Origin of the sequence: Blastopirellula retiformator, from assembly GCF_007859755.1 — a bacterium.
Taxonomy (GTDB): domain Bacteria; phylum Planctomycetota; class Planctomycetia; order Pirellulales; family Pirellulaceae; genus Blastopirellula; species Blastopirellula retiformator.
The window spans coordinates 998,648-1,056,318 of sequence record NZ_SJPF01000002.1 but is presented as its reverse complement, the minus strand read 5'-3'; the positions used below and the strand labels follow the sequence as shown (position 1 = coordinate 1,056,318).

Sequence of the window (57,671 nt, the reverse complement as noted above, 5' to 3'; positions counted from 1 at the left end):
GCCGATGCCAACCCAACTGCCGGTTCGTTTGCGGCAGGCTCCTGTGCAGCCTCCGGCGGCAGCCGCGCCGACGACGATGTCCCCCAAATCAAATCGAGAGTACCAGGCCCGCGATCCGTTCGATCCTGAGGTCTTCAATCGTCAGCATGCCGAGCGAAAGGATCGCTAAAGTCGGCGATCGTAAAGGTCTGGGCTTTCCAGGCGGAAAGAAACTCGTGGTTGCTCGGCAGCAAGTCGACGTGCGCGTGCAACTCGGCCGGGCGTAGCCAGAAATACTCGGCGACTTCGTCCAGGTTGATCTCGATCTGGGCGTCCTCGGCAATCTCCGCCGCCCACCAGGCGACGTCGGTCCCCCAAGATGTCTGGCTATGCCATATTTTTTGCTGCGGGAAACACGAGACGCCGATTTCTTCGGCGATCTCGCGGACGACGGCCTCTTGCTCCGACTCGTTGGGCTGGATGCCTCCGCCGGGAAAGCAAAGTTTGCCCGGCGCAGGGACGTTCTGAGAGCGGCGGATCACCAGAAGTCGCCGTTGGCGAACAATCACAGCGACAGCCGCTTTGCGGCGAACAGAGGGCGTTTGCCGGTTGTAAGGGTGCGAAGTCACGCGGTTCCTAGGTCTTGGGGGTGGGCAACATGATATGCAAAAGGTAAGAATACTTATGGTTTTGCGGCAATTCGCGCCGTATCCTGCACGTCAGTCCCGCACCGCGTCTCATTTCATTCCTCGGTCCCTGTAAGGGAAAACGGATGGCGGAACAGCCAAACGATCCAAATCAAGAAAATCCGAAAAACGAGCCCACCCAGGGAGGTTTCCGTCCGCAGTTCAGCATCTTTGTGGTGATGCTCGTTCTGGCGGTGTTGGTCGTCATGCTATTGGCGTCCCCCGGCAGATCGAGTCGCGGCCTGATTTCGTACTCGCAGTTCGAAACGCAGGTCAAAGACCAAAACGTCAAAGATGTAGTGATCGACGAAGCGCAGATCACCGGCGATTTCATCAAGACGGTCCATGTCCGCGAACAACAGACTAGCGGCAAGTGGGTAGAGAAGAAAGATAAGAACGGCGACCCGATCGAGCTTCCAGAGAAGTTCCGGGTCAATATTCGCGCCGGCGACGCGGTCGTCGAAAACGCCACCAACCTGTTGGCTGAAAACAACATCGAGTTTGCGTACAAAGAGCAAAATCACAGCATGGTCATCCTGGGGGTGATCTTTGCGCTGTTGCCGCTGGTGGTGTTGCTGTTGATTTGGAATAGCTTCCGCCGTAGCCGTGATCAGATCATGGGGGGCGGTTTTCTCTCGGGCTTCAGCAAGAGCCCGGCCAAAAAGTACGAAGCGAACCGCCGCGCCGTCACCTTCAACGACGTCGCCGGCCTGGAAGGGGTCAAAAGCGATCTGCAAGAGATCGTCGACTTCCTTCGTAAGCCCGAAAAGTTCCAGCGTCTTGGCGGTCAGGTGCCCAAGGGGGTGCTGCTGATTGGGCCTCCGGGTACCGGTAAGACCTTGCTGGCGCGCGCGATCGCCGGCGAAGCAGGCGTGCCGTTCTATTCGGTCAGCGGTTCTGAGTTCATTCAGATGTTTGTTGGCGTTGGCGCCAGCCGCGTCCGCGATCTGTTTAAGACCGCCAAAGACAACTCGCCGTCGATCGTCTTCATTGACGAAATCGACGCCGTCGGTCGTCAACGTGGCGCCGGTCTCGGTGGCGGACATGACGAGCGGGAACAAACGCTCAACCAGATTCTGAGCGAGATGGACGGCTTCACGCAGGGCGAAACGGTCATCGTCGTCGCCGCGACCAACCGTCCTGACGTGCTTGATCCGGCGCTGCTGCGACCTGGCCGTTTTGACCGTCATATCACGGTCGATCGCCCGAGCATGAAGGGCCGCCTGGAAATCTTCAAAGTCCACGTCCGCAATGTTCCGCTGGCGGACGACGTTTCGATGGAGCGATTAGCGGCGGGCTCGGTCGGACTGACCGGCGCCGACATTCGCAACTTGATCAACGAAGCGGCGCTCTGGGCGACTCGCCAAGACAAGACCGAAGTCCACATGGAGGACTTTGAGTATGCCCGCGACAAGATCTTGATGGGCGCCCGCCGCGAAGAGGCGCTGGTCGCGCGCGAAAAAGAAAAGACCGCCTATCACGAAGCGGGGCACGCGCTGTTGGCCTGGCTGTTGCCGGGCGTCGATCGTCTGCACAAGGTGACGGTGATTCCGCGGGGCCGAGCGCTCGGCGTGACGCAGACGTTGCCCGAAGAAGAGCGGATGAACATCAGCGAAAGCGAATTGCGCGACAAGCTGGCCTTCATCCTGGGTGGTCGCGCGGCTGAGAAGATCGCCTACGACGAACTGAGCGCCGGCGCCGAGAACGACCTGGAACGTGCGACCAAAATGGTTCGCCGCATGGTGACCCAGTGGGGAATGAGCGAGCGGATTGGTCCGGTCAGCTACAAGATGTCGGGCGAAGATCCGTTCCTGGGCCGCGAGATGCACGAGTCGCGTCAGTTCAGCGAACACACGATGCAGGTGATCGATGAAGAAATCGCTCGCATCCTGCACGACGCCGCTCAACGGGCGATCGACGTTCTGACCGAGAATAGAGACAAGCTCGAATCGGTCACGAAAGAGTTGTGCGAAAAGGAAGAGTTGTCGGACGTCGAAATCACCGACCTCATTGGGCCGTCGGTCCATGCGATTCGCAAGAAGAGCCAGGAAGAGATTCCGTACGAGTCGAGTAACGGAATGCCGGGCGTCGAAGCGCCGCCGCGCGCCAAGTCGGAAGAGGAATAGTCGCAGATTCCTATGGCGAAGCGCGGCTCGAAGAAGTTTCGCACTGAATTCCGGAAGAATCGCTCTTCGCGGGTTCGCGGCTCGGACCTGACCCGGCAGTTCGCCAAGGACGAGCTGAATCATGACAAGCTCGCCTCGGCCGAGCGACTGTCGGGCAAAGGGGAACTGACCCGCAAGCGAACGATCCACGGCGCGACCGAAGGGGACGACGGCGAACTGCAGATCGATTTCGATCCGTCGCAATGTCTCCAAGGACGCGTGCTGCGAGTCCGCGGCCTCAACAGCGAGGTCGAAGTCGACGGCGGACAGATCTATCGGTGCGCCACGCGGCGGCTGTTGAAGACGCTCTCGACCGATCAGCGGCATGTGGTTGCTGCGGGCGACTTTGTCTGGATTCGCCCTGCCGATAACCAGGAAGGGATCATCGAAAGCATCGAGGCACGCTACGGCGTGCTCTGCCGGGCCAGCAAACGGCGGCAACATGTGATCGTCGCCAACGTCGATCAACTGTTGATCGTCGCCAGCGCGGCGGAGCCATACTTGAAGCCGAACCTGATTGACCGCTATCTAATTACCGCCGAGAAGGCGGGCATCAAGCCGATCATCTGCATCAACAAGATCGACTTGGTACGGCCTGCCGACTTGCAACCGCTGGTTGGCGTTTATGGTCAGATGGGTTACCAGGTGATTCTGCTCTCGGCGACCGAGGGAATCGGCGTCGCTCGACTGCGGGCGGTCGTGAAAGACCGGGCCAGCGTCTTGTCGGGGCAAAGCGGCGTCGGCAAGTCGACCATTTTGAATGCGATCGAGCCCGGTCTGAATCTGCGCGTCGGGCACGTCAGCGAAACGACCGACAAAGGGCGGCACACCACGACGACCGCCAGTTTGGTTCCGCTGGAAGCGGGAGGGCATGTGGTCGACACGCCGGGGATTCGGCAGTTTCAGCTGTGGGACGTGATTCCGGAGGAAGTGGCCGGTTATTTTCGAGACCTCCGCCCCTTTATTACCGGCTGCCGATTTCCCGACTGTTCGCACACTCACGAAGAGGGGTGCGGCGTCAAGGGAGCGGTCGCGGACGGGTTTCTCGACACGCGGCGCTACGAAAGTTACTGCCAGATCCATGCTGGCGACATGGTTTAGGTGGCCCGGGGCTCTGTTGGGCGGCTTGAGCGGCATGATCGGCGCAATTGTTATCGCCGTTCTTTGGACGCAACGTTTTTTCGTAAGTCATTAGCAGACGAGACATTCGGTTGACGATTAAGGGCGTCCGTCTAGAATCAGCTTATGGATGCACGCCGTTTCCATCTCGTCGTCTGCGGCGGCATCTTCCCTTTTCCTGAACATTCGCCTCACTAGTCTCGAGGTCCGTAGCGGTCGTGGATTCTAAGTCGCCCGACTCCGATCTGCCGAAAGAGCCTTCTTCGTCGCTGGCGCCTGCGCCGAGCGAAACGAAGGTATCGTCGGGACGCGACATGCCGTCGACCACGGCGCCTGAGATGTTGATGACGACCGAAGAGCAAGCGACCGTCATCTCGGCCCGCGACAAGTCGGACGGCAACGGTGGTTCGACCATTCGGCCGATCAACAGCGCGTGGCTGAACAACGACCTGGTCGGGCAGACGCTTGGCCATTTTGAGCTGCGTGAGTTCATCGGAGCCGGCGGTATGGGCGCCGTCTTCCGCGGATTCGACAAATTGTTGGGGCGCGAGGTCGCGATCAAAGTTCTCTCGCGCGAGAACAACGGTAGCGAAGAGACGGTCAACCGCTTTCGTAATGAAGCGAAGAGCGCCGCCCGGCTCGATCATCCGAACATTGCCCGCGTCTACTTCGTCGGTACCGACAACGATTGGAACTACATCGTTTTCGAGTACATCGAAGGATACAACATCCGCGACCTGGTCGATCGCGATGGACCGCTGCCGGTCGAGCAGGCGCTCGACTACTCGCTGCAAATCGCCGAGGCGCTGCATCATGCCTCGCAGCGCGACATCGTTCACCGCGACATCAAGCCGTCCAACATTCTGGTCACCTCCAGCGGGACCGCCAAACTGGTCGACATGGGGCTGGCCCGGTTGCATCAGGTCGATGACGACAAGGGGGACCTGACCGCCAGCGGCGTAACGCTCGGCACATTTGACTATATTTCGCCGGAACAGGCCCGCGACCCTCGTCTGGCCGACGTCCGCAGCGATCTCTATTCGCTCGGCTGTACCCTGTACTACATGCTGACTGGGCGGCCGCCGTTTCCGGAAGGGACGGTGCTGCAGAAGTTGCTCAGTCATAGCAGCGACGAACCGCTTGACCCGCGCGAACTGCGCGACGACCTGCCGGACGAAATCATGGTGCTGCTGGGCGGACTGACCGCCAAGAATCCGCAAGATCGTTATCAAACGCCGGCCGAGTTCATCGCCGAGATGCTGCTCTTTTGCGAAGACCTCGGTTTTCGCCTGCAGCATGGCGGAGGAATGACGATCGCGGCCGACGTGCAGCCGCCAACGATCATCGAACGTCACTTTCCGTGGGTAGCGCCAATCTTGGCGTTTATCGCCATCTTCTTTGTGATGGACGCCGTTTGGTCGGCACGCAGCAGTCACGAGTTTCTGCCGAAGCTCACCTTCGAGGACGAGAGCCGCTTTCAAAGCCTCGGCAGCGCGACTGGCAATCCGTCCGCGACGCCGCCTCGCGACGATCGCGGCATCGGCGCAATTCCAGAACCTGACCCGAAAGGGACGACTCCCAGTCCGATGTCGCCAACGACGCCGCGGGAAACCAATCCGCTGGAGTCCCCGCTTTCGCCGCTGCCGATGATCTTGCCGCCGGCCGCGGTCGACATGCCGAACGTCAAAGTGGTCAACGTCGCCAGCGCGACGCAGATTTATGACGCCGTCACCAAGGCGAAGCTCGACCCCAAGATCGATACGATCGAACTCCGCTTTAACGGCCGGGTTAGGATCGAGGCGCCGCTGCTGTTGGAAGGGGACGCCGATACCGAAAAGATCACGATGCGGGCTGCCGTCGGCTTTTCGCCAGAGTTGACGCTGTCGATCCACGCGATGTCGATGTACCGTAACATGATTCGCGTCGGACGCGTGCAGGCGTTGTTCGAGGGATTGGCGTTTCGGTTGGAGACGACCGACGCCTCGGTCGACCCCGGCTGTTTGTTCCTGCTGGAAACCGGCGGCGCTATCAAAACGAATCGCTGCACCTTTACCGTCGCCGCTCCGCCGAATATGGCGGTGTTGCCGGCCGTCTTTCGGCGGCCGCTGGCAATTGCGATCACGCCAGCGACGACGACCGAAGTGATGATGTACCGGCCGCCGTCGATTTCGCTGGTCGATACGGCGATTCGGGGCGAGACCGACGTCGTGCATCTGGATCAGGCGTCGCAGTTCAAATTTGATTGGCAGAACGGTCTGTTGGCGATCTCAGGCGTGTTGCTTGACGTGCAAGGCTCGACCAAAACTTCGACCGAACTGATTGACGTGCGGATGAGTCGGGTCACCGCGGCGGCGAGCCAAGGCTTGTTCCGCCTGGAAAGCTCCAGCGAATTCCCCGAGCAGCGCGACCTGGAAGCGACGCTGACCGACTGCATCGTCCGCTGGTCGCCGACCGAAGCGATGTTGCTGCAGTACGATCGCGCCCCCAGCGCGAAGCTGGACGATCTGAAATCGGTCCGGTTCAAGGGAGACAACAACTTTTACGATCTGACCAACAGCTTGCGGCAGATTTTTTGGGAAAAGAAAACTCGCCTGGAGATCGAGGCGCTGAACGCTGAGAAGTGGGGCGCCGCGGTCGAAGGGGACAAATTTGCCAAACGAGAGCCGATTGTCTGGGCGCGGCAAATGGAGAGCCTGCCTCCGTTTTCGCAGCGGCTGCTGAGCGACTATCGCTTGGATGCGGATGCGGAAGGGAATTACGCCTACGACAAGAAGGCAGGCGCCGAGATCGCTGGGGCGGACTTTGCGAAACTGCCGAAATTTCCTGCTGACGCTCCTGCGGTCGGCAGTCCGGTCCTTTCTCCCAGCGAACTCCCGTAAATCTCTTCGTCACGGGGTGTGACCCCAGCCAATTTGGCGCTAAAATAATTTCCCAGCCCCGATCGCAGTTAATCGAAAGAACGTATGCGCTCGCTTCTTTGTTGTCTGATTTTGTCGATGCTCGTCGGCTGTGGCGCTCCGCCCCCGCCGAGCAATATCTTGATCTATGGCCGCGGCGACGATGCGGATCGGCTCGATCCGATCCAGACTGATATCGGCGAGTCGGTCAAGGTAATGTGCAACATCTACGATACCTTGGTGACGTTCGACGATGAGACGCTCGATCTCGTCCCGAGCCTGGCCGAGTCGTGGACGACCAGCGACGATGGGTTGGAATGGACCTTCAAGCTGCGGGAGGGCGTGACGTTTCATGATGGAACGCCGCTCGACGCCGACGCAGTCGTCTTTTCGCTCGAGCGATTGACCAAGCCCGACCATCCGTATGTGTTTGATCCGGTGATTCCGTACGCCCAGTCGTTCGAGGCGATCGAGTCGGTCACGGCGGTCGATCCGCTGACCGTCAAGATTCGCTTGAAACGGCCCACGGCGGCGTTTCTGACGACGATGTCGATGTTTCCGTCCAGCATCGTCAGCCCAACCGCGGTCAAAAAGTACGAGGTCGAGTTCTGGAAGCACCCCGTCGGCACGGGCCCGTTCAAGTTCGACTCGTGGAACGTCAACCAACAGCTGACGCTCCTGTCGTTTGACGACCATTGGCGGGGACGCCCCGAGATTGACGGCGTCATCTTCCTGCCGGTCGGCGAAAGCGCCGTGCGGGTCAAGCAACTGCTGCGGGGCGAGATCGACATCGCCGACAATCTGCCGCCGGCCGAAATTGACTCCCTGGACGAGAAACCGGGCGTCGTCGTGCAGGAAAAGGAGGGGATGAACGTCGCCTACCTGACGATGAACAACGACAAGGCCCCGCTCGACGACCAGCGGATTCGCGAAGCGATCTGGTATGCGATCGATCGCGATCAGCTGATCGAGTCGGCCTACTCGGGACATGCGACCAAAGCGAAGACGCTGGTCCCGCCGACGTTGTGGGGGAGTCACGCTGAGATGGAGGATCGGGAGTACAATCCCGAAAAGGCGAAACAACTGCTGGCCGAAGCGGCGGCCGACGGCGTGCCGACCCCGGTCAAGGTGCAACTATTTGTAATGACTGATCCCCGGCCTTACATGCAGCAGCCGCGACAAACGGCGATCTTTATCAAGGACTCGCTCGCCAAGGTCGGCATCGAAACCGAAATCGTCACCAACGAGAACTCGCAGCACTTTCGCCGGATGACTCGCGGCGAACATCAACTGGGCCTGGCCGGCTGGTCGGCCGACATGCCCGACCCAGACAACTTTCTTTACACGTTGCTCGATCCCGACAACATCAACGACGTCGGCGGCAACAACATGAGCCGCTATCGCAGTCAGAAGGTGCATGACTTGTTGGCCGCGGCGAAGACCGAGATGGATCACGACAAACGGGTCGAGCTGTATCATCAGGCGCAAGAGCAGATCTTCGCCGACGCTCCGCTGTTGCCGCTGGTTCATACGTCGGTCCGCAACGTGCAAAATCAAGCGGTCACTGGCTATCTGCTGCATCCTTCGTCGCTGACTCGTCTGCGACTGACCAAGTTGAAACGCTAGACGAAGGTTGCCGTCGCCGTGGCGAGATTTCTATTCGTTCGAATCATGCAGTCGGTAGCGACCGTCGCGGTCGCCGTCGTGTTGATCTTCATTTCGATCCGCCTGTTGCCGGGCAATCCGGCGCTCGCCCGGTTTGGCCAACATGCGGTGCCAGAGCGGGTGACCGACGCGATGTCGAGCCAAGGTTGGGATCGCCCAATCTGGGTGCAGCTGCTTGATCTGCCGGGCGAACTGCTCCAAGGCGATCTGGGCGTGTCGTTCTTTCATGGCGATTCGGTCGCCGAGCGATTGCTGGAAACGATTCCGGCGACGCTGGAACTTTCGCTCGCGGCAATTGTGTTCGCTATCCCCATGGGAATCGGCGCTGGGGTCGCATCAGCGCTGTGGCGGGGCAGCTGGCCTGACTACGTGGCGATGACGTTGGCACTAGTCGGCGTGAGCGTGCCCGTCTTCTTTTTGGGGATCTGTCTGATGACGATCTTCACCAACATGCCAACCAGCGGCCGCGTCGCGCCGACGATGATCTCGCAGTTTCACACCGACTTTTTCCTGTTCGAGGCGATCTTTACCGGGCGATTCCACTTGGCGGTCGACGCTTTGCGGCACTTGCTGTTGCCGGCGACGGCGCTGGCGACGATTCCGGCGGCGGTGATTTCGCGGATCACGCGGAGCAGCATGCTCGAGGTTTTCTCGTCCGACTATCTGCGGACGGCGAAAGCGAAAGGCGCCAGCCTATGGCGAATCGTCTGGCGACACGCGCTGCCCAACGCGTCGGTGCCGATCGTCAATATCGCCGGCTTTCAGGTTGGCATGTTGCTCTCGGGCGCCGTACTGACCGAGACCGTCTTCAACTGGCCCGGCCTGGGACGCTACCTGGTGACCGCCGTGCGCGAGCAAGACTACGCGGTGGTGCAGGGGGCCGCGCTGGTGATTGCGGTGATGTTTGTGACGGCCAACCTGATTCTCGACCTGACGTATCTCTGGCTCGATCCTCGTATTCGGACGGAGACGTAACCCATGGACCGATCTTGGAAGCGGTTTCTGTCGAATCGGGGCGCGCTGCTAGGGGGCGCCGTCGTCATCATCGTCTGCGTCGTGGCGGTGACCGCCAATGTCATTGCGCCCTATCCAATCGATGAGCGGAGCGAGAAGCTGGCCCCGCCCAGCGCCGCCCATTGGCTGGGAACCGACACCAACGAGAAAGATGTGCTGACGTGGGTGATCTACGGATCGCGTTTGTCGCTGACCGCCGGCGGACTGTCCATCGGCCTGGCGATTTTGTTGGGCGTTCCTTTGGGCGCAGCGGCTGGATATTTCCCTGGCGTCGTCGACCAAACGATTATGCGCTTCATTGACGTCGTGTTGGCATTTCCAGCGATTCTGATTGCATTGCTGGTGATGGCGGCGCTGGCGCCAGGTTGGCCGGCAGTGATTGTGGCGGTCGGTTTGATCAACATTCCGATCTTCGCCCGTCAGATTCGCGCCACGACGCTCACGTTGCGTTCGCATGAATATGTGACTGCGGCTGTCGCCGCCGGCGCTACAACGCGTCATATCTTCTTCTGGTCGCTTCTGCCGGGGCTGGTAGGTCCGCTGGTCGTATTGGCGACGCTTGGGCTGGGCAGCGCCATCCTGGAAGTGGCGGGCCTGTCGTTCTTAGGGATCAGCGGCGATCCGACGATTCCCGAATGGGGGGGGATGCTGGCCGAGGCGAAAAATGACTTGTCGACCAGCATCTGGCCGGCCATCGCGCCAGGGCTGGCGATTTCGATCACCATCCTCGGTTTCAACCTTCTGGGGGACGGGCTCCGAGACGCTCTCGACCCGCGGCTGGATCACGGGAAATGAACTTCCTGTAAAAAAAGAGCCCGTTAGTTGGTTTTTGTCGTAAAATAAGGGGTGGTAACGGGGAAAATCAGTAGAGGGAGTAGCTTGACACGGGAATTCCGGCCATTTTAATAGAACAACATCGGCATTCCCACGCGCACCCTCCCTGCCCATAACCCACCTGAATAAGACCGTTTGCCGTACAACCTGGAGCTGCTAGGCAGGTCTCGCGTAAACCCCTTGGAGGATAAGGATGAAGAAAGTTCTGTTCTGTCTGATTTTGGGCGCTGTTGCCTCGGTCGTCACCGCGGATCAGGCCTTCGCCATTAAGCCGTTTATGGAGGTGTTCATCGCCAACTATAACGTCAAAGAGCCGAAGACCGATAGCGAAAAGGCGCTGGCCGCCGCGGTTGCCGAAGTGAAGTGCAACCTGTGCCACGAAGGCAAATCGAAGAAGAATCGCAATGCCTATGGCGCCGCCATGGACGAGTTGGTCGACAAGAAGGAATTTGTCGCCGCTCGGAAAGAAGACAAAGAGAAGGCTCAAAAGGAATTCACCGAAATCCTGGTGAAGCTGGAAGCCGAAAAGTCGCCGACCGGCGAAACCTACGGCGAACTGATCAAGGCGGGCAAACTGCCGGTCGCCGCTGAGTAAGCCATGCTTGCCAGCTGCAGACGTTCAGAACTCTGCGCGTAAAACGAAAAAGACCGTGGCCAACGCCACGGTCTTTTTTTGCTTCTTGCGATAACCGGTCGATAACTACTTGGTCGTCGTCACGGCGATGTCCGCCTTGGCCGCGAACGACTCGCCCGGCTGCAGCACGCGCAGTCCCGCATCGACGCCTTTGTCGGCGACTTGAAACGCATCCGGAATCAGCGAGTAAGGCTCGATGCAGAACGCCTCGCGATGCCCCGGGTTGTAAAGAACGACGCCGATAAACTCATTGGAAAAAGTCTGCGTGATCTTCATGCCGCTTTCCAGATCTTCGATCGACGTTACGCAGATGCCGTCGTTCCACTCAAGGTCGCCAAACGCGTTGTCGAACGAGGTATCGGCAAACGAAGCGGCGAGCGGCTCGGCCGCCCTCTTCTCTCCGGTCGCCATCTTGTCGGCGAACGTCCATTCGCAGTGGTACGGCACGTTGATTTTGCAGCCGTCGGCCGAGCTGCCGCCGAGCGGCACGCGGAAGTAGGGATGCGTACCGAGTCCGCACGGCAGCGGAGCGTCGCCGCAGTTGGTCGCTTCAAAAACGGCCGTCAGCGTGGTGCCGGTCAGCGCGTAGGTCGCGCGAATCTGAAAATCGGCCGGCCACATTTCCAGAATGCTGGGATCATCGACCGACGCCTTGAACTCGGCCGTCACGCTGCTTTCGGTTTGCGCGATGGTCCGCCATGGTCGCGTATAGACGAAGCCGTGAATCGCATTGCCGGTCCGATCGTTCTGCGGCAGGCGATATTCTTTTCCTTCCCACTGCAGCACGCCATCCTTCAGGCGGCCAGGAAAAGGGAAAAGGACCGGGATGCCGCTGCTCGACGCCCGCAATTCGCCCGACTCAAAGCCTTCCTCGGCCCACAAGACTTCGACCGACTTTTCGCCATTGGGGACCGTAAAACGAAAACAGTTGAAGCCGTAACCGACCGCAATATCAGCCGAGGCGCCAGACGTGGCGTCACGCAGGGTGGCGATTTCAATCGACATGGTTTTCTATCTTTCTGGTGGCGGCGTTGCCAATAGGAGGGCGTTTGTCTGCCTAGAGGTTAAGGTTCTGGACGCGTATTACAAGCGGCTGGCCAGCATCGCCGCCGTCATCAGCAAGATCACGCCCAGCAAGGTCGCCAGCGCTTGGTTGACTTGCCGCTTGGTCCGCTGAAAAAATGTGGTGATCGCCAGGACGTGCATCAGCCAGAAGGCGGAAATAATCGCCACGACGAACGTTAATGTCGCAATGGAACTGCTGCCCATCAAATTGCGAAGCTCGGTAATTGGCAGCGACAGCGTGAACGCCGCACCGATCGGAACCTGCGACAACGTCGCGATCAGCGCCGACATTCCGCCTCGCGAGACGACCAGATCGGTCTCCGCCTCATCGAGGCGGCCAAACGCCAGCCTAGCCGTCATCAGGCCGGTCACCGCGATCGAAGCCAAGAGAAAGTGGACGCTTAGCCAGATCACGTGCGGCGTCGCCATCAAGCTGCGAAACTCGCTCGAGTCGATCGTCGCCCCTTCGCCGGCACCCTCGCGAGCGAGCATCTGAATCACCGCAAATAGCGGCGGAAAGTGGTACAGCAGGTTGGTTCCCGCCAGCAGGAGCAAAAAGCGGGAGATGATCCGCTCCCACCGCGTCGCCGCTGGACGTAGGGTCCGCCAAAACAGATACCCCCCCACGCATGCGATGTAGAACGCCAGTTCCCACCAGCCGAAGAAGATTTTTGTGTCCCAGAATCTCCCCAACGCCGCAAAGAACTGCCACTCGCCGCCGGCCCAGATCGCCAGCCCATTGAGCCCGCCCAACAGCATCGCCGCCACAAAGGCCGCCAGCGACGACCAAGTTACCGCTTTTGCGAACGCAAACAGAGACGGCGCCCCCTGCTTTGCGCCGCGCGCATCGATCCAAATTGCCGCCAAAGGCCCAGCCGCGGCGAAATTCATTCCGGCCAAATGGGCGGCCAACAAGAGAATGCGTAGGAAAATCAAGGTGATGGTAAGTGTTGGAGAGGCTGGGAGTTGCGAGATATCTCCCGATTATAGCGAGCCTGGCCCGAGAAAGATCCCTCAGTAGGGAAGCGAAAGGCGCCCGATTGACGATCTTTCTTGCGGTACGGTATTATTTCGTGCTTCGCGGGCGATTAGCTCAGTTGGCTAGAGCGCTTCGTTTACACCGAAGATGTCGGGGGTTCGAGTCCCTCATCGCCCACTCGCTTTTTTCTCGGGCAAAACTTGCCTTTCGCCGCTAGTCCTCCAAGCATGAATTCGTCAAATGCACGATTCAATGCACGAAACGGAGGCGATTCATGCCACGGCAGCCAAAGCCCTTCTACCGCAAGCAGACCAAAAGCTGGTACTGCAGCGTCGGCGGCCGGCAAATTCCGCTAGGCAAAAACCGCGACGCCGCCCACACCAAATTCCATGAATTGATGGCCGATCGCGAGCAGGTCAAGGACGAACTCACCACCCTGTACGAGCTCTCCCAGGCCTATCTCGACTGGTGTGAAGCGAATCGCAAGCCGGCGACCTACCAACTGCACAAACGCTACCTGAAATCGTTCATCGACAGCGTTGGCCGGCGAATGCGGCCTTCCCAACTGCGGGTGCACCACGTTTCCAAATGGCACGAAGGCTTGGCCGTCGGCACGACCACGCAAAATGATGTCGTCGGTATCGTGCAGCGAATGCTGAACTGGGCGGTCGAGCAAGAATATCTCTACCGCAACCCAATCAAGCGGATGAAGAAGCCGAAACGGAAACGACGCGACGTTTTCTATACCCCGGAGCAATGGAAGCTCATTCGAGAGAATGTTCCCGGACCTTTGGGCGAATTGCTCGACTTTCTCTATCTTACCGGCTGCCGTCCCTTGGAAGCCCGAACCATTGAAGCCCGTCACCTTCACGACGATCTCGTCATCTTCCCGACGGACGAATCGAAAGGAGAACACGAGGCCCGTGTGATTTATCTGGTCCCCGAGGCGAAGGCCATTCTCGCCAGACTGGCGAAAGACCGGCCGACTGGCATTTTGTTCCGTAATACCCGTGGCCGGCCCTGGACGAAGAACGCAATCATTCTCCAACTGACCCGCGTCAGCAAAACGGTCGGCTTCCGCGTGATTGCCTATGGCGCCCGACACTCATTTGCGACGGAGGCCCTGACCAAGGGCGGGGTCGATCCGATCTCGGTTGCTCATCTCATGGGGCACAAAGATCCGACGATGGTTAGTCGCGTTTATTCGCACATCGCGAGAAATCCAGATTTCCTGCGGCAGCAGGCTTTGAAGGCGATCGGAAAGAAAGGGGCCTGAAACATGGATATCGCAAGCGAGGGAGATCAGAACAAATCAAGTTGAGAGGTGGGGCCATTCCGTTTCGGCGGTGGCGTCTGATCTGAGGGATCGTTTATGGTCTCGTTGTCCGGTGGAGGTCTGGCATTGTTGAAGTTCTCGCCCAGGATCCAATCGGTCGCTTTCTGAGCCGCGCTGGCGGCGCCGACGACCAAGCGTTTGTCTCCTTTGAGGACCTTGATCCAGCCTTGTAGGTACGATGCCGATTGCTCGATAGTCGGCGGGCTGATTCCGCTCACGGCGCATAGAAACGCGGCGCCCATTTCTGCGACCAGCTCTTCGCGGCTTTAGTCGGGCGAACCGAATGGCGCTAGTTCGGTGTCGAGACCGCGGTTCAAGCGGTTACTGTGCCCGGTGGAGTGAGTTAGTTCGTGAAAGAGCGTCGAGTAGTAGCTCTCCCGATCTTCAAAACGTTCTTGTTTGGGCAGATGAACGCTGTCGGACCGCGGGCGGTAGAACGCTCGGCTGCCGCCGTTATGTTCAGTCGCCGGCCGAGATGGGTATCCGGCCACAATTCGTTCGGCCGCAGCAAGCGGCTCAAATGGCGCGGCGTCTGGGTTCGCTACTGGGGCATCGGGAGCCTTAATGCCGTCGACCTGTTCGACATTGAACGCGATGAAGTGCTTCAGCATTGGAATCTCGACCGGATCGCCTGTCTCTTGATCCTTGGTCGCATACATCTTGAAGAAGGTGACAAGCGATCCCTTCTCCCCTTTGCGAACCTGACCCCCTCGGGCCTTCGCCTGGTTGAACGTCAGCCAAAAATCGGAAGAGTATCCGCTCTCCCACGCTCGCAAGCCAAGCAAAAAGACGTTGATGCCCCGATATCGTTTGCCGCTGTCGAGATTCTTTGGCCAACCATCACCGGAGCCCCGTTTGATTGGGTTTCGCCAGGGTGCGACGCCTTGCTCCAGGCAGTCGATGATTCGGTTCGTGACTTCTTGATAGATGTCACGTCTCGGTTTGCTGGCGTCTTTCTTCTTTGCCATGCCGCCCTAGCTTTGCAAGGCGGCAACCTTATCCAGAATTTGCGTCATGGGAATGCCGTTGTCGTTTCTACTTCGCGTCACATGCGTTTTAAACATGATTCGCATTGAAATGTCAACGATAATGCCCGTTCATGTCTTGCGACGGGCCTCAACCACTAACCGCACCGCGTCTTGTTTGCCTGATCGATGCACTTCGGTCGCTTCCGCTTCGCTTACTTACCAGCCTTCGAACTCCTTCAGGAGCCATCTTCCGGCTCCCGCACTGTTAGAAAGTTGAGGGCTGTGGAACTCACGATGAGACATCCGTTCCGAGGACCAGATCGAAGGCCTAACATTTAGCCTGCCTGTTTTATGCCAGGATATTGATCTGCGATTCTTGGAAGAATCCTTGGGCCATTAGTTCCTCTGCCGCGGATTCAGGGTCAGGAGTGAACAACACGACTCGCAAATTCTTAATGGCACGCGAAAAACAGACATAGGCGAGTTTGCGACTACGGGCCAACTGGTTGTCATTTGCGGTCCCAGCCGAGTTTGGGGCCAACAATATTGCAAATGTGTAGTGAGTCCAAGACGCCTCGGTGTCATCAAATACGACAATTACGTCCTCGTATTCCTCACCTTTCACACCGTGCTGTGTACTGTAGGGCGTGTTCTCGTCAATGAATCCGCAGTATTTTTCTACCGGAATTCCTTTCATGGCAAAGAATGCATCGGCAAGCCAGTCCGATCTTTCTGCCCCATGCTGATTGGCGTCGTATTCTTCGCTCCTCTTTGGTCGTTCAAGATGGGATTTAAGTCGCTCTGATACCTGAATAATGCCCTGCACATCGCAATACCGAAGTATGTCAACAAGATATTCAGACTCAAATTTCGCAACCAATGTCGTCGTTACCTCATTGGCGAGTTTTCTGACTTCCCGAATGGTCTTTCCACTATGTTCGCCGCCGGCATCAAACGCTCGCGTGCGGGACGTAAGCAATCGCATAATTGTATTGGAGTTGCCCTCTCGTCGTGCTTTTACAAGTGGCACGATTGGAGTGCTCCCCAAATCCTGATCCATCCGTTATGAAAGGTCTAGAGCCAATTTCGGCCAAGGAGTATTACTTGCTGGTGAATGAACTGGCTCGCCTATATTGGACGGAGAAGAGCTATTCACTTTCGACTCGCACCCGGAAGCCAGCGGCACGAACAACGATGTCGAACGGAGCCTGCGCGGCGCTCGATCGCCGCACCGGAAGAACCAGCAAAACGGCTCAAGGCCCCGGCGACGAACGATCCTATCAAGCGTGTTCGAATCGCTCAAACTTCACCTGAATCGATTCGACCTGGCGCGCAGGCGAAAGTCTCTTCACCCGACTGGTGATCAACTGCGGTTCCTCGCCACTCGAGCAACCGACGCTGGAAAAATTGGTTCCGAATTCGCAAGCTGGCCGATAGGCCGAACGGAATTGCGGTTGAGGCGAGCGCGGCATAGCTATTTCCATATCGTCAATCCAATGTGTGTCCCCAGACAGAAGCGACTCCACGGCCATCACGCACTCTAGGCAATTTACCTAGCGCGGCAAGCGAATTTTTGCCACAATCGTTCCTCAACTGACAAGTCCTCAGCGGGAGATCGACATGGCGAAGAAAGGCAAGAAGAAACGGATCACAAAACGGGTTGTCGCCGAGGCGGAACTGCGCGAGTTGGCGAAGTATTTTCAGTCGCTCGACGACTCTCGGTCGCATGACGGTTGAGAAAGGAGTCGAAACGTTCGACGTGCGATACTTTTTGACGAGCCTGTGAATGGGCGTGCAGCAACTCGCTCGCGTGATCCGCAAACACCAGGCGATCGAGTCGATGCACTGGTCGCTCGACATGAGGCTCCGCGAAGATGAAAGCCGCCTGAGAAGCCGCCATGCCGCCGACAATCTGGCGTGGCTTCGGCGGTTCGCGTTATCCTTAAATAAGTAGCATTCCGGCAAACAAAGTCTGGTGAGGAAACGCCGCCTGTGCGGCTGGAATCCAGACTTCCTGACGGAAGTGCTTGTGGGGGAAGGGAGTTAGTTTGCGATCGCCGTGGAAGCGACTCGGGAGGCCGTATCACCATGCGTTGCCCGTATTATTCCACAAGGCCCCTCTCCATCACCATTGAGAGTTAACCAAAGCTCAATCATGCCCTCCTCTTTGGCAACGGACTTGATGGTCGACAAGCTGGGCCCCTGAAGGCGACTGGAAAGATTGGGGAAGGTGAAAGGGATCGAAGACTCTTCTGTCGTTCTCCGGTTATTGAGTTGGCGCGAGTAGCAATTTCAGCGCCGATCTGGCAAAGAAAGAAATCGCAAGAAAAAGAGAGCTTCACGCTAAACTCATATTCAATTGTCTTGCGTATCACAATCAATCCCTAGAATCTGCCATTCCAGCATTGATAGCAAGATCGCTATTTCTGTTGCAACAACACATCTTATTATTTCCCATAGCAGCCGAGGCGGACATTATGCGGTGCTACACAGGGTGGGTACGTCTGTTTGATCAGATCGTGTCTTGTTTTTTTGGACGCCGGGCACTTAATCGCGTTCGAAGACACCGTAAAAGCTGGTACGAAACTCGTCGCCTTGGCTACCGTTTGCATCGACCATCCAGCGAAAAACTGGAAGAGCGAGTCGTCTTTTCAACGACTCCATTTAGCGAACAAGGAGGAGTGCTCTCGATTCAAGGAACCAACCTGAGCGACAATATCCTCGTTTATGCATCATCCACCGTGATGATTGACATGGGACCGGACACGTTTGACACAGGTATTAGTCTTCAAGATCTGACCTCCATCCAGGCTTTTGCGGGCGATGGCGATGATACGGTGAAGATTGACCCCTCGATGGGAACTCTTTCGGCGCGTCTCTATGGTCAAGCAGGCAACGATACGTTGATTAGTGCGGCAGGTGCTGACCAAGTATTCGGCGGAACGGGGGATGACCTACTGAACGGCGGATCTGGGAACGACTCGTTAATTGGCGATGACGGAGCGGATGAACTTCGTGGCGGAGAGGGCGACGACACACTGCGATTGGACTCGGAGGATACCGTGCTCGATGGCGGCGCTGGCCGCGATAGCGCGAATGCCCGTAATTCGGCCATTGGGGTGGTCATCGACATGACGGCTGGTAACTTCGAGATCGCTTATGGCAGCGATTTTGATGACACCATCAGCGCCGCGGGACTGTCCGAACGAGCCATTATCTATGGCTACGCTGGCAAGGACCTGCTGACCGGCAGCGACTATAACGACTCGATCTCCGGCGGCGACGGTGACGACATTTTGGTTGGCGGGGAGGGGAACGATAGCCTTTCGGGCAACGCCGGAGCGGACGAACTGAGCGGCAACGGTGGAGATGATACGCTCTATCTCGATGCGGACGACGTGCTGCTCGATGGCGGCGCTGGCCGCGATAGCGCGAATGCCCGTAGTGCGGTCACTGGCGTAAATATCGACATGACGGCTCGTAACTTCGAGATCGCTTACGGCAGCGATTTCGACGACACCATCAGCGCCGCGGGACTGTCCGAACGAGCCATTATCTATGGCTACGCTGGCAAGGACCTGCTGACCGGCAGCGACTATAACGACTCGATCTCCGGCGGCGACGGTGACGACATTTTGGTTGGCGGGGAGGGGAACGATAGTCTTTCGGGCAACGCCGGAGCGGACGAACTGAGCGGCAACGGTGGAGATGATACGCTCTATCTCGATGCGGACGACGTGCTGCTCGATGGCGGCGCTGGCCGCGATAGTGCGAATGCCCGTAATTCGGCCATTGGGGTGGTCATCGACATGACCGCGGGCAGCTTCGAGATCGCTTACGGTAGCGATTTTGATGACAAGTTTTACGTCACTGCGTCTGACCAGAACATCCTTATTTATGGATATAACGGATCCGATTTCTTCCACGTCTCTCCATTGACTTCGGGAAAGACGATCACGCTGGTGGGAGGTGATGGAGAGTTTGATGGCCTGCGGGTTGACGAGCCTCTGGCGGAAACTTCCACCTTGATTTCCACCGGTGCAACGGACGGCAGAATCGAAACCAGCGGAGGTTTCGGTACGGTCAACTTCAGCCAGATCGAGGTGGCGAAGGTTTTGCCGACCAATACGGCACCCACCATGTCTCTGGCCGATACCGTCACAACGCTTGCCGCGACTACGGATACGAGCCAACGGATATTGGTTGCGGAGATTCTGGTTAGCGACGACGGCGTGGGGTCCAATCAACTATCACTGATCGGGGATGACGCGGCGCTGTTTGAGATCGATGGCGACCAATTATTCTTGCAGGCTGGCGTCAGCTTGAGTTTTTCCAGCAATCCTGTACTCGATGTCACCGTCCAGGTCGATGACGCGACTGTGGGCGGCTCTCCCGACGATGTCGTCGCATTGGCGATAGCGATTGAGGCGCCGCCGTTGTATCCTGCTCCGGAACTGACGGGGCCGGAACTCTTTCCCGATACCACCACGCCCACGATTACCTGGAACGCCGTTCCGGCGGCTTCCGAATACCGGGTCTTTATCCGGGATGAAGCGACGAACCTCGTCGTGTTGAGCGAGGTGGTTAACGGTGTCGAATATGTCGTGCCCAATGCACTAGCGGTGGGGTACTACTTGGTGGAAGTTCGTTCTGCGGACGCCACCGGAGAGTTAGGGGCGCCAGGAACTCCGCGCCGATTCTTCGCCGGTCGAGGAACAAGCCAGGGAGTGATTGACAATGGCGATCCCGGTTTCACGGCTTCTGCTGGCTTCGTCAATGCAACCGATACCGGTGCCCATGACGATGACCAGGCCGTTGCACCTACCGGTAGCACCGGCGAAACGGCTCATTGGGCCTTTGACGCCCAACCGGGAGTTTATCGGGTCGATGTGACTTGGAATCCATCGGCGAGCCTTGGTACAGTTCAGTATTGGATCTACGATGGCGGCACAAGCGAACTGCTAGACGTGGTGACGATCGATCAGACGAGCACGCCAGCAGACACTAGCAGCGGTGACGGAACGCTTTGGGCGACGCTGGGCACCTATCAATTGACCTCCGAGTCGTTAGTCGTGCAACTCGTTGGTGATGCTGCACACGACGTGGCCGCAGATGCGGTGCAGATGACACCCGTCACCAGCGTGACTGTCGCCGCAACTCCCGAGCTTACTCTCTCTCTCGCTGGTGAGGAGTTGATGGGGGGAATCGTTAACTTTGGAGTGGTGTCGCAATCGAGCAGCGTCCAACGCACGATTCGGGTCGCCAATACCGGCGGCAGCGACCTCGTCGTGCAACCAGTCATCGCTCCGTCAGGATTTTCCATCCTCTCAAACTTTACCGCAGGTCAGGTCATCAGTGCGGGAAGCTATGCCGATCTCGTGGTGCAAATCGATGCCGGTAGCTCTGGCTATCGGGACGGTACGCTCAACCTGACTTCCAATGATAACGGCTCACCGGCCAGCTTGCGTTTACTGGGTGGCGTTCAGGGACCGTTCGTGGCGATTGTCGATGATGATGACGACGCCAACTTCACGCCGTTTGATGCTTCGGATGTCGACATCTACGGTCCAATCTGGGTCGTTGCAGACCGTCCTGACTTGCCTGTGTACGTCGATTCGGATGGTGTCGCGGACTACCATTTTGCCTATGGTCAATCCGAACTGGGGGAAATGCCCAGCGAAGCGGTCTGGACATTCAGCAATTTGCAGCCCGGTACTTATCGCGTTTGGGGCACTTGGCGTCCGTTTAGTAGTCGCACAACAAACGCCAGCTATACCTTGGAAGAAGGTGATGGACAGACGGTGGGAACCGCCACCGCCGACCAAACGGCGACTCCCAATGATCTCAACGATGCTGGAGTCGCGTGGGAAACGCTAACCGATGTGACGATCGTGGGGAACACGCTGGTCGTCAAACTGGCGACCGACTATTTCGACCGCGTGACTGCCGATGCGATCCGCATCGAATCCCTTTCCGGCGGCGGCAGTCAGGACGAGGGAGTGGAAACCATCGATTTGACGTTAAATGGATCGGCCTACGACGGAACGGATCCCATTGAGTTCAATACGACGCTTGGCTCGTCGGCCAGTCATACGGTGACGCTCACCAATAACGGCTCGGGGCCTCTTATCTTGCAGCCTGTTGGCGCCCTGCCTGCAGGTTTTACTGTAACCTCGAATATCGCCGCGAACACGGTACTTGCCCCTGGACAGTCAGCGTCACTCACGATCAACTTCGAGCCGACCGCAACTGGCCATCAGAGCGGCAGCCTGACTATTCCGTTGAACGTCAATGGAAGTTCAACTGGCATTGGCCTGGACTTTGTGGCGCAGACGCCGCTTGATCTAAGTTCAGGTAATGTCTGGACCGTCGATGATCAGGATTCTGGTTTCACGATCATTGACTCTGGAAACTTTGGCAATGACTACGGACAAAACACGGGGCCCGGACAGGGATTCGAGGAGTCTTACTGGATTACCTCGTCGAATCCCCCCTTGGGCTTTCCGGTGACTTTCCAGTGGGATTTCACCGGGCTGACGCCGGGTGCATATCGGATTTGGGCGACATGGCAAACGCGCGAGCATCGCACTTCGGAGGCGGACTACACGATCGAGTCCGGCGCGGAAACCTACCAGGCCACCGCCGATCAATCGCAAACCCCCAATGGATTCCTCCAGGATGGAGTCTGGTGGCAGCAAATCGGCCCCGATCAACTAACCGTGGAGGGCTCGACTGTACGAATCAAACTTTCCGATGACGCGGGCGGGTCGGTCGCAGCAGACGCTATTCGATTGGAACGGATTCAACCCATCGCCGTAAGCGACACCTTCGAGAAGCCGTTCGGCAGCCCCACTTACACGCTCGACGTGCTCGCCAATGACTCTCAGGAAGGAACCATTCAAATTGTCGGAACGCCGAACGCGGACGGAAGCGTCTCCATCAGCGGCGGGCGAGTCTATGCGTACGCGAACGGCACAGTTGGCGTTCAACTGGACAGTCTCAGCGCCACCTCACTCTCCTTCCAATACACGGTGACCGCAGGGAGTCAAACGTCCGCTCCCGCCCAAGTTTCTTTGAACCTGATCGCCCTGCGGCCGATTGCCGTCGCTGACCAGTACGAACTTTCGCATGGCTACCCACTGACCTTTGACGTACGAGCCAACGACGCCGATCCTCAGGGAGATCGGCTCTCGGTTCGGGCCCTTAGTTCGCCAGCTTTCGGCACATTAGAGTTTATTGCGGATGACGGCGACGGTTCCGTCGCGAGCCTGCCAAGCAGCGCCCAACGAGGCGTGTTCCGATATACGCCTGACGCGACGCATTGGGAAGAGCATGGCGACTACACCGTAAGTTTCCAGTACGAAGTATCGGATGGTCAGAGCACCAGTATTGCCACGGCCACGTTGCAAGTCACCAATTCGACTCCCACGTTCGAAGGCCTGGATCGCTGGCATGTGCCGGGTGGAAACGGCACGGGCGCACAGATCATCAGCAAGAATGACGCAATCCGTTTCTATGACGGAGATGCAGATGAACTGCAAATCGAGGCTCGTCTGGCTGGTTCGTCGACCTGGGATTACAATCGCCTGTCTCTGGACGAAAATGGCTGGCTCACCTTTGATGCGGGGGGAATTAATCCGGCGAACACATCAACTGGCACCAACTTTATCGACATCTACTACCGCGTCACCGATGGTCATTCGGTCTCTGAGGCGCGGCAGATGACCATTCTGGTGCATCACGAGCAAACGTTGATCGACGCCATCGTTCCGTCAATCGGGGGCGTGACCGTCATCGAACAACTAGCGAGTATCGCCGCCTTCAACACCTACGCCGAACTACCCACCGTGGTCTATATCGCCGGTGCAGAAGATACGACGCCGGGTTTTGTGACCCGTCAAGTGGAAGAGGCTCGCAACGCCTACCAGGAAAACCTGGGGGAAGTGAATGTCGCGCTGGCGTCTGGTTCTGTTAGCGTCGCCCATGGATTGGATCTGAATTTGGGCCCGGCCGGTGACGACTTCGCCATCACGTACAACAGCGACACCACGGCGCCGCGACCGATCATCGAGGCCATTCTCGATATCCCGGCTGGGGGACGACTCGATGGGGCGAAGATTAAATTTATCGTGGATGATACCGGTAACTCAAGTCCCGGCTCAGGCGGCGTTTTCTCGCAATTCCTCTCTAACATCTCTGAGACGACCTGGACCGAGTCGGAACTCGATGCCATTCGAACCGACGATGGTCGCTATGTGTTCCGACTTCAAACGGCTGACCCGATCAACGGGATAGGTCCTTTTGATTACCGTGTCGAAATCGAAGCCACTCTGGAAGGAGGCGCCACGCGGCAGTTAGAGGCCGTGGGAGTCGTCACGGTCCACGACCGGGATGACGCCAGTGAGCGGGTTTTTGGCGGATTTGCTCGTGGTTGGACGCTCAGCGGACTGACGCGATTGTACGCCATCCAAGGGGTGTCCGGAGTCGATGACTCACGACTGGCGATCGTCATGCCGGATGGTCAACATCGCGAGTTTAAAGCGCTTTCCGATCCTCAAACAGGCGAACCAACGAACCGATACGTCGCCATCGATTCTCGATACGGATTGCCGTTGGCCGAAGAATTGGGGCGACTTATCAAAAATGGGGACGGAACCTACACCTACACAACGGCCGCGGGTATGCGTTATCAGTTCGATAGTGAGCGGCTGCTGACGGAAATCGAGCCTCTTTCCGGACCTTCGATTGCCTTCACCTACGATGCAAGCAAGCGCATTGAGACCATTGCCAACACCGACGGCAGCATTTCCACGTTTGTCTACAACGGAGATTATCTCGATCGTATCGAAACTGGTGATCGCGTGATCGACATTGCGATCGTGGGGGATGAACTTCGTCAGATCACCGACGATGGCCGCGTGCGAGAGTTCCAGTACAACAGCCAAGGAGACCTGGCATCGGTATCCAGAGTCGATAGCACGCAAGCCTTGACGACCAGTGTCGCATATAACACGGACACTGGGCTCGTCCGCAGCGTGACTGTTGGCGAAGCAGAGTATCTGATAACTCCTCTGGCCGCGGTGAATCTGAAACGTCCAGATTCGGCCGAGTCGCCTCCGGAGAACGATCCCTCAGGCAATACCATACAGATCATCAGCAAGACCCAATTGGCCACCGTGGTCTCCCCGACGCGGCAAGGAGACGATGCTCTGCAGCGTTACGACGAGCCCACAAAAGCCGGCGAATCGCTCAATTACTCCCTAAAAACCGACTACGGATTTGATGACGAGGGACGGATTCTCACGCGAATCAGCTATGCCGATACTGCCGCACTAATCGATCTGGCTGATCCTGCCGATCCGCAGTCCATTGCCATCCTTCAACCACGCTCTGGCGTCGGCGGAGCGGCGGTCACGGTGCTTGGCTCCGAGAACTGGCGACGGAACGACCACGGCGATGTGGTCTCATACGTCGACCCGTTGGGCCGGGAAACGCTTACCACCTACGACTACGACATCTCGGATGGGAAGGCCTTTGGAAACGTGGTGCGCCAGTTCGCCGACTACCAACTGGCGGAGTTCGAATACGAGGCGCAGCACGGCCTGTTGATCTCGGAGGTGGATTCCCGCGGCGCGATCACTCGCTACACCTACGATGACCAGATTGTCGACTTCATCACTCGCATTGACGGACCGGAAGGACAACTAGGCCTCTTCACGCCGTATCGCACCGGCGCCAAAGAAGGGCTGGTGCTGGGCTCGATCGATTCCCGCGGGCTGGCGACGGTGTATGAATACGATGCACAATTGCGCATTAGCACCGTGACCAGCGCCGCCGCTTCCATCGAGGTACTGGCGGACCCGAGCTTGCTCGACGAAATCGCCGATCTGCGAGTGGATAAAGATCGCATGCAGACGACATACTCCTATGACACGAATGGAAATGTCGACGTTGTCACAGAAAAGTATTCAGAAGCCTCTCAAGGATTCGTCGTTCGTTCGGTGCGAGATGAGGATCACCGTGAATCAGGCGATCTTCAGTCGGTACGTATTGAGGATGGCCAAGGCAAGGTATTGTCGCATAAAGCCTATGCCTATTACGACAATGGATTATTGAAGGCGGAGGGAGTCTTCTTGACGCCGCCGGCCGATGAATCTTCGCTGACCAGTGACAATCCGCTTACCGCCGCCGATAGCGACGTGATTTTGACCAGTTACGAGTACGACTCGCGCGGCCAGCTAAGTAAGGTGAGCCAAGAAGCGGACGCGTTCGTCTTCGATCCCGCTACTGGCCAGCCGACGTTTGTCGCACGCCCGGAACTTGTCACGCAGTATGAATTTTTCGTCGACGGTTCCGCGAAGTCGGTGCAAGACGCAGATGGAAGCGTCACTGAGAATTTCTATGACCCGATCGCAATGACCTACTGGACCAAGCAGTCAGGCGTAGCGGGCGAACTGATGGGAACTTCCACAGAGTCCGTCGAATCGGTGACCCGTTTACAGTCCGACGCGATCGGCCGGACTTTGCAAATCGACGACTTACTCTCCGGCGCTCATTCGACCAGCCTCTATGATCGGCAAGATCGATTGACCAGTCGCATCGCCCAAACGGTGCTCTCCGGCGAAAATTTGAAGTCGCTCGATGATCTCAACGTCTCCATCGCAAACCTAACGACGATATTCAGCTACGACGCCGGGGGAAATCTGCTGCAGCAAGCTTCCGAAGATCAAGCGCCTGTCAGTTACAGCTTCGACCAGGCGGGCCGTTTGATTGCGGTGCAGACCGTGACCTCGAATTCTGTCGTCGCCCAAGGCGAGTTTGGCCGAGGCCTACTCCTGTTGAGTAGCTACACGCCAGCAGGCGACCTTGCATCGACCGTTGAACTGCGGACCACCGTCGACCCACAAAACAACCTGGTGATTCGCAACGACTTTGAATACGACGTCTTCGGGCGTACGACAAAGCAGATCGACGCCGGGAAAGTCGACGCCACAACACCTCGCGGCGTTACTTCCTTGGATTACCGCTTCAACATGGCCGCCTATCCCGGCCTACTGGAAGTAATCAGTATCGATCGGTATGGCGTCGAGACGAAAGGATACCTGGATGCGATGGGACGTTCGGTGGTTTCGATCGCGGCCGACGGTTCGGTGACTTCGACCACTTATGACCTCGCCGGGAACGTTTCGTCGCAGCACATCGAACATGCGGCTAGCAAGGTCGACCGCACGGTTCAAATGCTGTACGACGGCCCTGGTCGTATCACGTCAACTCGGCAAACCGGCGTGAACCCCCAAGACGCAGGCGACCAATCGGCCTTAACGACCAGCGTCACCTATCACGCGAACACGGATCTCTCGCAGCCTGCCGGCCAGCAGTCGGTTGCAGGGCGCACGACGACCGTTCGTACCGACGTGAACGGAGGCGAGACGATCACTGTGATCGATGCCCAGGGGCGGTTGATCGCCGAAATTGCGCCTCCCGTCGACGCAACGGACACGCAACCACTAACGGTTCGCTATGGTTATACGTATCACTTCGCAGATGATCCGACCGCCCCGGTCATTACGCTATCGACGCAGATGAGCGGAAATGGGATCTCAACGCCTCGCGAATCGAAGGAGATCACAAACCTTCAAGGCCAAACCCTGGCCATGTTCGATCCCCAAGAGCTTTTGCTGAGACCTACTCGCGAAGAGAATGCCGATGCGGAAGTCGAGGCCGACGCCATGATGCGGTATGTCTACGACAAGGCGGGCCGCGTGATCGTTGAAATTGATCCGCAGCATCGACAGACCACGTATCGCTACGACGCCCGTCATGGCCATGTCGTCGAAACCAAGACGCCTCAAGGGGCGGTCACCTCTTTCGGATATGACTCGGCAGGGCAACTGATTCGAGAGCAGAATCCTCAAAAGGCCAGGACCGTTTATCTGTACGATGAACTTGGCCGCAAGACCGTTGAGGTGTCTCAAGTTTCGCTGCAAGTCGCGGAGGCGACAACCGCCGCCGGCAAACAAGTTCTCGTGCCGCTGCAGAAGGAGATGCCGCGAACTTGGGTCTTCGACGGCCTGGCGACGATCGTCACCGATCGCGATGGCCTGATCACGGTAACCGAAGACGACCCCGTGCAGAATCAAGTACGGGAAACCTGGTACGCCACAATGGCCGCGCCCCCTCAGTCGCTCCAGGATTTGGCCGGCGAAACCATGCTGCAGCAGGTTACCTTGACCAGCAATACGATGGGCCAGCCTATCGTACTCAGCGAGTCGAGTGAAGACGATTCGCATGGGTCGACGATCACCGTAGTGTATGACGGACTAGGTCGCGCAAATCGGCAGTTGCAGGACTTCGACGCCTTCGGCAAATCGGCGCCAACCGTTCGGTATGACAACACCTACTTCGATCTTGGTCAGCGGAAAACTTCTAAGCTGTACTTGGATACGGTTCCCGATGCCTCGACAAATCTGTTGGACGACATCCTCTTCTCCTCCACGACCTTCCAAATCGACAATCGGGGCCGAATCATCGGCATCATGCAAGATCAAGAGACTGCTTCCGATGCCTTGTGGAACGGCCATGAAATTAATGAGACCGGAAGCGTCGGTGAAGATAAGAGCGTGATCTTCCGTTACCGCGCCGATGGCAAGCTGACGCAGGTCTCACGGCGAACCGGATTGGGATTCGATGACGCCGAATACGCAACCATAGCGGAGAGCCGCGGGACGACGACTTACGAATACGGAGTCGACGGGCGAATTATGGAGATCCATCACCGGACCACGACCGGTACGGAATCCAAATCGATCGCTCAATATCGCTTCGATGCTTACACGATTCAGACGGGTGACGATAACCTGCCAATTCGGGGCGAAGACGGAAAGATTCTGTATGGCGGTCCCGGGGCGAGCGAATCCTTCTTTGACGCCGCGGGCGATGTGATCCGTCGCCAGACGCGGCGGGTCGGGGGGCTAACGGCCAAGGATGGAACTCTCTACGCGGACGGACAGACGGTCATCGATACGACCGAGCAGAAACAGGCCGGCGTACAAGACTTGAACCAGCAGTGGGCGTATCGATACGACGAACAAGGGAATCGACTGACCGAGTTGCCCTACGAAATCTCTTCCTCATCCGTCACAGGCCCTGATGGTCGAGTCCTGGCCGATAACAATTACCTCTACTACTACAACGGCGAGAACCTCCGCCTACGAGTCGCACGTCCCGGAACACCGGAGGCAATTGTAATAGGCGCCAATGGACAACAGACGGCGGGCCAGGTTGGCACAGTCACCGAGACCGACCTGCATTCCGATGACGCCTATGCCGAAAAAGCGAAGCTGATTCGGGTGGGAGGCGCAGTCGAAGCCGAACTGGAAACGCCCATTCAACCCGGCGTTTACGGCGTTCATGCGACTTGGAAACAAGATCAAGTGCACGCTACGATTGGCCGATTCACGGTCTCGGTCGGGGCCGGCGCGCCGGAGATTGTGAAGTACGTCGATTTCCGCCAGCAGCCCAACCAGGCTCATGTGGACGGGGTCAACTGGCTGTCTCTGGGGACGATTGATATCGGCGCCAATGGGGGCGATATCGAATCTGTCAAGATCTCGCTGGACTTCAATTTCGACTTCGATCTGCCTCCGAATCCGGAAGATCCTCTGCCGGCTGAAATCCAGCAAATGATGTCCGATACGGGGCTGAGCGTAGCCCAACTTGCCGATCTCCTCGAAAATAGTGGCGATCGCTGGGTAATCTTCGACACGGTCAAACTGGTGCGTGTCGAACCAGAGATCATTGCCTTCGATCACGACCATCGTCAGCGGCTCGAATCGATGACCGAATTTGTCGCCAACCCCAATGGTCCGCTAGAACTGCGGAAGGTTGAGTACATCTACGACGCACTCGATCGTCGCATCGCCTCTCAGGAAACCCGCAAACAGTTGGATGGTAATAATCTCCCCACATCACAAGATGCGGCCGTGATACGCCGCGGTTATGTTTGGGACGGAGCGACCGAGCGGCTCGTTTTGGACTTGGATGATTCCGCAGCGCCGGTCCTTGAGAACCGCCTGTATGGAGCCGATGGCGCCTTGCTGGCGACCGATATCGCCGAGGGCGTCATGCCCACGACGAACGTATCCCGAACCATCTGGAACTACGAAGACGCTGTGGGAACGGTTCGCACGGTCGCACGGTTCGATAGCACCGGCAATTTGATCCTTCAGCATCGGCATGTCGATTCCTTTGGCGAACTGTTCGCGATTGATGGAGATGCGACCGACGATGGCCTAGTCGCGGCTCCCTGGGTCTTCGCGGAAATGCTTCGCGATGCGGCGAGCGCCAACCTACAAGGCGTCGACGCGTTCCCGGCACAGATGCCGGGTCTCTACAACCTGGGAGGCCGCTGGTATGACCTGGCCGCTGGCAAGTTGATCAATGGTTCGACCTTGCGAGCCGTCAATCCCTTGTCACGGCCGGTTCGTGATCTTTACGGGCCTCAGTTATCGCAAGAGTTTTGGGCTTCGATTGCAGGGCCCGACGCTTATGGAAACGAGCTCATCTCTCCCTTCAATCGATTGGTGGGTGAATCGGTTCGTTCGGCGCTGGGAGATCAACTGCTTGCCAATGCTCAAGGCTGGCAATTGGTTGTGGGAACGGTCGCCGTCTCGGTGCCGGCCGGATTCGCAATCTTCTACGGCTCGGCTGCTCTCGGTCCCTTGGCTGCGGCCGGTCTCTTGACAGGCGGAGTCAACGGAGGATTGCAAACCTATGCCGCAGCCAACATGGCGGGACGCGAAGCATCCTACGGCGAGTATGGCCTGGGCATTATTGGCGGAGCCTTGGGAGGAGCAGTCAATCCTTACGGAGCGTTCGCGGGCTTGGGCTTGGGCCTCGCTGGTGGGGCGGGAGAATACCTGTTCACTGGTGGTCAGTTCTTCGGCACTAGCTACCTGGTGAGCAGCACTGTGGGCGACATTCTCGGCGGCGGCATCGGCACGGGACTGGCTGCCTTTGGACGACATGGCGGCAGCACCGGAGCTCGCCTACTTTACGCCAGCAAGGCGGTCGGCTTTGAACTTGGCGGAGCTGCCGTTGGCGCCGGTGTCGGCGGATACGCTGCCGGCGGCGATGTCAACGGCTTCCTGATCGGCGCCGGGTTCGGCAGTGCGATCGGCGGATTGGCGGGGGCACGCTTCGTCAAATGCTTTGTCGCGGGAACCCCCGTTCTAGTAGCCGTGAGCGATCTGCCTGAACTGGTCGCCGCGGCTCCGGCGGCGCTCTCAGTCGATACAACTCACCGTTCCTATCAACTAGGCGCCGGCATGACGGTAGCCCTGGCCTCGATCGCGACCTACGCAACCCTTCATCGCAAGTCGCGAAAACAGGGACAAGTCTGGCGAACCATGCAGAACCAGTTGACGCAAATGATGCATGGTAACCCGACCGAAATAACTGGCCAGATCGGACCTTGGAAACTCGCCTAGTCGGGCTCCAAGACGCTTGCGTACGCCTTGCAGCTTTTCCTCCATTAGGACCTCCTTTCCATGAATGCAGCAAAAAAAACAAGCGGGGCAGTCGCTCTGGAGTGGCTCCGCCGAGCGATTTTGATCACGGGTCTGACCATCGCCGCTTGCCTGATGGCGCCGGCACTTTTTCCCGGAACGACAGAATCGCACTCCGATTCCGCCGTCCCCCTGCAAACGACGCTGGCTTCGCCAGATCTCTCTACTTCGACGACGCCTGTCACGACACGTCCCATCGACTCGATTCGCGTCGGCGATCGAGTCCTGGCCCGTAATCCAGAAGTTGGGGAAGAAGAAAGATCGCAGTGGGAAGAACCAAACTGGAACCAATGTTTTCATCTGACCTTGGAAATGCCGTTGCCCGGCTCCAATGTGGACGAACCCAAGTTACTGCACATCGAACTGCTTCGCCCCGAGTCGTGGCTGCGAGAACAACTAGGCTACGTTGTTGATCAAGAGCCCGAGCTGTCCACGCTGCCAACCACACTCTCCGACAAGAGCACCAATCCCGCCGCACCACCCCTCATACCTTTGGCCCCTCTAAGAGCCGTCTATCGCGACATCGTCCTTACCACCGCGGTCGCCGAATCCGAAGGCCTCGAAGTCATCGGCCTGACCGTCGAAATGGACTTGCCCGAGATGGGCGCCTACGGCACGGCGATCATCACCGGAATCCAAGCCTCACCAGCAATCAAACCCGGCGTCGGCCAGGTAGTGACAGCGACCTTCTCACACCCGCCCGCCAACCAGGTTTTGAACGTCACGTTCGAGGGAGAAGCCAACCCCCTCGGCGTCACCGACAACCATCTTTTCTGGTCGGTCGAGCAAGACAAGTTCTTACCAATCGGCGAAATGGCGATCGGCGAGCATGTCACTACCTACGCCGGTGAAACGAAGCGGATTGAATCCAAGCTTCCCAGACCAGGCCCGCAGACGGTCTACAACCTGGAGGTTTATGGCGAGCATGTTTACTTTGTTGGCCAACTGGGGGTGTTGGCGCATAACAACTATGTATCCGAAGGGTTACCTGAAACTCTCGCTCAGCAACGTCAATTATCATCGCTTTCTGCCGAAGCGCGCACGGAGTTGGTTTCCGATTTCGCACTGCTAAGAAACTCCCTATCAATGAATCAACTGGATTCGATCATAGAGGAGCCATGGAGAATGCAATTATTTTTCGGTACAGTACTCGAAGCGAGAGTGGCTAACCGCGTCCGCTCTCTGGTTGCCGACGAACCGGGACACTTGTTGGCTAGTTTACAGTGGACCGGCAGAACCAACGCCCCACAAGACTTTATTGGCCGAAATGGGTTTGGGTTCGATATCACTGGCAATAGTCTGTCTTCCATTCGTTCCCATGCGGCTCGAGCTCAAGTCCAGGCGGTCGTAACCTACGAGTCAATTCCCAGTAACCTGGGCTATCGGTTTGTTCGCTGGCTAGATCAATAGTAACCGCAAAATCTGGAGAAGCTGAAGTCGTGTTATTCGAACTGGAAACCGAAGGCGACGGGATAAAGAGGGTTTCTCACAAGACGTTCGAGAAGGTAACGTTGCCGGATCTGATGCTTCAGGGAACGCCTTCAAGTCCGATCCGCATCCAAGATGTTCAGTTCCTCCATTGCCGAATTTCCCCAGGGACTGCTTGGTTAGGCGGCCAGATTGAACTGGAAGACGTTCTCTTCGAAAACCTGGACTGTGGAGACGCCTTGCGAATCAACTCCGAATGTCACTGCCGGCGGATTACCATTGTCGGCAAGCTTCCCAAGGCGTTTTGGGTCAGGCCAGACGACGGCGTAACTCTTGCAAGAAACACGACGGATGATTCGATCGTATTCGATATTTCTACTTATACTGGCGAAGTCGAAATCATCGGGTACGCCGGTCCTGAGGTTAAAAAAGACGCGGAGCGGCACGTTTCTCTCTATTCCCATTGGAAAGATGAGGTGAACTGGCAGGAATTAGGCATTGGTGGGCTCAGCTTCTGGCGTCTCGCACTACAGAAAATTACGTCAGGCGGGACCGGACGAGGAGTGTTCAGCTTGCCAACCACTAAGAGCAAGAACTATCAAAAAACACTCGAACAGCGAGCACGTCTCGAAGAGGCCGGCCTATCCTTCGATTAGAGAGAACGAACAACGCCTGTTTGCTTTTCATCGCAATTTTGTTTTTCGTGGAATTAGGAGGATGTGTTTGGGGGCTACTGGCCGCGAGTTGCTGTTTTCAGAGGCGACTCAAATTGGGATTACAAGAAAGAAGGATCATGGAAGGAATTTTTCGATTCATCCCGGAACTCCCTGCCCTGTTGTTTATTTCGGCAGGCCCGCATTGCGATAGAGACGGTGAAGTGCTTGATCAATTTCGGGCCAGGGCATGGATACCTCGTCGGGGAACTGCCGAAAATGGTTTCGGATATTTTTTAGCCGTACGCAAAACATAAACAGAAGCTCAAGGAAGTTCACCCGAATTGCTCGTTTTTTCCGGGATCGGGCTATCCCGAAATCTAACCAGTCGAATGGGAGGCAACCGCCCGAAGATTGATATCGCACGCCAGTCCTCCATTTCAATCCTTTGATGCGAGTGAAAACGAAGGATAGATTTTTGGGGCATTCCAGATGCCGTCTGTATTGACACTTGGCGTAAAGTGTCCCGCTTGTTTTGATCAAAAATTACGTGCACGAATTAATGCACGAAACAGCCAGGAATTCGTGCACTTCATGGAAGCCTTGGAGCCCGGCCATCGCTAAACCTACCGAGAAATAAGGCATTTCCACGATTCCCGGCTCCATTTACACCGAAGATGTCGGGGGTTCGAGTCCCTCATCGCCCACTTTCAAGGCACCTTACGAGTCACGTAAGGTGCTTTTTTCATGGACTTACGTGAAATTCCCTGTGTCATAAGGACTTACGAAAAGGCTCCTGTTCGGATAAGCGGTCGATAACGTCCTAATTCCTGCGCACATTTGAGAGCCAGCCCTGGCTCTGGTATGGATTTGATTACCAACATCAACCACCACCAGAACCAAGGACTGACCATGACGAATGTACCAGAAGAACGGACCAGCGAAGAGATCCGGGATGCGATTAAAATTGACGGCGACGCGGTGCGGGGGCATCTTGATGAGCTGGTCCGCTCAACCGTCGAGGAGACGTTGAATCAGATGCTCGATGCCGAAGCGGATCAGATTTGCAAGGCGAAACGCTACGAACGTTCACCAGACCGCGTCGATTCGCGAGCCGGGTCGTATTCGCGGAAGCTGCAGACCAAGGCGGGCGAGGTTTCGCTGAAAGTTCCGCGACTGCGGAGCTTGCCGCTCGAGACGCAGATCATCGAACGCTACAAGCGACGCGAATCGAGCGTCGAAGAGGCGCTCGTTGAGATGTATCTGGCAGGCGTTTCGGTCCGTCGCGTTGAAGACATCACCGAGGCGCTTTGGGGAACGCGAGTCAGCTCCAGCACCGTCAGCGAGCTGAACCAGAAGATCTACGAGCGGATCGAAGCGTGGCGAAATCGGCCGCTGGAAGGCGAACATCCGTACGTGATGCTCGACGGCATCTGGCTGAAACGTAGCTGGGGCGGCGAGGTGAAGAACGTGGCGATCTTAGTGGCGGTCGGCGTCGGCGCTGATGGACATCGCGAGATTCTCGGGGTCGCCGAAGGGAAGAAGGAGGATAGCGAAAGCTGGCGAACGTTCCTGCGTTACCTGAAGGAGCGCGGATTGAAGGGCGTGCGGCTGATCACGAGCGACAAGTGCCTCGGCCTGGTCGAAGCGCTGGGAGACTTCTTCCCAGACGCGGCCTGGCAGCGCTGCATCGTCCACTTTTATCGCAACGTGTTGAAAGACGTGCCGCGAGCGAAGTCAGGCGACGTGGCGGCGATGCTGAAGGCGGTTCACGCGCAAGAGGATCGCGCGGCGGCGGAAGCGAAGGCAGCACTGGTCACCGAGAAGCTGATCTCGCTTCGGCTGGGCGCGGCGGCGAAATGCTTCCGCGACGGCTACCAGGAAACGCTGGCGTACATGGCGTTCCCGCGAGAACACTGGACGCGGCTGCGGAGCAACAACATGCTGGAGCGGATCATGAAAGAGATCCGGCGACGAACACGAGTCGTGGGAGCGTTTCCGGACGGCCAAAGCGCCCTGATGCTGGTCGCAGCCCGGCTGCGCCACATCGCCGGCACGCACTGGGGGACAAGGCGCTACCTCGACATGGACCGCCTCCGCGAACCGGAGGAGCGAGAAGACGGCAAAGTTTAAAAAATTGTTTTTGCCGCGCGCGGCAAAAACAATTTTCCAGAGTCAGGCTGAAAATCAAATGTGCGCAACTTGACGGACGGTACCAAGCGGTCGGATAAGAGCCGGATTTGTGTCGGATAAGGAGCTTGCCAGCACGTCCTAAATGGCTGCTTTTGGACCCAGTTTCCCCTTCGTCATTCACGGTCGATGTCCTCCCCAATACGAAGCGACCGTCGAGAACATCGTCGATGCTGCTTGGCGGCTGCGTGATGACTACGACCTGCCGGAGAACTGGCAGTACGAAGTCTACGGCTGGTTGTCGGACCACGAGTGTAGCGAAATCGAATGTTGCGGCGATCAAGTTGGCTACGCACTCGGCGATGGAATGCTCTTTCGGGGCGAACTCATCGACGACTGCACCGACGACGATGCCCGTCGCCAAGCAGTGTGGCCGTTTCTTTTCGATGCGTGGATGCCTCAGCCGATCCGAATGCTTCCCATTCTTCCAAGATGTGAATCAGTGTCGTGTAGTCGTCGTCCGTAATTTCTGCGTCGAGCATGGCCATCGTCATTGATCTCCGTGTCGTGTTGAGTCGATTGCTGGGACCGCACGGTGCTCGTGTACTCAACCCCAATCAGGAGACACGAGCATGTCAACGATCACGGCAAACGGAACATTTCACGGGCACGAACTCAAGGACATGCCGGTCATCAATCCCGGCGACTGGTTCGGGAAGACATGGCTTGTCGAGATCGGCGGCAGCTAACCTCTACACGTAACGGGAGACCGAGACTTGGATGTCCACGTACAACCAGATCATTCCCAGAAACGAAACGAGCGGGAGAGAGGCAAGAAGTCCGCCGATCAGCGAACTTCGTTTGGACGCCTCGGACACGGCGACGACCAGTCCAGCCGTCACCAGAATCTTGATCACGTAATACATGTCTCATTCTCCCGCTCGCTGCCAAACACTCGATCTGTGGGTATGTCCGTGTGCTTCTTCCTTGAAATCACCGGCGTATGGCGTTCCGTCCGCCTCGCCGCTGATCGTCCCAGCGAATTCCTGCACAACACCCAGCTTCTCATGCTTGCCGACGAAGCGTGAACTGGTGTCTTCCGATTCGCCTTCGAGTGGCTGCGGCAAGAGTTCGACCTGAAACGACGGCTCCTTGATGCTCAAGAGGAGCTTCTCGATTTTGAGTGGGGCGGGGTTCTTCGCGTAGTTGTCGAGGACGTACACAGTCGCTTCCTGCGTATCGTGATTCACCGTGAACTCCACGTGATACTTGCCACCTCCCCAATCGGCGACCGCACCGCCGTTTGGACCCTCTCCGTGGCTGTGTCCTTCTTCCGTCGAAGCCGCAGGAGGCGGTGTCGAAGGTGTCTGCTCTGGCTTGGGCTGCTCGCTGCATCCCGCCACCACAAGCAGGGCAGTCGCGGTCATCATCAATTGAAATCGAATCATCTCAGTCTCCTTCAGTTGGGACGTAAAATCCTTGACTCCGATAACGCTACCGGAGCATCTCGTCTTCACTTTGTTCGCCTTCCGCACGTCGGAGGGCATCTTTCCCGCTGAACTTCCAGAATAGTCCGGGGTGAATCAGGAACTCGCAGAACGTCGAGGTCAGCAGTCCGCCCACGATCACGGTGGCGACCGGATAGAGAATCTCCAACCCCGGCTTCTGACCTCCGACGACTATCGGCAGCAAGCCCATGATGGCCGTGATTGCTGTCATCAACACAGGAGCCAACCGTTCGAGACTACCTCGCAGAATCATGCTTTGCGAGAACTGCTCCCCCTCTTGCTCGATGAGATGGAAGTAGTGCGTCACCAGCAGAATGCCGTTTCGAACGGCGATGCCGCCGAGCGAAATAAATCCGACCAGACTGGCAACCGTCAGGGTTTGTTCGGTCAGAGCCAATGCCACCACACCACCGATGAATGCCGTGGGAATCGCATTGAGGATTTGCAGCACGACCCGCACCGAGGGAAGCAGCATCAGCAGCACCACAAACACGCCAATCAGCGACACCAACGCCATCACGCAGATCAGGAGCGTGGCGGATCGCTGGCTCTCGAACTGTCCGGCGTACTCGATGTAATAGCCTTCGGGGAGCCGAATCCGACTGCCGATCCGCTGTTCGATGTCGACGACGACGCTGCCGAGGTCTCTTCCCTGCGTATTGCAGCGGACGACCATTCGTCGCCGCACGTTTTCCCGCATCAGTTGGTTGGGACCGGTCATCCCTTCGGGAAAGTCGGCGACATGTTCCAGCTTGATTTGACCACGACCATCGGGCAGATCGATCAGCAGGTTCCGCAAGCTGAAATAGTCTGTTCGCTCTTCCTCTCGCAGCCGTACCACCAGATCGAAGCGACGGGAACCTTCAAGCACTTGCGAAATGGTATTGCCACGCAGTGCCGTCTGAATGTACTCGGCGACATAGGCTCTGCTGACACCGTAATAGGCCAGTTCTTCGGGACGCAGGACGATGTGTAGTTCGTCCACGAACTCTTGCGACTCGATGACCGGTGTGGTGATGCCGGGGATGTCAGCGATTTCCCCTTTCACCTGCTGTGCTAGCCGTTGCAGCGTGGCGAAGTCATCGCCATAGATTTTGATGGCGACGTGAGCGTACACGCCGGAGAGCATGTGACTGATCAGGTGAGCCAACGGTTGGTCGATCTCAACGTCGACGCCGGGCAACTCCTGCTTGAGTTCGCTGAGTAGCGTCTCAATCGTTTCCTCTCGACTCTGCTCGCTTTCCGGGTTCATGCTGAGGATGTATTCGCTCATATTGACGGGCTGAGCGTGTTCATCCAGTTCGGCTCGCCCCGTGCGACGAACGAAGTGCAGGATTTCACCGTCAGGATGGGCGGCGGTTCTCAGCAGTGGTGAGAGCTTCGCGTCGATAATCTGTGCGGCATCGTTGGAGGCTTCGAGCGACGAGCCAGCCGGAAGGGTCAGATTGACCTGCACGCTCCCTTCATCGAATTGCGGTAGGAAATCGGCTCCAAGTTGAGAGAGTACGAACACGCTCACTCCCACCAAGACCCACGTCAGCACCAGCAGGCTTCCACCAAACCGCATACTGAATCGCACGAGGTAACCGGCGAACCACTTTAGGACTCGCAGCAGCCAGCTGTCGTTGTGCCGATGGGGCGCCCGTGACTTGGGCAGCAGGTAATACGACAGAACGGGCGTCACCGTAAGCGAGACAAGCAGAGACGCCAGAATCGACACGATGTAGGCAATCCCCAAGGGAGCAAACAGACGACCTTCCACGCCCGACATTGCAAACAGCGGCAGGAACACAAGAATCACCACCCCCGTGCCAAACACGATGGCACTGCGAACCTCCCGACTGGCTTGATAGACCACCGTGAGTGCGGGACGTGGGTTGGGCGAAGCGTTGTTTTCGTTGAGGCGTCGGAAGATGTTCTCGACATCGACGATGGCGTCATCGACCAGTTCCCCCATCGCCACGGCAATACCGCCGAGCGTCATCACGTTGATCGAAAGCTCTTGTCCCGTCAGATAGCCGATCAACCGGAAGACCAGCGTGGTAATCATCAACGAGAGGGGAATGGCGGTGAGTGAAATGAAGGTCGTGCGGAAGTTCAGCAGGAAGACCGCCAGCACAATGACGACCAGCACGGCGCCGATCACAAGGGCCTCACCGACGTAATATATGCCTCGGTCGATAAAATTCTTCAGTTGGAACAGGTCACGATTGATGAGGATGTCAGCCGGGAGCGAGTTCTCCACGTCGATCAGGGCGGCATGAATTCGCTCGGTCAGTCCTCGTGTATCGACGTGCGGCTGTTTGACCAGCGTGATGACGATTCCAACGTGACCGTCGATGCTCGCATCGCCTCGCTTGGGCGGCGAACCTTCTTTGACTTCTGCCACCTGCTCGATGAGGACAGGACGGCTCGACTCCGCATCAACGGGCACCTTTCGCAGATGCTTGATGACTTGCTTGCTCCCCGGACCGAGACGACCGATGACTCGAATCGGTCGTTCCAGTTGCCCTTCCTTCGTGAAGCCGCCGCTGGTGTTGAGATTGTTCTGCCTGATGGCATCTTCCACCTGTTGCACCGACACGCCGTATTCAAGCAGACGCTTGGGATTGATCTCGACGTGGTACTGCTTCTGGTCGCCCCCCAGCACGATGACCTCGGCAATACCGGAAAGCCGCAGCAGCCGAGGCCGCACGACCCAATCAGCTATCGTGCGAAGTTCCATCGACTGTTGTTCGGGTGTCAAGAAGATCGCTTCATATTGCTGCCCACCGACTACAACTTGAATGCGTTGCCCTTCGGAAGTGGATTCGCTGGGAATAACCTCCCAAGACTCGACCGTGACCTCTTCCCATGTCGATTGGTCGTGTCGATCTTTCGGATTCCAAGCATGAAGTTGGAATGACGACTCCTTCTGAACTCGTTCGATGAGCAGATCTGTGTCACCAATCGTCGTGAGTTGTCCTCCGTGTGGACCGGTCTGGCGATGAACCCCCACGTGCATGATCTGACCCATGATCGAGGTCGGAGGAGCCATCAGCGGTTGAATCCCGTCTGGCATGATGCCTGCCACCGTCGCCAGACGTTCCTGCACGACCTGCCGGGCGGCTCGAATCTCCGTGTCCCATTCGAACTCGATGTAGATCACGACCAGTCCCATGCTCGACTGGCTGCGAACCGCCACGACGCCATTCGCCCCCAGCACCGCTTGCTCGATGGGCTGCGTGACCAGTGTTTCAATTTCTTCCGGCGAGTATCCCGGACACTCGGTCAGAATCACGACACGAGGTCGGTCGAGATCGGGGAACACGTCAATTGGCATCGTGGTCGTGAGGTAACCGCCGTATATCATGGCGGCGATGCTCAGAACCAGAATGAGCGGTCGATGACGCAGCGAGAAGCGAATAACAGAATCTAACATGGCGACTCCTAGTGGTTCGTATGGACGGAACCGTCAGCGTGAACATGCACGCCGGAAGGAGCCGAGCCGCTCTGGGACTTCAGGACACGATTGATTTGCACGGCACCAGACTGTGCCACGTAAATGCCGGGTGGAATGCTGCCATCGTTTGCGATGACGACTTCACTCGGAGTCTGATGCAGAACATGGACGGGCTTGCGGTCGAAGATGTCTCCGTTGCGACGGAAGACGTAGCTCTCCGGTCCTTCTTTAACGACCGCCGCTGCCGGAAGCACAAAGACGTTCTCAAGCTGCTCGACCTGCACATGGAGTTGCACCCGCTGACCCGGACGAAACCGCCACAGGAAGAGTTGCTCGTCATCCCGTTCGTAGGTGCGGGATTGATTATGGAGCGGCAGATAAAACGAGATCGTCCGATTGTCGTCGTTAAGCGTGTTGGAGATGTAGTGAATCTTCACAGGAGGAATTGGGGACTGCCAGTCGTACTCGGTCGATTCCAGCAGTTCGACCTGAATCAACCATGCCTCTTCCGCCGCTCGTTGCAGCAGAGGCAACTCCTGACGAAACGCCCGCCCCTCAATGAATAATGACTCGTGATTGGAAAGGGTTGCCAGCCGCTCTCCCGCCTGCACATGTTGCCCGATCTCGGCATGGACCTGCTGTAGTTCAAACACTGCCGATTCGTTCGCCGGGTTCTGGGTGGTGCTATTCCATCCGGCAGGGACGAGGACCGTCACTTCTGAGACCAGTGTCCCGTTCGCCACGGAGTCGATCTGTATTTGCGTCAATCCTCGGATTTGCAGGTCTTGCCGATGAGCTTGGATCGTGACCGCCAGTCGCCGCTGCTGATTCCGCAGGTCGATCATCTTCGTGCCGGGGACGGCTCCCGACTGAGCAATTGGCCCCAGCCGTTCCAACTCCTCTTGAACGATCTCGTTCTCTTTGGTCGCCTTGAAAAGCTCCGTTTGCGAGGTCTGAAATGACTCGCCAACTAGCCGCAACGTGAACAGGGCATCTCCCGAAGCAACCGTTTCACCGGCAAAGTGGTGGATTGCGGTGACCACCGCAGTGACGGGAGCGATCACGCCCCGATCACTGATGCCGGGACGATCCACAACCGTGCCCGGAATTTGGATCGTTCGCCAATAGGTGACCGGCAGCAGCGGCTTGGACGTGAGCTTCAGATTCTTCTGAGCCTGCGGCGAGAGATTGACCTGCTCGTTGGGTAAAGCCACTCCCGCCTGCGAAGCGTCTGAAGCGTTGGCTGTTTCGGATTGAGCAGGCGTCAGCCACGGGAGCCAGCGGTTCTTGGTGTAGACACCGATGCCAACAATACCAGCGAGGGCGAGAACGACAGCACAAATCTTGAGTAAACGAAACACGAGTCGGGTCTCCAACCACCATGAATCCGCTCGCCATCAATGGGCGAAACGAAAGAACAGATGACGCAAGCGGCGATTGCGGAGACGGCACAAGGGCGAACCCTTTCCACGTCACGCAATCGTTGCGGCGGTTGGTTTACAGCCGAAGCGAGGCTGTCTTCAGAAAGATGGGGAACCCGCCAATATCGGGCGGCGGTTCCTGAACCCAGCGGTGGAACATGTCCAGAGCCAAACTGGGAGCGGCAAAATCTAGGGCGAGGGCAACGAACAGGTCGGATGTCGGCACCCGCACTTGCGTGTGATCGACGACAAGATCGCCTGTCACGAAAACAGCATCGTCGTCGTGTTGGTGCGTTGGAGCCTGTGAGGAATCATCGTCACTCGGACAATCGCAGTCTCGATGACAATGGTCGTGATCCTCGTGGTGGTGACCATGCCCGAAATGGATATGGAGCATCCGATCATGATCGGAACTCTGCCCCACTACGGACTCGCCATGACAATGCGGCACCGCCAACCCCTGAAGGGGCAGTGTGATCGTCATCAGAATGGCGAGAAATTGAGCAATCATCGCAACTTGCGTACCTTTCCACAATGTATCGTACTTGTCTGTGTCGGCTTGGGCAACCGGCCGAAGTCATTACGCTGGTGCGCCATCTACAAATCCATTTGGGGATTGGCGCCACGACCCTGGTGCTAACCGCGCAAGAGGAATTCCCACATGACCTGGCGGTCCAGTATCAAACGAAAATCGACCCGCCCAGTCGCCTGACGCTAGATGGGGACGTTCGCGAAATCACTGTTGACGCTGCATTAGAAGAGAGGGTTGTTTTTTCTGGTCAAGTCACGTTGTCCAACAAGACCGCGCTCGATTGGAAAGCGGTTGAGGTCCGCATTTCTCATGCGGACGTCAAAAAGCCGTTTCCCATCTATCATTTGTTGGACATCAGCGTATCGCGGGGCGGCCAAAAGCAGTTTCCCTTGCGATTTCGGGATAAGACGTTGGAACACAAGCTTGGCGTTACCGATATCATCTTTGTCGCCGCTCCCACCAAAGACGGACGTGTGAACGCGACGCTCGCCCCGCTTCACTCCAAGCTTGACGATCCAACCCAAGCGCTGCTGGCCGACGAAGTTGTCTTCCGGAAGGGCGCCAAGAAGCTCGATTCCGCCACGAAGTTTCTCTACTACAGCAGAGAGAAAACCCCTTTCTCGTTCGACAAAGATAAGAAAAGCTCGCTGAAGGTCGCCTCGATGCGGGCCAGCGGTATTCTGTTCAAAGTAACCGGGATCGATTTAAGCAACACGTTCAATCTGGTCGGGGAGGGAGGACGATCGGTGCGGTACGAACTGAGCGACGCCAAACCGATCGAATTCTGCGACACGCCGCTGGAAATTGAGACCGGCGCCGATAAGGAGCTGAAACTGGTCGCCAATCCGGCCGAATTTCGCACGGTTGGCAAGCGGATTCAGTTGCTTCCCTTCGCCGGCGACACCCGCACCATTCATGTAGATCTGAAGCAGAAAGGGGATCTGTCGCTTCCCTATGCCGACTTGCCGCCAGGCAATGACCCTGGTCAGTTGAAATGGCTGGCGAGTCGGCTGAACATTCCGAAAGGTTTAGCGGCGCGAGATGTAGCGCAGCTTAATGCGGTTCGGACGCTGATCAATGGCGTCTGCACAGCATGGAAGGCTGGCAATCCGAAAGCGGTCGAGTGCTGTGGAGACGCGCCGCTGGCAGGCAAGGTAGATACCGCGCCACTGCTAAAGGAAGCGGAAAGCGTGGCGGACAGCGTCAAAGAAGAGATCAAGCAGTTTCTGGCTGACCTGGCGACGTATCCGTGCCGTGCCTGTGCAAAACGAGAGCAGCTCGCCGTGGAGAGTCTCGGGCTTCAAGCGGTAATTCTCTACGTGGATGAGATCCGCACCGGCGAGGTACAGGACGAAGCGATGTTGAAAGCGGACGCTGCCCTACGGACGGCCTTGGAGGATCGGATCCAGGCGATTCGATCGAGCCGAGGTGATGCCCGATCGACGATGCAGAACGCCTTGGCGGAGAAAGCGCATCGTCTACGACTGCGAATGATCGATATCCAAGATCGTATCGACAACGCCGATGACAAACTCGACTCGCTCGCGATTAAAGCGAGTCAACAGAAGCTGCAAGTCGCCGAGAATGCTAATGATCCTCCTAGCAGTGGCGTCAGCATTCGTATTCGCGATGCCAACGACAACCCGGGCGTCGTCTTGAAGAACTTAGAACTTGGCCCAGGTGAGGGGTCTGGCCCGATTTTCCTGATGGCTCCGCAATAGGGATCTTGCCGTTTTCGCGAAGCACGAGATTAGCTCGTCACCGCCGACACCCCGCCAGCCAGCAGATCAAGCAGCGTCGCCGATGTGGAACTCCGCGGGTTGTTCGACATTCGCTCGGCGTTGACTTGCTGAACGATCGCTTCGATCTGGGGGCGGGTGTTGATTCCGGCGGCTTGCAGGGACGTCGGGCAGCCGAGTTTGGCGATGAAGCTGTCGATTTTTTGGCTCGCCTCTTCCAGCGTTTGGCTCGCCAGCAGATCGACGATGCGGTCGATTTGTCGTTGTACGAACGAGACGCCGCGGGGATCGGCGCAGTCGGCGGCTTGGACCGATGCGTTGTATTTCAGCATGCGGCTCAGGGTCATCGCGACGGCGACGCCATGCGGAAAGCCATGCCGCGAGGTAATCGCGTACGAGATCGCATGGGGCGCAGTAGTGCGGCTGATGTTGATCGCTTTGCCGGCCAGGTGAGCGGCGCGGCTCATGCCGCGGCGCGACTTGGCGGTAGGGGCGAGGACGGCGATCGGCAGGTTTTCGACGATCAGCGGCAACGCTTCGCTGGCGTAGGCGATCGACTGGTCGGTGCTGCCGACCGCCCACAGCGATTCGATCGCCTGGCAGAAGGCGTCCAGACCGGTTGCGGCCGTGATCGAGCGGGGGAGACTGCGGGTCAACTGACTGTCGACAATCGTGAACTGCGGCAGGATGTGCGGGTGGGCGAGCGAGAATTTTTCGTTCTGAATATAGACGACCGCAAAATGGGTCGCTTCGCTGCCGGTTCCGGCGGTCGTTGGAATCGCAATCAGGGGAATGTCGAAATCGGCCAAGGGACGCTCGCCTCGAATGATCGCCGCCGCCGGATCGGTTTGTTGCGAAAGGGCGGCGATCAGTTTGGCGATGTCGATCGCGGTGCCGCCGCCAATCGCCACGATCACGTCTGATTGCGACTTCCGAAACAGTTCGACCCCCTGCTCGACGTCCGGCAGTTTCGGGTTCAACTCGAACTGGCTGAACCAGGTGGTCGCTCGGTTGGCGAAGGTAGATTGCAGGGCGGCCTGGGCGCCGGAGGAAACGTACGCCGTCTCGTCATAAACGACAAAGGGGCGTCGTGAGTTTTGACTGGCCAGGATCGTTTCGACGGTGCGAATCGAGCCATCGTCCAGATAAGTCATCGTTGGTCGCATCGTGCGCTGGTCGATTGGGGCGTGAGGAGCGGAAAAGGAATGCCGACGGGCGGCGACTAGGCGGGGCGCAGTTGCGTCTCTTCGAGCGTCAGGTCCCACATCTGGCGGCCATCGCGCTGCACCCATTCGGCATGCAAAGTTGCCGGAGTCCGCGTCGCGTCAGCTTCTAAGCGGAGCCAAACATGCGGGACCGCGGCGCCTTTGATCAGGTCGGGGTGGGCGACGTTCAAGCTCGGGATGACGCTGTCGTGGATCGGCGAAACGATGAACTGATGAATCGGATAGCCGGTCTGACCCGTCGACTTATACCTTAACAATCGGCTGCAGTGGATGTCTCCACCAATCAGGACGACCCCGGTGATCCGCTGCTGGCCGATGAAATCAAAAAGCGCATCTCGCTCGTGGGTGTAGGTACCCCAGTCATCTTTTTCGCCATTTTCTTTGTCGTCCCAGATCATCCCGCAGGCGATCACTTTGAAGGGAGCGGTCGAACTGGCCAGGCCTTCCTGCAGCCACTTCCATTGTCGCTCGCCGAGCAAGGTAGGCTTGTCGGCGGCGACCGGCGATGGCGCCGTTTGCGAGAACCAGCGAGTGTCGAGCAGGAAGACCTCGATCGGGCCATAGCGGAACTTGGTGTAGATCCCTTCGCCTGACTCGCCAAACTCGGCGTTTGCGCGATACTCGACGAACCCGCGGCGGCAGTTCTCTTTGCCTAGTAGACGACCATCGGTGTCGTTGCCGCCAAAGTCGTGATCGTCCCACGTGCCCCAGGTTGGCGTATGGCGAACAAGCGAGGCGAGTTCCGGAATCTGCAGGAGCTTGCGCTGCTCGTTGCGAATCGTCGTGAGATTGGTCGAGTTGATGTAAGGCGTGTCGCCGAGCAAAACCAGCCCTTGGGCGCCGCGCTGTTCCATCTGCGCCCATAGAGAGGACGGCTTCGTTTTCGCGCATGAACCAAACGCCAGGCAGGACTTGCCGCGGACGGCGGCTGAGGGCGCGGTGATCAGATAGCAATCGTCCGGCGAAAGATCGGCGCCTTCGATCGCATAGTGGTAGCGGGTCGCCGGCTTTAGGTTTGCGATTTTCCAGGTCAGGCTTAGGTCGCCTGCGGCGGTCGCTTCGGCCTGGACGGTTTGCGGTTTGGCGTCGTCAGCCGCTTCCCAAATCTGCACCCGATACGTGCCAGGCTTCGCAGGGCGATACCAGATGTTGGCGGTCGTTTCCGAGACGTGGCCAATCATCGGGCCGGCCGTATCGGGCGAAGAGGCGCTGGAGGCCAGTGCGGTCGCGGCCAAGGTTCCGCCAGCGAGCGAAGCGGTAAAGGTACGGCGGTTGAGCAAGGAATCGGTCATCGCGGCATGCTTTCTGGGCGAGAGTCGATCGCAGCAGCGTGCCGGCGACGACGGCCGGCACGCAATGATGAAACCCGGAACCTACGGCAATTCGACCACTTCGCCGCCTTTGCGCGATCCCATGGCTCGCCAGGTGGCGCCGTCGATCGTTTCCGGAATGAAGTGGACGCTGCCGTCGGCAAATCCGATGTTGGCGCCGCCGGGATGGAAGCTGCCATACGAACGCTCCAGGATATTGCCATCGGTCGTCTTCGGGTTTACCGGGTCGTAGGTGGAGCCGAGCGCTTCGGAAAAGTCGGAGCCGTTGCTCGAATCGAAGTTGGGATGAAAGTAGAGAAAGTGATCGCAAAGGTAGCACTTGTCGGGATCAATGTCATAAACCGCCTCGCCCAAGAGGACCGTCGATGACAGACCGTCTTTGGCGTCACGAAACTTGAAGACCCGGCCTGTCGGCGAAGAGGTATTCATGCGCACCGCATGAAATAGTCCGTTCGACTGATCCATGCCGCCAGCGCCAAGACCATCTTGCGTAGCGTCGCCGCCAGCGTTGGCCAAATAGCTGCTGATCGATCGACCGGTCAAGCCGTTGACTTCAGTAGGTTCGGTTTGTCCGTCAGGCTGCGACGGGCAAAAAAAGGTACTGATGGGAGTTCGCATCAGCTTGACCAACGCGACGCTAGTCGCGTCTGACCCGCCGTAGCTGCCGCTGTCGCTAGGAGCGTTGGGCAAAATTTCGTACACGGCGGTTTGTTCCATGAACGGTAGGATCGGCCACGACCAAGAGTGTCCCCAGGCGGCGTAGGCGCCGATCGGAAAGCTGCGATAGGCGTCGTGATACATGTGCATCGCCAGGCCAAGTTGTTTCAGGTTATTGGTGCACTGCGAACGGCGAGCCGCTTCGCGAGCTTGCTGAACGGCCGGCAGCAGCAAGGCGATCAAGACGCCGATAATGGCGATGACCACGAGAAGTTCGACCAGCGTGAAAGCGGTGCGATCGCGATTGCGATATGACATTGTGGGTTTCCTGTGTTTCTGCAGATGAATGGAATGATCAATACGCGTCAGTAACGGCCAGCGAAGTATCGCTACGGAAGATCGGGTGAATACTCGGGATTGTCTTGGCGCTGATCCGCAGCAGCGCCGACCGCCGTCGGCGCATTGCCATACGGCTCTGCTTTGTTGCAACCCAACGGAACCAACAGCACGAAAAGTAGGAACAGGGGCCTCATCTCATGTCTCATCTTGTGAAATTATTGTGAATCGCTTGACGAGTGAACGTGTCGCCAGCGATAACTGCATCACAAAAGTTGACTACGGGTCAACAAAGATTGGATTAACTGACTGTGAAGATTTCGTCCAGTATTTCTTTTTTCGGGATGTTGACGGGGGCGTTGGAGTCCTCGCGTGGTCGGATCCCGGAAGCAAGAATAGTTTGAAGACCTACCCGACCGAAGCCGCTTCCTCGAACTCGAACGAACCGCAAATGTCCAGTGCAGCTGATTCTCACGACTCCAACTTCAGCATGGAGCCATCGCCGGAGAGAGGTGAAAAGGGCGAGTTATTTCGCACCTATCAATGGCGCGTCTTGTTGGCGACGATGTTCTGCTATCTCTTCTTTTACACCGGGCGGCAGACATTTGGATTTGCGATTCCAGGCATCGAGGAAGAACTGGGGATCTCGAAAGAAACGCTTGGTTGGGCTAGCGCAGCGCTGTTGTGGGCGTATGCCGTCGGGCAGTTTATCAACGGCGCGCTCGGAGATCGGTTTGGCGGCCGGCGGATGATGAGCCTGGGGGCGATGCTGTCGTGTGGGCTCAACTGGATCGTCAGCTTTGGAACCAACGCCACCGAGTTGATTGTGCCGTGGGCGGCCAACGGCTACGCACAATCGATGGGCTGGGCGCCGGGCAGCCGCGTATTGTCGAACTGGTGGGGACATGCCGAGCGGGGCAAGGCGTACGGCGCCTACGTGTTTGCGGCAGGCATGTCGTCGGTCTTGGCCTTTGGCACGTCGATGCTGATCTTGGAGTGCAATCTGAACTGGCGGTGGATTTTTCGCTTGCCGGTGTTGCTGCTGCTATTGGGCGGCGTCAGCTATTACTTGCTGGTTCGCGACAAGCCGGAAGAGGTGGGGCTGGAGTCGGAGAGCGAAGAAGATGCACCAGGAGATTCAGACGCGACCAGTCACGAGGGAAGCGGGTTTCGATCTCTCATACGTCGTTACTTGAATGTCTTTGCCTGCGTACCGTTCTTGTTCGCAGCGGTGGCGATTGGGTTTCAGAGCATGGCCCGCTACGGTCTGCTTATCTGGGTGCCGGTCCATTTTTTGGGGGAAGACTGGAAGAATTCGGATACCAAGTGGATCAGCATTGCCCTGCCGATTGGCATGGCGCTGGGAGCGATGGCGAGCGGGTGGATCTCCGACGTTTGGATGAAGGGAAATCGCTCGCGGGTGATTTTCCTGTTCATGTCGGCGGCGTCGGTTTGTGCGGCGGCGATGTTCCTGTTGCCGAAATCGCATCCGCTCGGAATTCCGATTCTGTTCCTGACCGGCTTTTTCGCCTACGGTCCGCAGTCGGCGTTTTGGGCGCTTTGCCCCGACCTTTTAGGCCGCAAGAATGCGGGGACCGGTACCGGCGTGTTGAACAGCTTCGCCTACGCCTTCGCCGGGTTTGGCGAACCGATCATCGGCCGCTTGATCGACGGTAGCGGAAACACGTCGATCGTGTTTGCCGTCGTGGCGACGGTTTGTATCGCGGGGGCGATTCTCTCGCTGGGGATCCGAAAGTAAGCGGGCCTACTCGCTGGACGTCTGGAAGACGCACAGCACCACCGCTTGCCGCTTGCTCGAATTGATCAGGCGGTGCGGGACGCGAGCGTCAAAATAAAGGCTGTCGCCGGAGTCGAGCTTATGCTTTTCGCCGTCGTACTCGAAGTCGACCGTACCGCTTTGGACCATCAGGAACTCTTCCCCCAGGTGGCCGAGCGCTTCTTCCCGGGCAACGCCGGAGGGGATTGTAATCAAGAAGGGATCCATCGATCGCGATTTGCGGAGATGGGCCAGCGACTCGTAAACCGACGTGTTGGTCGCCGACTTGTCCCGTTCGACCACCTTACGATCGCTCTTGCGAATGATCGCCAGGGCCGGCTTGTCATCGAGCCCTTCAACCAACTTCGAGAGAGGAATGTTAAGCGCCTGAGCGATCTGCGCGAGGGCAGGCAGGGAAGGGGTGACCCGGAAGTTTTCGACTTTGGAGAGCCAACTGCGGGTCAGACCGGTGCGCGACGCCACTTCTTCCAGCGTCAACCGCTGGTCGATGCGATAAGAGCGTATACGTTCGGCAAGTTCTACGAGATTCATGGCAAGATTATAGCCAGCAGCGCATGTTGTACAACAAGTGCATCGGTGGAGGTACTCAGAGAAAGAATGGGCGAGAAGCGGGCCCGACGCAGACGCGCGGAAGGCCAGGCGATTCTGACCGATGGGAAACTAACGACCCGCGTTGGCGCGGATGGTCATCATCGTATCGTCGATCGACAGTTTGCGCTTCTGGGCGGCGGTTGGATTAATCACGACGGCGACCGCTCCGGCGTCATCAAGATAGAAACCGACCTCGGCGCCGCTGGCCAGAGCGTCTTTGCCTTCGCCGACAATCAGGATCGGTTGTCCGGCCGTCGCTTTCGCGGCCGCTTTGATCAGTTCGCGTGATCCGCCGGGCAGATAAAGCAGGTGGGCGTCGCCGACGCTGTGCAGATCGCGGACCCGCTGCAGGACGATTTTCCGGTGGTTGATCCGCTTTTTCTCAGCGACCCGATCGAGGTGCCCATCCAAATGGTCCGTCCCAACGATCACCACCTTGTAGGGCGAGCTATCGTCTGGGTGCGACTCGGCCGGCCAGGTGGAACCACGGAGTAGCGAGTAGAGATAGGCGGTTTTTACCTTCGCTTCGACCGACTGGCCAAAGGCGGACGCCGCGAAGCCAGTGCAGATCAAGCAGATAATCGCAACCAATAGCGTGAGCTTGGCAAATCGAGTGAAGCGGTGCATGATTTCCAGGTCTTGAGGGCCCAATCAACGGTTGGTCGGTTGGGCCAGTTCCGGCACGGGACTGACAATCAAAACCTAGCTTTCGACGCCCTGGCCGCAATGAAAATCGGCAAGATGCTGGGCGGAATCAGGAGATCCGGCGAGATCCCGCATTTCACGGCTTGGCGCGGGGTGCGACTATGCGGATCACCAGCGTTGTATTGGCCTGTCCGGTGGGCGATTTGTGCCCGTGGCGGGGCCCGTCTTGGCGAAGGTTTAGAGCGGTTTTCCTCCATCTGTATCGTTCTGGCTGGTTGCGGCCGCGCTGGTCGGCGTTGACCTGCATCGACGAATCTTGAGGATTCGCCTGCTTCGGTCGCCTTGACCAGCTTGCCTCACCAACGCCGGAAACGCTACAGCTATCAGAAAAACGCTCTAGTCGCAGCAAGACTGGCGAAAGACGCCTCGCAGTTGCAGTTCGAGCTGCAGATCGTTCACTTCTTTTTCGAGCGCTGTCTGGCGAGTCTGGCAGGCGGCCAGTTCCGCGAAGAGTAGCTGAATCGCTTCGGCGGCGGGACCATCCCCCAGTTGCGGCTGAAGTTTGGCCAGACGCTCGCACCGGGCGGAGGATAACTGAGCTGGGGTGGGGGCGGAATCAGCGGACATCGAACAGGCCTCGCAAGGTAAGAATGGGAGCGCGATGCCGCCAACATACGCCGACGGGCCGGCCGCGGCAAGCGACTACCGGTCGAGAACGGTGTGCAGGAACTGCTGCGTCCGCGCTTCTCGCGGCGAGGTGAAAATCTCGTCGGGCGAACCTGACTCCAGGATGCGACCTTGATCGAAGAAGAGTACCCGATCGGCGATCTCGCGGGCGAACGCCATCTCGTGCGTGACCAGTAGCATCGTCATGTCGGTCTCCAGGGCCAACTTGCGCAGCACCATCAGCACCTCATGCACCAACTCGGGATCAAGCGCCGAGGTAACCTCGTCGAACAGCATTACCTGGGGCGACATCGCCATCGCTCGGGCGATCGCGACGCGTTGTTTCTGGCCGCCAGAGAGCTTGGCGGGATAGGCGTTCGCCTTGTCAGCCAATCCGACCATGTCCAGCAGACGCTTGGCAGTTTCGGTCGCGGCGCCGCCGTTTTCTCCCCGCACCAGTTGCGGCGCCAGGGTGATGTTTTGCTGGACCGTCATATGCGGGAAGAGATTGAAGTGCTGGAAGACCATGCCCAGCTTCTCGCGAACCTGACGCAGATGCGTTTCGCTGGCGGCGACGCGAGCGCCGTTTTGTTCGTAGCTCCACATCGGCGTGCCATCGATCCAGATCTCGCCGCCGTCCGGCTCTTCGAGCGTCATCAGCATGCGCAGCAGCGTCGATTTGCCGGAACCGCTGGGGCCGATGATCGCGACTTTCTCGCCGGCCTGGATATCGATATCCAGTCCGCGCAGGACCGTCAGGTCGCCGTAACGTTTCGTCAGTTCGCGGACTCGAACGATCGGTTGAGCAGAAGTCATGGTCGATTCCTTTAAGTTTGCGACGTCGACGTCCGGCGTTTTAGCCAGGCGACGCCTGCGCCCGATGCCAGGCTGAGCGCCAGAAAGATAATCCCGACAATCGTCAGCGGCTCTTGGTAGCGAAAGCTTTGGCTGCCGGCGATCTTGGCGCGCTCCAGAATGTCGAGCACGGTAATCGCCGACAGCAGCGGCGCGTCTTTGAACATCGAAATCAAGTAGTTGCCCAGCGCCGGCAAGATTGGCGGGATCGCCTGCGGCAAGACGACATGGCGATAGGTTTGCCAGGTCGAAAGATTGAGCGCCTTGGCGGCGATCCATTGTCCGCGAGGAACGCCATTGAGCCCGGCTCGGTAGACCTCGGCCGTGTAGCAGCTGTAGTGAACGCCCAGCACAAAGATGCCGGTCCACAGCGGCGACAGCCAACCGCCGGTCAATTCAGCGAGGGTGTAATAGACCAGGTACAGCTGCACCAGCAGCGGCGTACTTCGAATAAACTCCACGACGCCGTAGGTCGGCCAACTCAGCCAGGCGGCCGACGAACGACGAAACACCGCCCAGAGCAGTCCCAGCAAAATCGCCAATGTCATGCCACCGGCGACCGCCAACAGCGTAACGCCGAGACCTTGCATGATCGAAGGCATGACCTGCCAGGTGAAATCCCAATCCCACATCAGCGCGTTCCTCCATAGTCCTGGCCGTGCGAGAGTCGCCATTCGACCAGTCGGACCGTTAGTGCGATGCATTGGGAAAGGACGAAGTAGATCAGCAGCAGCATGCTGAAGATGGCGAGCGACCGGTGCGTCTCGGTCCGCAGGAACATCCCCATCTGGGTCAGGTCGACCACCGTGATCATCGAAACGAGCGCCGTGCTCTTGAGCAGTTCGATCATCAGGTTGCCCAGCGGCGGCGTCGCCGCGAGCGCCGCTTGCGGCAGCACCACGTATCGCATCGTTTGCCACGCCGACAGATTGAGCGCTTTGGCCGCTTGACGCTGGCCAGGCGGCACCGATTCAATCGCCGCGCGAACCACCTCGGCGCCATACGCGCCGATGTTCAGCCCCAGCACGACGATACCAGCCAGAATCGCCGGTAGGCGAAGTCCGGTCAGCAGCGGCAGCGCGAAAAAGAACCAGTACAGCAGTACGATCGCCGATACGCCGCGAAAGGTCTCGATGTAGAAAATCGAGGTCCACCGCACGATTGGATCGCGTGAGCTGCGTCCCAATCCCGCCAGCAAAGCGCTGACCAGGGCGACCGCGATGCCGCCTACCGTGACGGCCAGCGTAGCAGGCAAGCCTTTTAACAAGATCGGTAGTAAATCAAACGGAGCAGGCATCCTGTTTCGCAGACGTTATGGTTCGTCGGAACCGATGAGTTGAGCGGTGGTAACGTCGCCGGGCAGCGTCGACTTACCGAAACCGAAGGGCTCGATCAGCTGCAAGTGCTCGGGCGTGCCGAGAAAGTTGGCGAGTTCCTCGTTGAACGCGCGGCGCAGTTCGTCGTCATGTTGCTGAAAGCCAAAGGCGCCGTAGCCCAGGATCGACTCGCCATCGATGACCGGGTTTTCAAACGGTTCGGCCGATTCGATGCGATCGTCGTTCGCCTTCGCCAACAGGTCGTTGACGGTCAGATTGGTCGCGGCGGCGGCGTCGATCCGATTGGCGATGATGCCGTCGATCGCGCTGCGGTAGTCGGGGAAAACGACGATTCGCTCCTCGGGGATTCCTAGCTTCTGGGCGTAGCCATGTTCGACGCTGCCCCCCATCACGCCAATTCGGGCGTCCGGGTTGTCGGCCACATCTTCGTAGCCAAGCAGTTTGAGCGGGTTGCCGGCGCGGACGATGAATCCCTCGCCAATCGCATAGGTCGGATTGGAGAAGTCAATTTCCTGGGCGCGCTCCGGCGTGACGTACATCCCAGCGGCGGTCAAGTCGAAGCGGCCTGCTTTCAGGCCGGGGATGAGCGAGCCGAACTCGGTCAGCACCGGCTCTACCTTTTTGGCGCCCAGACGGCGCAAGATCACCTTGGCGATCTCAGGCGCTTCGCCGGTGATTTCGCCGGTGGAAGAAACGAGGTAACCGTACGGAGGCTCGTTGGCGAAGCCGACCCGGGCGACGCCGGTTTCGCGAATGCGATCCAAAGCGGACTGCGGTTGGGGAGGATCGGCGAATCGAAGCGCAACCCAACCAGCGACAGAGATCCAGAGAATCGCCAAACAGACGCCTAGCGGCGTAATCTGATTTTTCGCTTGCGGCATCGCTTCCTTCCGACGTGCGGGGAGTGCGACCGCGCTGCGACTGCAGCACGCGACGAACCAAGCGTCGCGGCGCCATCTATTATTGAAGCGCCAGCCAGAAACATGCCGCGCAAGGTGCGACATGCAGCAAGGGGGTCAGTGTAGACCAGTCGGCGGCGGATGTTAACCGCCCTGAAAAAAGAAGTCGCCTAGCAGTCCGTTGATTTTCTCGACGGATTGCGTGATCGCAGCGATGCGCTCCCAAAATCGCGACGTAAGTCGTTATTTTGGGAGCCGTGAAGAGCTACGCGCTGAGCTTGGCGAGGTTGAAAAATGCCACGATGGTATTTTCAACAGGCTGCTAGTTCAGCGACAGTCGCACGATCTGGTCGTGCGCGACGACATCGCTCGAAACCGGCGGCGCTTCGTCGGTCAGCGTAAAGTCAAACACGTTCTTGCCAGGCTCGATCAACGCAATCAGGCCCGACGTCGGCCCATCGCCGTAGTGTTCGGGCAGCAAGTCGACGATTCGCGGCTGATGGAAATCATGATGACCGCGCCAATGGCGGCGACACTGGCGGGATCCGCGTCGCCACTGTTGGTCGCGCGGACCTCGGTCGACCTGTTGGGTGACCCGTTTGACGATCGTTACCGCGTATTTGCCGATCGGTAGGTCACGCTCCATCCGCGAGTAGAGCTTGTAATGCCCAGTTTCGTCCGTTTGCCCATACAGCGATTCGGCCATTCCGCGGCACTTGAACGTAACAAACGCGTGCGAAACCGGCTCCCCCTGGTAGGTGACGACCCCTTCTGCCGACGCAGGCTCGGGTTCGGCAGCGGCGGAGTGGTAGCGTAGGAGCAGGAGGAGTCCCCCCAAAAGGGCCGCGCCGCCGTAAGTTGAGAATTGTCGCAGCATATCGTCTCTTTCCTGTTCCAAAGGGCGTTAACGACATCACCTATATGTACAATTCCCGCGAAAAAAAGTTTCGCTTTGGTTCACCAATATTCGAAAAGAACTCAAAACCGATGAAATACTGCGGGAAATACGCGCCAGAGCCCTTTTTGCGGCTGCTTCGCGTTGTACTCGTGTTTCGATCGTGTTAGGGTATTCCCTCCTCGACAGGCAATAGTCACCACAGGCAATGGTAAGCGTCGGACCAAACGTCCACGGCAAACAGGAAAGCTAATATCACTAAGGCGATGACCGAGACTTCCCCCAACGCGGAAAACGAAAGGGAGTCCGTTCGTCTGCGTCGTCCTGGAAAACAGGACGCTCAGTCGTTGTGGCGGCTAGTATGCGCAAACGAAACGCTCGATACGAATTCCTGTTACCTCTATCTCATTCAGGCGACCGAGTTTTCCGACTCCTGCGTCGTTGCTGAACTCAACGGAGAGATCGTCGGTTTTGCGACCGGCTTCCGCCCTCCGAAACGCCCCGATTCGCTGTTCGTCTGGCAAGTTCTGGTTGCGCCTGCGGCGCGCGGAAAAAAGCTGGCGAAGCGAATGTTGTCGTACTTGGTGCGGCATGGTGACGGCGTGCAGTTTGTCGAAGCCACAATTACCCCATCCAATGCAGCGTCGCGAGCATTGTTCGCATCGTTGGCGTCCCAGTTGAGAGCGTCGATCGGATACACGCGATGCTTTGAAACCACGGACTTTGGCGCTTCCGGACACGAAGCCGAAGAATTAGTCCGTGTTGGCCCTATCTTGGAGAGAGAATGAATATTTTCCAGCGAATGGAATCTAACGTACGAAGCTATTGTCGCTCGTTCCCGACGGTCTTTACCCGTGCCAAAGATCATCTGCTGTTCGACGAACAGGGGCGCGCGTTTATTGACTTTTTCGCCGGCGCCGGCTCGCTCAACTATGGGCACAACAACGATGTGCTCAAATCGGCCCTGATCGAATACCTGTCATCGGACGGCGTCACGCACGCGCTCGACATGTCGACCGCCGCCAAGCGCGACTTGCTGCAAACGATGCAGGACGTACTGCTCGCTCCTCGCGGACTCGATTACAAGGTGATGTTCCCGGGGCCAACCGGAACCAACGCGGTCGAATCGGCGCTGAAACTGGCCCGCAAGGTCACCGGCCGCTCGAACGTGATCGCGTTCACCAACGGGTTTCATGGCATGACGCTTGGTTCGCTCGCCCTGACCGGCAACGCCGGCAAGCGGGCTGGCGCAGGGGTCGCGTTGTCCGATACGATGCACATGCCGTTTTGCGACTACTTTGACGCCGATACCGACACGATCTCGCTGGTCGAGAGCTACCTGAGCGACAATAGCAGCGGAATCGAAGCCCCGGCGGCGTTTATCGTAGAGACGGTTCAGGCCGAAGGTGGCGTCAATGTCGCTTCCAAGCAGTGGCTGCAGCGTCTGGCCGCATTGGCCAACAAGGTTGGCGCCTTGCTGATCATCGACGACATCCAGGTCGGTTGTGGTCGTACCGGTCCATTCTTTAGCTTTGAATTCGCCGGCATCAAGCCCGATATTCTCTGCCTGTCGAAGTCGTTGTCGGGTTACGGTTTGCCGTTTGCGTTGACGCTGATGAAGCCGGAAATCGACGCCTTCCAACCGGGCGAACACAACGGCACGTTCCGTGGTCATAACCCGGCTTTCGTCACGGCGACCGCCGCGCTGCGTCACTATTGGCAGGACGATCAGCTGTCGCAAGACGTCAATCGTAAAGCGAAGAAGATCAAAGCGACGCTGTTGGATCTGGCCGAAACGTATGGCGCTGACGTTCGCGGTCGCGGTTTGATTCAGGGTATTCAGTTCCACGAAGAAGACGTCGCGTCGGTCATCTCCCGCGCCGCCTACGATCGCGGTCTGATCATCGAAACGGCCGGTCCGAACGACGAAGTCGTCAAGACGTTGCCGCCGCTGACCATCGCCGAGGATGCGCTCGACAACGGGCTGAAGATCCTGGTCGATTCGGTCCGCGAAGTCCTGGGCGCCGCTCACGGCAAAAAGGGACGCACGTTGGCGACCGCCGACTAGTCGCGGTTCGCCGCGGATTCTCCTGAAATTTCAACCAACCGCGCGCCGCAATCTGCGGCGCGCTTTCTTTTGGAAGAGGCTCTACCTTGCTCGTTAAAAAACTGAATGAAGTGATTGGGACCGAATCGGAAGTCGTTTCGGAAAACTGGACCAGCCGTCGTCTGCTGCTGAAGAAAGATGGCATGGGCTTCTCGCTGCACGACACCATCATTCGCGCTGGCACCACCACGCCGATCCACTACCAGAACCACCTGGAAGCGGTCTACTGCATCGAAGGCAAGGGGCGCGTCGAGATCGTCGATTCGGGCGAAATCTACGAGATCGAAGCCGGCACCGTCTATGCGCTCGACAAGCATGACAAGCATCTCTTGTCGGCCGATGTCGACATGCGGATGGTCTGCGTCTTCAATCCGCCGGTCGTCGGTACCGAAGTTCACGACGAAAACGGCGTTTACCCAGCGTGCGTCGACTAGCTGCCAGTTGAAAAATGCCCTCGTGGCAATACCGTTCGGCACGCCATTTGCGCATTCAAATTAATTCCATTTCGCCGTGCCACATTGGCAGGGCGAAGCTTGGTTTCAACCTTGGATGCAGTGACATTTTATCG

Annotated in this window: 40 protein-coding genes, 1 tRNA gene and 1 pseudogene (1 of these 42 cut by a window edge); 21 read left to right on the top strand and 21 right to left on the bottom strand. The window is 57.9% G+C overall.

Translation table 11 applies throughout. The features are described from left to right. On the top strand, positions 1–169 hold the final stretch of the coding sequence (locus Enr8_RS11545) for a hypothetical protein (RefSeq protein WP_146431548.1). The gene continues 923 nt to the left of window position 1, outside the view; 169 of the gene's 1,092 nt are visible here — the last part of the coding sequence; its start codon lies beyond the left edge, outside the window; the stop codon is at positions 167–169. Here Enr8_RS11545 and Enr8_RS11540 read toward each other — a convergent pair. Next, complete coding sequence (locus Enr8_RS11540; RefSeq protein WP_186767588.1) at positions 135–608, bottom strand: NUDIX domain-containing protein; 474 nt, start codon at positions 606–608, stop codon at positions 135–137. The genes Enr8_RS11545 and Enr8_RS11540 overlap by 35 nt on opposite strands. Positions 609–751: 143 nt before the next feature. On the opposite strand from Enr8_RS11540, the gene ftsH reads away from it, so the two are divergent. The 7 genes from ftsH to Enr8_RS11505 all read left to right on the top strand — a co-directional run bounded on the left by ftsH (position 752) and on the right by Enr8_RS11505 (position 10,954). Then, complete coding sequence (gene ftsH / locus Enr8_RS11535) at positions 752–2,791, top strand: ATP-dependent zinc metalloprotease FtsH (protein WP_261342435.1); 2,040 nt, start codon at positions 752–754, stop codon at positions 2,789–2,791. Between the two features lie 12 nt (positions 2,792–2,803). Continuing rightward, the gene (gene rsgA / locus Enr8_RS11530) at positions 2,804–3,931 is read left to right on the top strand and encodes a ribosome small subunit-dependent GTPase A (protein ID WP_146431544.1); all 1,128 of its coding nucleotides are present in this window, start codon (positions 2,804–2,806) and stop codon (positions 3,929–3,931) included. A gap of 236 nt (positions 3,932–4,167) precedes the next feature. Then, on the top strand, positions 4,168–6,828 hold the full coding sequence (locus Enr8_RS11525; protein ID WP_246120046.1) for a serine/threonine-protein kinase: 2,661 nt from the start codon (positions 4,168–4,170) through the stop codon (positions 6,826–6,828). Between the two features lie 84 nt (positions 6,829–6,912). Further along, positions 6,913–8,472 carry an ABC transporter substrate-binding protein gene (locus Enr8_RS11520; protein WP_246120045.1) on the top strand — a complete coding sequence of 520 codons (1,560 nt, stop codon included), beginning with the start codon at positions 6,913–6,915 and terminating at the stop codon, positions 8,470–8,472. 18 nt (positions 8,473–8,490) lie between these two features. Then, entirely contained in the window at positions 8,491–9,486 is a 996-nt protein-coding gene (locus Enr8_RS11515) for an ABC transporter permease (RefSeq protein ID WP_222434850.1), read from the top strand. 3 nt (positions 9,487–9,489) lie between these two features. Beyond that, complete coding sequence (locus Enr8_RS11510) at positions 9,490–10,320, top strand: ABC transporter permease (RefSeq protein ID WP_146431542.1); 831 nt, start codon at positions 9,490–9,492, stop codon at positions 10,318–10,320. A 232-nt stretch (positions 10,321–10,552) separates the two neighbouring features. Beyond that, on the top strand, positions 10,553–10,954 hold the full coding sequence (locus Enr8_RS11505) for a hypothetical protein (RefSeq protein ID WP_146431540.1): 402 nt from the start codon (positions 10,553–10,555) through the stop codon (positions 10,952–10,954). A gap of 105 nt (positions 10,955–11,059) precedes the next feature. Here the strand turns inward: Enr8_RS11505 and Enr8_RS11500 are convergent, their stop codons facing one another. Further along, positions 11,060–11,998, bottom strand: a complete 939-nt coding sequence (locus Enr8_RS11500; RefSeq protein ID WP_146431538.1) for an aldose 1-epimerase — start codon at positions 11,996–11,998, stop codon at positions 11,060–11,062. A gap of 78 nt (positions 11,999–12,076) precedes the next feature. Continuing rightward, on the bottom strand, positions 12,077–12,994 hold the full coding sequence (locus Enr8_RS11495; RefSeq protein WP_146431535.1) for a hypothetical protein: 918 nt from the start codon (positions 12,992–12,994) through the stop codon (positions 12,077–12,079). Between the two features lie 146 nt (positions 12,995–13,140). Here Enr8_RS11495 and Enr8_RS11490 point away from each other — a divergent pair. Together Enr8_RS11490 and Enr8_RS11485 are read left to right on the top strand one after the other, a co-directional pair. Then, positions 13,141–13,214, top strand: a tRNA-Val gene (locus Enr8_RS11490). A gap of 97 nt (positions 13,215–13,311) precedes the next feature. Next, complete coding sequence (locus Enr8_RS11485; RefSeq protein ID WP_146431533.1) at positions 13,312–14,313, top strand: tyrosine-type recombinase/integrase; 1,002 nt, start codon at positions 13,312–13,314, stop codon at positions 14,311–14,313. Positions 14,314–14,339: 26 nt separating this feature from the next. On the opposite strand, the pseudogene Enr8_RS11480 reads toward Enr8_RS11485, so the two are convergent. Both Enr8_RS11480 and Enr8_RS11475 read right to left on the bottom strand, forming a co-directional pair. Then, positions 14,340–15,341: pseudogene (locus tag Enr8_RS11480) on the bottom strand (ArdC family protein). A 349-nt stretch (positions 15,342–15,690) separates the two neighbouring features. Next, on the bottom strand, positions 15,691–16,401 hold the full coding sequence (locus Enr8_RS11475) for a hypothetical protein (protein ID WP_186767587.1): 711 nt from the start codon (positions 16,399–16,401) through the stop codon (positions 15,691–15,693). Between the two features lie 726 nt (positions 16,402–17,127). Here Enr8_RS11475 and Enr8_RS25420 point away from each other — a divergent pair. From Enr8_RS25420 to Enr8_RS11450, 6 genes are all read left to right on the top strand, one after another. Continuing rightward, complete coding sequence (locus Enr8_RS25420; protein ID WP_186767586.1) at positions 17,128–17,295, top strand: hypothetical protein; 168 nt, start codon at positions 17,128–17,130, stop codon at positions 17,293–17,295. 475 nt (positions 17,296–17,770) lie between these two features. Continuing rightward, a complete protein-coding gene (locus tag Enr8_RS11470) occupies positions 17,771–30,829 on the top strand; it encodes a golvesin C-terminal-like domain-containing protein (protein WP_222434849.1) in 13,059 nt (4,352 codons plus the stop codon). Positions 30,830–30,889: 60 nt separating this feature from the next. Further along, a complete protein-coding gene (locus Enr8_RS11465) occupies positions 30,890–32,317 on the top strand; it encodes a hypothetical protein (protein ID WP_146431529.1) in 1,428 nt (475 codons plus the stop codon). A gap of 29 nt (positions 32,318–32,346) precedes the next feature. Then, positions 32,347–32,991, top strand: coding sequence for a hypothetical protein (locus tag Enr8_RS11460; protein WP_146431527.1), 645 nt, complete (start codon positions 32,347–32,349; stop codon positions 32,989–32,991). A 909-nt stretch (positions 32,992–33,900) separates the two neighbouring features. Continuing rightward, the gene (locus Enr8_RS11455; protein WP_146429411.1) at positions 33,901–35,121 is read left to right on the top strand and encodes an IS256 family transposase; all 1,221 of its coding nucleotides are present in this window, start codon (positions 33,901–33,903) and stop codon (positions 35,119–35,121) included. Positions 35,122–35,263: 142 nt separating this feature from the next. Then, on the top strand, positions 35,264–35,644 hold the full coding sequence (locus Enr8_RS11450) for a hypothetical protein (protein WP_146431525.1): 381 nt from the start codon (positions 35,264–35,266) through the stop codon (positions 35,642–35,644). A 226-nt stretch (positions 35,645–35,870) separates the two neighbouring features. On the opposite strand, the gene Enr8_RS25415 is transcribed toward Enr8_RS11450, so the two are convergent. The 5 genes from Enr8_RS25415 to Enr8_RS11430 all read right to left on the bottom strand — a co-directional run bounded on the left by Enr8_RS25415 (position 35,871) and on the right by Enr8_RS11430 (position 42,000). Beyond that, positions 35,871–36,044: a hypothetical protein gene (locus tag Enr8_RS25415; RefSeq protein ID WP_186767584.1), complete on the bottom strand. Its 174-nt coding sequence runs from the start codon at positions 36,042–36,044 to the stop codon at positions 35,871–35,873. 3 nt (positions 36,045–36,047) lie between these two features. After that, positions 36,048–36,566 carry a hypothetical protein gene (locus Enr8_RS11445; RefSeq protein WP_146431523.1) on the bottom strand — a complete coding sequence of 173 codons (519 nt, stop codon included), beginning with the start codon at positions 36,564–36,566 and terminating at the stop codon, positions 36,048–36,050. A 46-nt stretch (positions 36,567–36,612) separates the two neighbouring features. Beyond that, positions 36,613–40,047 carry an efflux RND transporter permease subunit gene (locus Enr8_RS11440; RefSeq protein WP_146431521.1) on the bottom strand — a complete coding sequence of 1,145 codons (3,435 nt, stop codon included), beginning with the start codon at positions 40,045–40,047 and terminating at the stop codon, positions 36,613–36,615. An 8-nt stretch (positions 40,048–40,055) separates the two neighbouring features. Beyond that, positions 40,056–41,429, bottom strand: coding sequence for an efflux RND transporter periplasmic adaptor subunit (locus Enr8_RS11435; RefSeq protein WP_146431519.1), 1,374 nt, complete (start codon positions 41,427–41,429; stop codon positions 40,056–40,058). Positions 41,430–41,565: 136 nt separating this feature from the next. Further along, positions 41,566–42,000: a hypothetical protein gene (locus tag Enr8_RS11430; protein WP_146431516.1), complete on the bottom strand. Its 435-nt coding sequence runs from the start codon at positions 41,998–42,000 to the stop codon at positions 41,566–41,568. A gap of 23 nt (positions 42,001–42,023) precedes the next feature. On the opposite strand from Enr8_RS11430, the gene Enr8_RS11425 reads away from it, so the two are divergent. Next, positions 42,024–43,742 (top strand): hypothetical protein, encoded by a 1,719-nt coding sequence (locus tag Enr8_RS11425; RefSeq protein ID WP_146431514.1) that lies wholly within the window; start codon positions 42,024–42,026, stop codon positions 43,740–43,742. 29 nt (positions 43,743–43,771) lie between these two features. Here Enr8_RS11425 and Enr8_RS11420 read toward each other — a convergent pair whose 3' ends face one another. From Enr8_RS11420 to Enr8_RS11410, 3 genes are all read right to left on the bottom strand, one after another. Further along, the gene (locus Enr8_RS11420; RefSeq protein ID WP_246120043.1) at positions 43,772–44,914 is read right to left on the bottom strand and encodes a phosphonoacetaldehyde reductase; all 1,143 of its coding nucleotides are present in this window, start codon (positions 44,912–44,914) and stop codon (positions 43,772–43,774) included. A gap of 68 nt (positions 44,915–44,982) precedes the next feature. Further along, on the bottom strand, positions 44,983–46,278 hold the full coding sequence (locus Enr8_RS11415; RefSeq protein ID WP_146431509.1) for an alkaline phosphatase D family protein: 1,296 nt from the start codon (positions 46,276–46,278) through the stop codon (positions 44,983–44,985). Positions 46,279–46,359: 81 nt separating this feature from the next. Continuing rightward, positions 46,360–47,292, bottom strand: coding sequence for a DUF1559 domain-containing protein (locus Enr8_RS11410; protein ID WP_146431682.1), 933 nt, complete (start codon positions 47,290–47,292; stop codon positions 46,360–46,362). Between the two features lie 469 nt (positions 47,293–47,761). On the opposite strand from Enr8_RS11410, the gene Enr8_RS11405 reads away from it, so the two are divergent. Further along, complete coding sequence (locus Enr8_RS11405) at positions 47,762–49,069, top strand: MFS transporter (RefSeq protein WP_246120042.1); 1,308 nt, start codon at positions 47,762–47,764, stop codon at positions 49,067–49,069. Between the two features lie 6 nt (positions 49,070–49,075). On the opposite strand, the gene Enr8_RS11400 is transcribed toward Enr8_RS11405, so the two are convergent. From Enr8_RS11400 to Enr8_RS11365, 8 genes are all read right to left on the bottom strand, one after another. Further along, positions 49,076–49,639, bottom strand: coding sequence for a helix-turn-helix domain-containing protein (locus Enr8_RS11400; protein ID WP_146431506.1), 564 nt, complete (start codon positions 49,637–49,639; stop codon positions 49,076–49,078). Positions 49,640–49,768: 129 nt separating this feature from the next. After that, a complete protein-coding gene (locus Enr8_RS11395) occupies positions 49,769–50,326 on the bottom strand; it encodes a YfiR family protein (RefSeq protein ID WP_146431504.1) in 558 nt (185 codons plus the stop codon). Between the two features lie 414 nt (positions 50,327–50,740). Beyond that, positions 50,741–50,971, bottom strand: coding sequence for a hypothetical protein (locus tag Enr8_RS11390; RefSeq protein WP_146431502.1), 231 nt, complete (start codon positions 50,969–50,971; stop codon positions 50,741–50,743). Between the two features lie 75 nt (positions 50,972–51,046). Next, positions 51,047–51,826 (bottom strand): ectoine/hydroxyectoine ABC transporter ATP-binding protein EhuA, encoded by a 780-nt coding sequence (gene ehuA, locus Enr8_RS11385; protein WP_146431500.1) that lies wholly within the window; start codon positions 51,824–51,826, stop codon positions 51,047–51,049. A gap of 11 nt (positions 51,827–51,837) precedes the next feature. After that, positions 51,838–52,497 (bottom strand): ectoine/hydroxyectoine ABC transporter permease subunit EhuD, encoded by a 660-nt coding sequence (gene ehuD, locus Enr8_RS11380; protein WP_222434848.1) that lies wholly within the window; start codon positions 52,495–52,497, stop codon positions 51,838–51,840. After that, complete coding sequence (gene ehuC / locus Enr8_RS11375) at positions 52,497–53,162, bottom strand: ectoine/hydroxyectoine ABC transporter permease subunit EhuC (protein ID WP_186767583.1); 666 nt, start codon at positions 53,160–53,162, stop codon at positions 52,497–52,499. The genes ehuD and ehuC overlap by 1 nt, the downstream gene beginning before the upstream one ends. Positions 53,163–53,177: 15 nt before the next feature. Beyond that, a complete protein-coding gene (gene ehuB, locus Enr8_RS11370) occupies positions 53,178–54,083 on the bottom strand; it encodes an ectoine/hydroxyectoine ABC transporter substrate-binding protein EhuB (protein WP_146431498.1) in 906 nt (301 codons plus the stop codon). A 340-nt stretch (positions 54,084–54,423) separates the two neighbouring features. Further along, a complete protein-coding gene (locus Enr8_RS11365) occupies positions 54,424–54,978 on the bottom strand; it encodes a carboxypeptidase-like regulatory domain-containing protein (protein WP_146431496.1) in 555 nt (184 codons plus the stop codon). Positions 54,979–55,262: 284 nt separating this feature from the next. Here Enr8_RS11365 and ectA point away from each other — a divergent pair, with 284 nt between their 5' ends. The 3 genes from ectA (at position 55,263) to Enr8_RS11350 (ending at position 57,537) form a co-directional block, all read left to right on the top strand. After that, positions 55,263–55,784 carry a diaminobutyrate acetyltransferase gene (gene ectA / locus Enr8_RS26615; RefSeq protein ID WP_146431494.1) on the top strand — a complete coding sequence of 174 codons (522 nt, stop codon included), beginning with the start codon at positions 55,263–55,265 and terminating at the stop codon, positions 55,782–55,784. Beyond that, positions 55,781–57,064, top strand: a complete 1,284-nt coding sequence (gene ectB / locus Enr8_RS11355) for a diaminobutyrate--2-oxoglutarate transaminase (protein ID WP_146431491.1) — start codon at positions 55,781–55,783, stop codon at positions 57,062–57,064. The genes ectA and ectB overlap by 4 nt, the downstream gene beginning before the upstream one ends. An 86-nt stretch (positions 57,065–57,150) precedes the next feature. Beyond that, on the top strand, positions 57,151–57,537 hold the full coding sequence (locus Enr8_RS11350) for an ectoine synthase (RefSeq protein WP_146431489.1): 387 nt from the start codon (positions 57,151–57,153) through the stop codon (positions 57,535–57,537). Positions 57,538–57,671 lie beyond the last annotated feature (134 nt).

Coding starts and splice junctions, on each gene's coding strand:
- Enr8_RS11410 (WP_146431682.1), bottom strand. CDS start 47,292: ATGTCATATCGCAATCGCGATCGCACCGCTTTCACGCTGGTCGAACTT.
- ehuA (WP_146431500.1), bottom strand. CDS start 51,826: ATGACTTCTGCTCAACCGATCGTTCGAGTCCGCGAACTGACGAAACGT.
- Enr8_RS11455 (WP_146429411.1), top strand. CDS start 33,901: ATGACGAATGTACCAGAAGAACGGACCAGCGAAGAGATCCGGGATGCG.
- Enr8_RS11450 (WP_146431525.1), top strand. CDS start 35,264: ATGGCTGCTTTTGGACCCAGTTTCCCCTTCGTCATTCACGGTCGATGT.
- ehuB (WP_146431498.1), bottom strand. CDS start 54,083: ATGCCGCAAGCGAAAAATCAGATTACGCCGCTAGGCGTCTGTTTGGCG.
- Enr8_RS11415 (WP_146431509.1), bottom strand. CDS start 46,278: ATGACCGATTCCTTGCTCAACCGCCGTACCTTTACCGCTTCGCTCGCT.
- Enr8_RS11420 (WP_246120043.1), bottom strand. CDS start 44,914: ATGACTTATCTGGACGATGGCTCGATTCGCACCGTCGAAACGATCCTG.
- ectB (WP_146431491.1), top strand. CDS start 55,781: ATGAATATTTTCCAGCGAATGGAATCTAACGTACGAAGCTATTGTCGC.
- Enr8_RS11510 (WP_146431542.1), top strand. CDS start 9,490: ATGGACCGATCTTGGAAGCGGTTTCTGTCGAATCGGGGCGCGCTGCTA.
- Enr8_RS25415 (WP_186767584.1), bottom strand. CDS start 36,044: ATGTATTACGTGATCAAGATTCTGGTGACGGCTGGACTGGTCGTCGCC.
- Enr8_RS11390 (WP_146431502.1), bottom strand. CDS start 50,971: ATGTCCGCTGATTCCGCCCCCACCCCAGCTCAGTTATCCTCCGCCCGG.
- Enr8_RS11425 (WP_146431514.1), top strand. CDS start 42,024: ATGTATCGTACTTGTCTGTGTCGGCTTGGGCAACCGGCCGAAGTCATT.
- Enr8_RS11465 (WP_146431529.1), top strand. CDS start 30,890: ATGAATGCAGCAAAAAAAACAAGCGGGGCAGTCGCTCTGGAGTGGCTC.
- Enr8_RS11520 (WP_246120045.1), top strand. CDS start 6,913: ATGCGCTCGCTTCTTTGTTGTCTGATTTTGTCGATGCTCGTCGGCTGT.
- Enr8_RS11395 (WP_146431504.1), bottom strand. CDS start 50,326: ATGCACCGCTTCACTCGATTTGCCAAGCTCACGCTATTGGTTGCGATT.
- Enr8_RS11485 (WP_146431533.1), top strand. CDS start 13,312: ATGCCACGGCAGCCAAAGCCCTTCTACCGCAAGCAGACCAAAAGCTGG.
- ehuC (WP_186767583.1), bottom strand. CDS start 53,162: ATGCCTGCTCCGTTTGATTTACTACCGATCTTGTTAAAAGGCTTGCCT.
- ehuD (WP_222434848.1), bottom strand. CDS start 52,497: ATGTGGGATTGGGATTTCACCTGGCAGGTCATGCCTTCGATCATGCAA.
- Enr8_RS11430 (WP_146431516.1), bottom strand. CDS start 42,000: ATGATTGCTCAATTTCTCGCCATTCTGATGACGATCACACTGCCCCTT.
- Enr8_RS11400 (WP_146431506.1), bottom strand. CDS start 49,639: ATGAATCTCGTAGAACTTGCCGAACGTATACGCTCTTATCGCATCGAC.
- ftsH (WP_261342435.1), top strand. CDS start 752: ATGGCGGAACAGCCAAACGATCCAAATCAAGAAAATCCGAAAAACGAG.
- Enr8_RS25420 (WP_186767586.1), top strand. CDS start 17,128: ATGGGCGTGCAGCAACTCGCTCGCGTGATCCGCAAACACCAGGCGATC.
- Enr8_RS11365 (WP_146431496.1), bottom strand. CDS start 54,978: ATGCTGCGACAATTCTCAACTTACGGCGGCGCGGCCCTTTTGGGGGGA.
- Enr8_RS11405 (WP_246120042.1), top strand. CDS start 47,762: ATGTCCAGTGCAGCTGATTCTCACGACTCCAACTTCAGCATGGAGCCA.
- ectA (WP_146431494.1), top strand. CDS start 55,263: ATGACCGAGACTTCCCCCAACGCGGAAAACGAAAGGGAGTCCGTTCGT.
- rsgA (WP_146431544.1), top strand. CDS start 2,804: ATGGCGAAGCGCGGCTCGAAGAAGTTTCGCACTGAATTCCGGAAGAAT.
- Enr8_RS11445 (WP_146431523.1), bottom strand. CDS start 36,566: ATGATTCGATTTCAATTGATGATGACCGCGACTGCCCTGCTTGTGGTG.
- Enr8_RS11440 (WP_146431521.1), bottom strand. CDS start 40,047: ATGTTAGATTCTGTTATTCGCTTCTCGCTGCGTCATCGACCGCTCATT.
- Enr8_RS11475 (WP_186767587.1), bottom strand. CDS start 16,401: ATGGATCAGGATTTGGGGAGCACTCCAATCGTGCCACTTGTAAAAGCA.
- Enr8_RS11505 (WP_146431540.1), top strand. CDS start 10,553: ATGAAGAAAGTTCTGTTCTGTCTGATTTTGGGCGCTGTTGCCTCGGTC.
- Enr8_RS11500 (WP_146431538.1), bottom strand. CDS start 11,998: ATGTCGATTGAAATCGCCACCCTGCGTGACGCCACGTCTGGCGCCTCG.